Raw genomic sequence first — 56010 nt, forward strand, 5'->3', positions numbered from 1 at the left:
CAGCGCCCCGGCGCCGCCGGCCTACCAGCCGGCCCCGGCGGTCGAGCCGACCGCGGCGGCCCGGCCGGCCCGGGCGGCCGAGGCGCCGATCTTCCGGGAGATGGAGGCGGTCTGGTTCCGCTCGCACGGCGAGGACGAGACCACCATCTTCACCCGCCCCCGGTTCGACGACGAGCCGGCGCCGGCCCCGGCGCAGCCCGCCGCGGCCGCACAGCCCGCCGGCGCGTCGCCGCTGCCGCCGCTGCCGACCCGCACCCCGGGCGCCGGGGCGGCGGGGCTGACCACACCACCGTCCTCCACCCCCCCCGCGGTGCCGTCGCCGCCGCCCGCCCCGGCCGTACCGGCACCGGCACCCACGCCGCCGCCGATCGACCCGGCGGCCTGGCGGACGGCCGCCGACGAGGGGTGGTCGCGGGCCAGCAGGGCCGCGGAGCCCAGCAACGGCGGCACCACCCGTTCCGGCCTGCCCAAGCGGGTGCCGCAGGCCCAGCTCGTGCCCGGTGGCATCGAGCCGAAGGGCAGCCGGGCCAGCGCCCGGCGCACCCCGGACGAAGTACGCGGCCTGCTGTCGGCCTACCACCGCGGTGTGCAGCGGGGTCGGACGGCCGGCGCGGACCTGAACAGCACCTCGACCAAGGAGACGAACCGATGAACAGGCCAGCGGCCATGCAGGACATGGGTTGGCTGCTCACCAACTTCGCCGACAGCGTGGCGGGCATCGCCCACGTGGTGGCGGTGTCCGCGGACGGGCTGCTGCTCGCCTCCTCCCGCGACCTGCCGGGGGACCGGGCCGACCAGCTCGCCGCGATCACCTCCGGCGTGGTGAGCCTGACCGAGGGCGCGGCCCGGATGTTCAGCGCCGGCGGAGTGCTCCAGACCGTCATCGAGATGGACAGCGGATACCTCTTCCTCATGTCCATCAGCGACGGCTCGTCGATGGCCGTGCTGGCCGCGCGGAGCTGCGACGTCGGTCAGGTGGGCTACGAGATGGCGCTGCTGGTGGAACGGGTCGGCCAGGCGCTGGTCCCGCTGCCGAGGGACGCCGTCCGGCCCTGACCGGCCGTCCGGTGACCTGGTGATCCGGAGCCCGTCCGGCTCCGTACGAGGGGAGGTGATCGCGAGATGGAACCACGACGAGATCCGCGTGGCGCGCTGGTGCGACCGTACGCGGTCACCCGTGGCCGCACCGAGCCGTTGCAGGACATCGCGCTCGAAGCGGTGCTGTCGTGCACGCCCACCCAGTCGGCCGAGGCGCGGTTCGCCGGGCACGACAAGTACCGCATCGCCTCGGTCTGCGAGGGCCGGGCACAGTCGCTGGCGGAGATCGCCGCTTACACCCGGATGCCGCTGGGCGTCACCCGGGTGCTGGTCGCCGACCTGGTGGCCGAGGGCCTGCTGACGCTACACACTGCCGCTCCCGCGACGGGCTTCGCGGCGCGGATGAACCTGCTTGGAAGGGTGCTAAGTGGACTTCGCGAACTATGACCCCGCCGGGGCGAACCGCAGCCGGGAGATCATCTCCGCGAAGATCGTCATCGCGGGCGGCTTCGGGGTGGGCAAGACCACCCTGGTGGGCGCGATCTCCGAGATCCAGCCGCTGACCACCGAGGCGCTGATGACCGCCGCGGGCGTCGGCATCGACGACCCGTCGAAGGTGCCCGGCAAGGAGACCACGACGGTCGCCATGGACTTCGGCCGGATCACCATGGCCGAGGACCTGATCCTCTATCTCTTCGGCACGCCGGGCCAGACCCGCTTCTGGTTCATGTGGGACGAGATCATCCGGGGAGCGGTGGGCGCGGCCGTGCTGGTGGACACCCGCCGGATCACCGACGCCTTCGCGCCGCTGGACTACTTCGAGAACCGCAACCTGCCGTACGTGGTGGCGCTGAACCGGTTCGACGACGCGCCGCAGTACGAGCTGGAGGAGGTCCGCGAGGCGCTGGCGATCTCGCCGGACGTGCCGCTGGTGATGTGCGACGCGCGGCGGCGCGACTCGGTCAAGCAGGTGCTGGTGACCGTGGTCGAGCACGCCATGCTCCGGCTCCAGGCCGAGCACGGCTTCGCGGCTCCGGTCGGCTGACCGGGCGTCCGGCGGCGGGTCAGTCGACCCGCAGCCGGTAGCCGCGCTTGACCACGGTCTGCACCACCTGGGGGGCGTCGAGCCCCACCCGCAGGCGGGCGACCGCCATTTCCACCGCGTGCTCGTCCGCGCCCCGGGGCAGGGTACGCAGCAGGGCGGTGCGGGACAGCACCTTCCCGGGCGAGGCCGCCAGCGCCCGCAGCACCGCCATCGGGGCCGGCGCGAGCGGCCGCAGCTCGCCGTCCACCACCGCGGCGTGGCCGCGCAGGGTCAGCAGGTGCCCGCCGGCCTTCACGCTCACGGTCCGGCGGGGCAGCTCGTCGACGATGGTCCGGACCAGGGCGCCGAGCCGGGCCCGGTTCGGGGCGCTCACCGGCACCCCCCGCCGCACCAGCGGCTCGGCGGTGACCGCCCCGACGCAGCTGGCCAGCACGTCCCCGCGCAGGGCCGCCAGCACCGTCTCGGTCCGTTCCCCGGCCGCGCGCAGCATCGCCTCGGCCGCCGGGGCGGAGGTGAACGTGACCGCGTCGACCATCCGCCCGGCGACCAGGTCGATCAGCCGGTGCAGGGGCGCCGGATCGGTCGGCGGCGCCCAGCGGTAGACCGGCACCTCGATGACCGTGGCCCCGGCCGACTCCAGCGCCTCGGTGCACTCCGGCTGCCGTTCGCCGTGCAGTTGCAGCGCGATGACCTGGCCGGCCACCCCGCGCTCGACCAGGTGCTCGACCACCTCGTCGCAGCTCTCCGAGGTGGGGGACCAGTGCTCGCGCAGCCCGGCCGCCCGGATCGCCCCGGTCGCCTTGGGACCGCGGGCCACCACGTACGACCGGGCCAGCACCCCGCGCAGCGGCTCGGCCAGCCCCCAGCCCTCGGCCGCCTCCAGCCAGCCGCGCATCCCGATGCCGGTGTTCGCCATCAGCACGTCCGGCGGGCGCTCCAGGCAGGTCCGGGTGGCCTCGCGCAGGTCGGTGTCGTCGGCCAGCGGCACGATCCGTAACGCCGGGGCGAGTACCACCCGGGCGCCGCGCCGCTGGAGCAGCGCCGCCAGTTCGTCGCGTCGCCGGTCCGCGGTGACCCCGATGGTGAAGCCGGCGAGTTCGTCGCGCATTCACTCCTCCTGTCGCAACCGCACCTCGACCAGTCCGTCCCGGCAGCGCGCCTCGTGCCGCCGCAGCGCCACGCCCGGGAGGTCCAGGCACCGCCCGGTGGTCAGGTCGTAGACCTGCTTGTGCAGCGGCGAGGCGAGCGTCGGCAGGCCGCCGCGGCTGCCCACGATGCCCCGGGACATCACCTGCGCGCCGCCGACCGGGTCGAGGTTGTCGACCGCGTACAGCTCGCCGCCGGTGCGGAAGAGGGCCACCTGCACCCCGTCCACCAGGGCGGCCACGCCCCGGTCCGGGTCCAGCCGGTCCAGCGGGCAGACCGCCGTCCAGGCCAGCATGGTCGGGGCGCTCATCGCCGCACCTCCGGGAGGCCGAGCGCGACCGGCTGGCGGCGGCCGTCGCCGCCCGGCGGGGCGCCGCGGGCCGGCACCGGCTGGCCGCGTTCCACCGCGAAGGTGATGGACGGGTCGGGCACGTCGGGGGCGTTGACGAAGGAGGTGAAGCGGCGCAGCCGCTCCGGGTCCTCCAGCACGTCCCGCCACTCGTCGGAGTACGCGGCGACGTGCCGGGCCATGGCCGCGTCGAGGTCGGCGCAGAGCCCGAGCGAGTCGTCCACGAGCACCGCCCGGAGGTGGTCGAGGCCGCCGTCCATCGCCTCGATCCAGGCGGCGGTGCGCTGCAACCGGTCGGCGGTGCGGATGTAGTACATGAGAAACCGGTCGATCAGCCGGATCAGCGCCTCCGTGGACAGGTCGGTGGCGAACAGGTCGGCGTGCCGGGGGCGGAAGCCGCCGTTGCCGCCGACGTAGAGGTTCCAGCCGGTCTCGGTGGCGATGATGCCGAAGTCCTTGCTGCGTGCCTCGGCGCACTCCCGGGCGCAGCCGGAAACGGCCGACTTGAGCTTGTGCGGGGCACGCAGGCCCCGGTAGCGCAGCTCGAGCGTGACGGCCAGCCCGACCGAGTCCTGCACCCCGTACCGGCACCAGGTCTCGCCGACGCAGGACTTCACCGTGCGCAGCGCCTTGCCGTACGCGTGGCCGGACTCGAAGCCGGCGTCCACGAGCCGGCGCCAGATCTGCGGGAGCTGCTCGACCCGCGCGCCGAACAGGTCGATCCGCTGCCCGCCGGTGATCTTGGTGTAGAGCCGGAAGTCCCGGGCCACCTCGCCGATCACGATCAGCTTCTCCGGGGTGATCTCCCCGCCGGGGATCCGCGGCACCACCGAGTAGCTGCCGTCGCGTTGCAGGTTGGCCAGGAAGTGGTCGTTGGTGTCCTGGAGGGACGCCTGCTCGCCGTCGAGCACGTGCCCGGTGCCGAGCGAGGCGAGGATCGAGGCCACCACCGGCTTGCAGATGTCGCAGCCGCGCCCCCGCCCGTGCTCGGCGATGAGCCGGGAGAAGGTGCGGATGCCCCGGACCCGGACGATGTCGAACAGCTCCTGCCGGCTGGCGTCGAAGTGCTCGCAGAGCGCGGTGGACTGCCGCACCCCGGCCGCGTCGAGGAGCTGCTTCAGCATCGGCACGCAGGAGCCGCAGCTCGTCCCGGCCCGGGTGCACGCCTTCAACGCCGGCACGTCGGTCGCCCCGCCGGCGATCGCCGCGTCCAGGTCGGCCCGGGTCACCGCGTTGCAGGAGCAGACCTGCGCGGCGGCCGGCAGCGCGCCGGCCCCGGCGCCCGCGCCGCCGGCCGGGGCCAGCAGCGCCAGCGGGGGAGCGGGCAACGGCCCGCCGACACTCGCCCGCAGCGTCGGGTACGCGCTCGCGTCGCCCACCAGCACGCCGCCGAGCAGCGTCGTCGCGTCGTCGGAGAGGACCAGCTTCGCGTACGCCCGGGTGGCCGGGTCGGTGAACGTGACGTCGAGGCAGCCCGGGGTGACGCCGTGCGCGTCGCCGAACGAGGCCACGTCCACGCCGAGCAGCTTCAGCTTGGTGGCGGTGTCCGCGCCGGGGAAGGTGGCCGCCCCGCCGAGCAGGCGGTCGGCGACCACCTCGGCGGTCGCGTACCCGGGGGCCACCAGGCCGTGGCACGTGCCGTCCACAGCGGCGCACTCGCCGACCGCCCAGATCCGCTCGTCCCCGGTCCGGCAGCCCGCGTCGACCAGCACCCCGCCGCGCGGACCGACCGGCAGCCCGGCCGCCCGGGCCAGCTCGTCCCGGGGCCGGATGCCGGCGGCCACCACGACCAGCTCCGCCCCGACCGTGCGCCCGTCGGCGAGTTCCAGCGCGCCGACCGTCCCGTCCGGGCCGGGGCGCAGCGCGCTGGTGGCCACCCCGAGGTACGTCGTGACGCCCAGTTCCTCGACGTAGCGGCGGAGCATCGCCCCGCCCGCCTCGTCCACCTGCACCGGCATCAGCCGGGGCGCGAACTCGACGACGCTGGTGTCCAGGCCCAGCAGGCGCAGCGCGTTCGCCGCCTCCAGGCCGAGCAGCCCGCCCCCGATCACCGCCCCGGTGCGCCGACCCTCGGCGTGCGCCCGGATCGCCGCCAGGTCGTCAAGCGTCCGGTAGACGAAGACCCCCGGCAGGGCGGTGCCCTCGATCGGGGGCACGAACGCGGACGAGCCGGTGGCCAGCACCAGCGCGTCGTACGGGTGCTCGCCGGTTGCGGTCCGCACCACCCGCCGCGCCCGGTCGACGGCCAGCGCCGGCTCGCCCAGCCGCAGCTCCACCCCGTCGTCGGGGGTGTGCAGGTTCAGCTCCTCGGCGCTGACGCCATCGAAGAAGGCCGAGAGCCGCACCCGGTCGTACGCCGGCCGCCGCTCCTCGCCGAGCACCGTGACCTGCCAGCGCCGCTCCTGGTCCCGGGCCCGCAACGCCTCGACGAAGCGCTGCCCGACCATGCCGTTGCCGACGACCACCAGCCTGCCGCCGTTCATCGCGTCACCTCCACCGCGTCGCGGTCCATCCCCGCGCTCCGTTCCTGTGCCGCCACCGGATCCACCTCGGCGAGCCACCCGGCGATGCCGGTCACCGCGTCGCGGCAGCCGCCGCAGCCGGTGGCCGCCCGGGTCGCCGCGGACAGCTCCGCCACGGTCCGGGCGCCGGCGCGCCAGCACGCCACCAGGTCGCCCTTGCTGACGTCGTTGCACTGGCACACCGTGGCCGCGTCCGGCATCAGCGCCGGGGACGCGGCGGGGGTGGCCGGCGTGGCGCCGAACGCCCGCCCGAGCAGCAGCGACCGCCGGTCCGTCGGCACCGGCGCGCCCCGGTCGAAGAGCTGCACCACGGTGCCGACCGCCGGGTTGTCGCCGAGCAGGATCGCCCCGGTCAGCCGCTCGTCGCGGATCCGCAGCCGGGCGTACGTGCCCCGCGCCGGGTCGGCGAAGGTCAGCTCCTCGACCGGCCCGCCCCCGTCCGGGGCGCCGGCGGCGTCGCCCATCGCGGCCAGGTCGATGCCGGCCGCCTTGAGCCGGGTCACCACCGGCCGCGGCCGGTAGCGGACCAGCGGGTCGTCGCCGGTCAGCACATCGGCCACCACCCGGGCCTGCGCCCACGCCGGGGCGACCAGGCCGGTCAGCGTCCCGTCGTGCTGGGCGCAGTCGCCGATCGCCGAGATCCGCCGGTCGCTGGTGCGCATCCGGTCGTCCACCACGACACCCCGCTCGACGGCCAGCCCGGCGGCGGCGGCCAGCGCGGTGTCCGGGCGGACGCCGCAGGAGAGGACCAGCAGGTCGGCCGCGAGCGAGTCGCCGTCGCCGAGGTCGAGGCGGACGCCGTCCGCGTCGGCGGCCACCCCGGTCGCCATGACCCCCAGCCGGGTGCGCACGCCGAGTTCGGCGAGGGTGCCGGCGAGGACCGCGCCGGCCGGCGGGTCGAGCTGTCGTTCCATGAGGTGCCCGACCGCGTGGACCACCGTCACGGCCAGGCCCCGGGCGGCGAGCCCGCGGGCCGCCTCCAGCCCGAGCAGCCCGCCGCCGAGCACCAGCGCGCTGCGGGCGCCCCGGGCGGCGGCGAGGATCCGCCGGCAGTCGTCCAGGGTGCGGAAGGGGACCACCCGGTCGGGGAGCGGGTCGAGCCCGGGCAGCGGCGGCACCAGGGCCAGGCTGCCGGTGGCCAGGACGAGATGGTCGTAGCGGTGCCGGTCGCCGTCGGCGGTGCGTACCTCGTTGGCGGCCCGGTCGATGGCGGTGACGGCCGTGCCGGTCCGCACGTCGGCGCCCTGCCCGGCGACCTCCGCCAGCTCCACGTCCGGCTCGTCGATCTTCCCGGCGAGCAGGGTGGAGAGCATGATCCGGTTGTACGCCCGGTGCGGCTCCGCCCCGAGCACGGTGACCTTCCGGTCCCCGCCCCGGGCGTGCAGTTCGGCGGCGAGGCGGGCGCCCGCCATGCCGTATCCCACGATGACGATGCGCTCGGTCATGCCTTCTCCACCCGGACGGCGCAGATCTTGAACTCGGGCATCCCGGAGACCGGGTCGACGGCGTCGTTGGTGACCGAGTTGGCCCGCGCCGCGCCCGGCCAGTGGAACGGCGCGAAGACGGTGTCCGGCCGGATCGCCGGGCTGAGCCGGGCCGGCGCGCGCAGCTCGCCCCGGCGGGAGACCACCCGGACCTCCTCGCCCTCGGCCACGCCGAGCCGGCCGGCCAGGTCGGGGTGCAGCTCGACGAAGCCACCGGGGGCGGCCCGGCGCAGCGCGGCGACCCGCCGGGTCTGCGCGCCGGACTGGTAGTGGGCGAGCACCCGGCCGGTGGTGAAGTGCAGCGGGTAGTCGGCGCAGACCGGCTCCGCGGCCGGCCGGTGGGTCACGGCGCGGAACCGGGCCCGGCCGTCCGGGGTGGGGAACCGGTCGGCGAAGAGGCGGGGGCTGTCCGGCCCGTCCTCGTCCGGGCAGGGCCAGAAGACGCCGGTGTCGGCGTCGATCCGGTCCCAGCTCACCCCGGCGTAGTCGGCGGGCCCGCCGGCCGAGGCGCGGCGCAGCTCGGCGAAGACCGCCGCCGGGTCGGTGGGGAACGCGCCGGGCGCGTCGAGGCGGGCCGCCAGCCCGGCGAGGACGGCCAGGTCGGAGCGGACCCCGGGCGGCGGCTCGCGCAACGCGCGGCGGCGCAGCACCCGGCCCTCCAGATTGGTCATCGTGCCGTCCTCCTCGGCCCACTGGGCGACGGGCAGCACCACGTCGGCCAGGTCGGCGGTCTCCGAGCGCAGGAAGTCGGCCACCACCAGCAGGTCCAGGTCGCGCAGCCGGGACTCGACCCGGGCCGCGCGGGGTGCGGACACCACCGGGTTGGAGCCGAACACCAGCAGGGCCCGCGGGCCGTGCGCGGTGCCGAGCGAGTCGAGGAGCTGGTAGGCCGGTACGCCGGGTCCGGGCAGCGTCGCGGGGTCGACGCCCCACACCCCGGCCACGTGCTCCCGGGCGGCGGGGTCGTCGATCCGCCGGTAGCCGGGGAGCTGGTCGGCCTTCTGCCCGTGCTCCCGGCCGCCCTGCCCGTTGCCCTGTCCGGTGAGGCAGCCGTACCCGGAGCCGGGGCGGCCGGGCAGGCCCAGGGCGAGCGCCAGGTTGATGAACGCGCTGACCGTGTCCACGCCCTTGGCGTGCTGCTCCGCGCCCCGGGCGGTGAGGATGATCGCGCGCCCCGCGGTGGCCAGCGCCCGGGCGGTCGCCTCCAGGTCGGCCACCGGCACGCCGGAGAGGCGCTCCGCCTCGGCCGGCCAGCAGCCGGCCACGGTCCGCCGGACCTCGTCGAAGCCGGTGGTCCGGTCGGCCACGTACGCCCGGTCGAGCCAGCCCTCGGTGAGCGCGATGTGCAGCAGCGCGTTGGCCACCGCCAGGTCGGTGCCGGGCAGCGGTTGCAGGTGCAGGTCGGCCTGGCGGGCGGTCGCGGTCAGCCGGGGGTCGACCACGATCAGCCGGCCGCCCCGCTCCCGCTGGTCGGCGAGGTGGCGCATCAGCGGCGGCATGGTCTCCGCCGGGTTCGCGCCGACGAGCAGCAGGGTGTCCGCCCGACCCAGGTCGGCGAGGGGGAAGGGGAGCCCCCGGTCGACGCCGAAGGCACGCATCCCGGCCGCCGCGGCCGACGACATGCACCAGCGTCCGTTGTAGTCGATGTGCCGGGTGCCCAGCGCCACCCGGGCGAACTTGCCGAGCGCGTACGCCTTCTCGTTGGTCAGCCCGCCGCCGCCGAAGACCGCGACCGCGTCCCGCCCGTGCCGCTCCTGGACCGCCCGCAGCCCGGCGGTCACCCGGTCGAGCGCCTCGTCCCAGCTCGCCGGGCGCAGCTCGCCGCCAGGCCGGTCGCGCAGCAGCGGGGTGGTCAGCCGGTCGGGGTGGTCGAGCAGGTCGGCGGCGGTCCAGCCCTTCTGGCAGAGGCCGCCGCGGTTGGTGGGGAAGTCCCGGGCCGCGACCTCGATCCCCGCCCCGGTCTCGCGCAGCACCATGCCGCACTGGAGCGCGCAGTACGGGCAGTGCGTGGCCGCCTCCCGGGGCCGTACCCCCGATCGCGTCGCCAGGCGTGCACCGTCTGTCATGTCGGCAAAGCGTGCCGGGGGGCGGTTACCGGTCCGGGTCCCTTCTGTTTCGGTCCTGTCAAGAGCACCTCACACCGCCCGGGAGTGACGGGTCGGTCCGCAGGGCTTAGAATGTGGGACAAATATCTCGAATAATGGGAGGCGCGATGAGTGTGGCGGACGCTTTCGACGCGGTGGCCGGGAGCTACGACGCGGCCCGGCGCCGGCTGGTGCCCTGCTTCGACGCCTTCTACGGCACGGCCGTCGAGGTGGCCGCGCCGCCGCTGCGGGCGGCGCTCGCGTCGGGGCGTACCCCCGAGGTGCTGGACCTGGGCGCGGGCACCGGCCTGCTCTCCCTGCTGCTGGCCGCGGCCGTTCCCGGGGTCCGGCTGACCCTGGTCGACGCGGCGCCCGGCATGCTCGCGGTGGCCACCGGCCACCTGGCCGCCCGCGGGGTTCCGCACCGCACGGTGCTCGCCGACCTGGCCGACCCGCTGCCCGCCGGTCGCTACGACGCGGTGGTCTCCGCGCTGGCCATCCACCACCTCGACGACGGCGGCAAGCGGGCGCTCTACCGGCGGGCGGCCGAGGCGCTGGCGCCGGGCGGCGTCCTCGTCAACGCCGAGCAGGTGGCCGGCCCGACCCCCGCGCTGGACCGGCGCTACGACGAGGTCTGGACGGCCCGGATCACCGAGTTGGGCTCGGACGCCGCGGAGATCGCCGGGGCCCGGGAGCGGATGCGGCACGACCGGCCGGCGCCGGTGGCCGACCAGTGCCGCTGGCTCGCCGAGGCGGGCCTGGTCGACGTGGACTGCTTCTTCAAGGAGTGGCGGTTCGCGGTGTTCGGCGGCCGGCGCCCCTGAGCGTGGCCGGGTGTCCGGTTCGGCGACCGGTGCGAGCGGGGATGACTGGCGGTCATACCAGTGGGTAATCTCTCCGGCATGACCGCCAAGGTGACACTGTCGTTCTCCGACGAGACGATCGAGGAGGCGCGCCGGTTCGCCAAGCGGGAAGGGCTCTCCCTCTCCGCCTGGATGGACCAGGCCGCCCGGGAGAAGGCGCTGCGCGAGGTCTTCACCGCGCACGCCGAGGCGGTCGCCCGCGCCGGCCTGGACCTCGAGTCCGCCGCCCTGGCCGACGCCCAGGAGGCCGCGCTGGTCGACGACGCGCTGTTCGGCGGCGGGCGACCGCGTGCTGCGTAGGGGAGAGGTCTGGCGCATCTCCGGCGCCCGGGAACGGCTCGGCCTGGTCATCAGCTCCGACGTCTACAACTCCACCGCGGTGCCGATCGTGATCGTCGTCGAGGTGGTCGAGGAGTCGCTGCTGCGCGACTCGCCCCTGGCCGTGCCGATGGGTGGCTACGTGGTGATGCCCGACCGGCTCTCCTCGCCCATGAAGAAGTGGTTCACCGAGTGCGTGGACGTCGCCGACACCGAGACCATGCAGCGGGTCGGCCGCGCCCTGCGCATCCTCCAGGAGATCTAGGCGCTTCACCACCGCCCTCCGGCGGACGTGCGATCTCCGTTTCCGGACCGACCCGGGACGGGCACGGCCGGGAAACCGCCCGTTCCTAGCGTCCCCCTCGTCACCGACGAGGAGGAGTCGCCGTGAGCACGCTCGCTTCCCCCACCACCCCGACCCCGGCCGCCGCCGGGGCCCCGGGGCGGATCACCGAATGGCGCCCGGAGGATCCGGAGTTCTGGGCCACGACCGGCGCGCCGGTCGCCCGCCGCAACCTGTACGTCTCGATCTTCGCCGAGCACGTCGGCTTCTCCGTGTGGAGTCTCTGGTCGGTGATGGTGCTCTTCCTGGGCCCCGAGTACGGCATCGACCCGGCCGGGAAGTTCCTGCTCACCGCCGTGCCGGCGGCGCTGGGCGCGGTGCTGCGGCTGCCCTACACCCTGGCCGTGGCCCGCTTCGGCGGGCGGAACTGGACCATCGTGAGCGCGCTGCTGCTGCTGGTGCCGGCGGTGCCCATGGCGGTGCTGATCGAGCCCGGCGTGTCGTACGCCACGCTCATGGTGCTGGCCTGCCTGACCGGCGTCGGCGGCGGCAACTTCGCCTCCTCCATGGCGAACATCAACCTGTTCTTCCCCGAGCGGCTCAAGGGCCGGGCGCTCGGGCTCAACGCCGGCGGCGGGAACCTCGGCGTGCCGGCCGTGCAGCTCGTCGGGCTGGCGGTGCTGGCCACCGCCGGAGCCGCGTACCCCCGGCTGGTGCCGGCGGTCTACCTGCCGCTGATCGTGCTCGCGGCGCTGGCCGCGGCGCGCGGGCTGGACAACATCCCCGGGGCGCGGAACGAGCCCGGCGCGCTGCGCGCGGCCGCCCGCGACCCGCACACCTGGGTGATGTCCCTGCTCTACATCGGCACCTTCGGCTCCTTCATCGGCTTCGGCTTCGCCTTCGGCCAGGTGCTCCAGCTCCAGTTCCACGAGCGGTTCCCGACCCCGGTCGACGCCGCCTGGCTCACCTTCCTCGGGCCGCTGATCGGCTCGCTGATCCGGCCGTTCGGCGGCCAGCTCGCCGACCGGCTCGGCGGGGCCCGGGTCACCTTCTGGAACTTCGTGGCGATGGCCGCCGGGGCCGGGCTGGTGCTGTACGCCGCCCGGGACCGGTCCTTCCCGCTCTACCTGACCGGGTTCCTGGCGCTCTTCGTGTTCTCGGGGATCGGCAACGGGTCGACGTACAAGATGATCCCGGCGATCTTCCGGGCCCGGGCGGCCGCCGAGGCGGAGCTGACCGGCGACCGGGAGGCGGCCGAGCGGCGGGCCCGGCGCCTCTCCGGGGCGCTCATCGGGATCGCCGGGGCGGTCGGCGCCTCGGGCGGGGTGCTGGTGAACGTGGCGTTCCGCCAGTCGTTCCTGACCGCCGGCACCGCCGACGCCGCCTACCTGGCCTTCATCGGCTGGTACGCCCTCTGCTTCCTGGTGACCTGGGTGGTCTACCTGCGGCCGGGTCCGCGTAAGCTGGCCGGCGTGTGACCTCCGCCATGGGGAAAGGCGCAGGCCACGCGGGGTGACACCCCGTTTTGACCTGCCGCCGGGCGGCCGGGTATCGTTGCCTGCTGTTGTACGACATTCTTAGGCGTGCCGCATCAGGTACGCTTGGTCGTTCGTGCGCGCCTGGTCACCTCGGCGCGCGACCCCAGACCGACGACGAGACAAGGTAGACCTGTGCGTACGTACAGCCCGAAGCCGGGTGAGATCGAGCGTCAGTGGCACGTCATCGACGCCTCTGATGTCGTGCTGGGCCGCCTCGCGACCCACGCCGCCACGCTGCTGCGTGGCAAGCACAAGCCGACTTTCGCGCCGCACGTCGACACGGGCGACTTCGTCGTCATCGTGAACGCGGGCAAGGTCGCGCTGACCGGCAACAAGCGCCAGACCAAGATCGCTTACCGCCACTCCGGCTACCCGGGTGGTCTGAAGCGGGTCGGCTACGACGAGCTGCTGACCAAGCGGCCCGAGCGGGCCATCGAGCTGGCCGTGAAGGGCATGCTCCCGCACAACAAGCTGGGCCGTCAGATTCTCAAGAAGCTGAAGGTCTACGCCGGTGCCGAGCACCCGCACGGCGCGCAGCAGCCGGTGCCGTTCGAGATCAAGCAGATCGCGCAGTGAGCGCGGGCGAAGGAAGCAGCATGACCGACATCACCGCCACCGAGGTCGCCCCCGAGGCCACCGAGGCGCCGGCGCCCGTCGCGCGCGCGCCTCGTGGCGACCGCCCGATCCAGACCGTGGGTCGGCGCAAGGAGGCCATCGTCCGGGTCCGCATCGTCCCGGGCAGCGGCAAGATCACCTGCAACGGCCGCGACCTCGAGGCCTACTTCCCGAGCAAGGTGCACCAGCAGCTCATCAAGGACCCGCTGGTCACCGCCGAGAAGCCCGAGGCCTTCGACGTGATCGCCAACCTGCGGGGCGGCGGCACCACCGGCCAGGCCGGCGCGCTGCGGCTCGCCATCGCCCGGGCGCTGATCGTCAGCGAGCCCGACGACCGCCCGGCGCTGAAGAAGGCCGGCTTCCTGACCCGTGACGCCCGGGTCAAGGAGAGCAAGAAGTACGGCCTCAAGAAGGCCCGTAAGGCTCCCCAGTACTCGAAGCGCTGATCACCAGCAGCGCCTTGTACTTCTGACGGACGGCCGGGTCCGCCTCCCTTCCCGGGAGGTGGCCCGGCCGTTCCGCTTTCTCCTCTCAACGGCAGTTCATCGGAGGTTGGCGGGTATGGGCCGGTTGTTCGGCACGGACGGCGTACGCGGGCGGGCGAACGCGGATCTCACCCCGGAGTTGGCGCTCGCGGTGGCGGTGGCCGCCGCCCACACGCTGGCCGAGACCGACAAGAGCCATCCGCCGCTCGCCGTGGTCGGCCGGGACACCCGGGCCAGCGGCGAGATGCTGGAGGCCGCCGTGGTCGCCGGGCTGACCAGCGCCGGCGCCAACGTGGTCCGGGTCGGCGTGCTGCCCACCCCCGCGGTGGCGTTCCTCACCGCCGAGGCCAAGGCCGACCTGGGCGTGATGCTCTCCGCCTCGCACAACCCGATGCCGGACAACGGGATCAAGCTCTTCGCCGCCGGCGGGCACAAGCTGCCCGACGAGATCGAGATGCGCATCGAGGCCGCCGTCGAGGCGAACGCCACCACCGCCTGGGAGCGCCCGATCGGCGCCGGCGTCGGCCGGGTGCACGACCTGCTCGACGGCGCCGACCACTACGTCCAGCACCTGGTCGGCACCGTGCCGCACCGGCTGGACGGGATCAAGGTCGTGGTCGACTGCGCCAACGGCGCGGCCGCCGACGTCGCCCCGGTGGCGTACCGGGAGGCCGGCGCCGAGGTCATCGCCATCTACGCCGAGCCGGACGGCCTGAACATCAACGACGAGTGCGGCTCCAACCACATCGACGCGCTGCGCGCCGCCGTGGTCGAGCACGGCGCGCACCTCGGCATCGCCCACGACGGCGACGCCGACCGCTGTGTCGCGGTCACCGCCGACGGCGAGGAGGTCGACGGCGACCAGGTCATGGCGATCCTCGCCCTGGCCATGCGGGAGGCCGGCGAGCTGACCCAGGACACCCTGGTCGCCACCGTGATGAGCAACCTCGGCCTGCGGCTGGCCATGTCCGCGCAGGGCATCCGGCTGGTCGAGACCAAGGTCGGCGACCGGTACGTGCTGGAGGAGCTGCGCGCCTCCGGCCTGGCGCTGGGCGGCGAGCAGAGCGGGCACATCGTGATGCCGGCGTACGCGACCACCGGCGACGGCGTGCTCACCGGCCTGCACCTGATGTCGCGGATGGCCGCCACCGGCAAGTCCCTCGCCGACCTGGCCGCCGTGGTCACCAAGCTGCCCCAGGTGCTGATCAACGTGCCGGTCGGCGACCGCACCGTCGGCGCCGCCGCGCCGGCCGTCCGCGCCGAGGTGGAGCGGGCCGAGGCCGAGCTGGGCGAGACCGGCCGGGTGCTGCTCCGCCCGTCGGGCACCGAGCCGCTGGTCCGCGTCATGGTCGAGGCCGCCACCGAGGCGACCGCCCGCTCCGTCGCCGAGCGCATCGCCGAGCAGGTCCGCAGCGCCAGCCCGGTGGGCTGACGGCAGTTGTTCGTCTGATCGGGCGCGGCGGGCCAGTCCCGCCGCGCCCGGCGTCGTCTACGGTGCGGCGCCGGTCCCGGCCGGGTGCTCCCGTGTGATCGCGGCACGATGTCCGGATCTTGGACAGTTGCCGTTCGCCACGAACGGCAACTGTCCAAGATCGGGCTCGCCGGCCAGCCCGGCGGGTCAGCGCTGAGGGAGGCGCCGGAGGAACCGGTCGGCCAGGTCGAGGATCTGGTCGGAGTCCAGCTCCAGCGCGGGGTCGGCCACCGTCACCTCGGTCAGCGCCACGCCGGGCACCTCGGTGTCCCGCCAGCCGCCGGCGAACCACGCCTTCTCCTCCTCGGCGAGGGCGAGGTTGGCCGTGTTGAGTGCCTCCGCCGGGTGGGGCAGCCAGAGCCGGAACTGGTGGGTGTGCGGCGGCGCCGGGTGGACCCGGGCGCCCGGCAGGCCGGCCAGCGCCTCGGCCACCCGCTTCGCGTGCGCCACGTAACCGGCCAGCCGGGGCAGCTCCCGCTCCAGACCGGCCAGCGCGGCGAGGGCCGCCGGCCACTGCTGGAACAGGGTGCCCCCGTAGCGGTGCCGCCAGGCGCGGGCGTACCGGACCAGTTCGGCGTCGCCGGCCAGGGCCGCGCCGGAGTGGCCGCCGAGGGACTTGTAGAACGAGACGTACGTGCTGTCGGCCAGGGCGGCGACCTCGGCCGCCGAGTGCCTCAGGTGGACGGTGGACTCCCAGAGGCGGGCCCCGTCCAGGTGCACCCGGGCACCCCGCTCGCGGGCCGCGCCGACCACCGCCACCAGCTCGTCCCAGCTCGGCAGGACGAAGCCGGCGTCGCGCAGCGGCAGCTCCAGGAAGAGGGTGCCGATCGGCTCGTCGAGCGCGGCCACCTCCTCGGCCGTCGGGTTGCGCGGCGCCTCCGTGGTCCGGATCGCCCGCAGGCCGCCGAGCACCGCGTACGCGTCGCGCTCGTGCAGCAGCGGGTGGCTGAGCGGGTGCAGGCCGACCCCGTCCCGGCCGGTCAGCTCGGCGCCGTGGCGCATGGCGACCTGCTGGGCCATGGTGCCCGTGGGGAAGAAGGCGGCCGCCTCCGCGCCGAGCAGTTCGGCGACGCGGCGCTCCACCTGCTCGACCGCCCCGCCCTCGCCGTAGAAGTCGGGCAGCAGGTCGTCCGGCACGGCCGCGCCGAGGGCCGCGAGCTGCTCCCGCACCGTGGCCGGCCGGACGCCGGAGAGCACGGTGTCGCAGTCGCGCTGCGCCGCGAGCCGGCGCATCCGGTCGGCGTACGCGTCGGTCATCCGTCCCCCTTCAGCCGGCGCAGCCGGGTGACCGCCTCGGTGAGCACCTCGGGCCGCTTGCAGAACGCGAACCGGACCAACCGCCGGCCCGCCTCCGCGTCGTCGTAGAAGACCTGGGTCGGCACCGCCACCACGCCGCAGCGCTCCGGCAGCGACCGGCAGAACTCCACTCCGTCCCGCCCGCCGAGCGGGGTGACGTCGGCGGTGACGAAGTACGTCCCCTCCGGTGCGAGCACCTCGAACCCGGCGTCGGTGAGGCCGGCGACGAGCTGGTCCCGCCGACGTTGCATGCCGTCGGCGAAGTCGGCGAAGTACGCGTCCGGCAGGCCGAGCGCGACCGCCACGGCCGGTTGCAGCGGCCCCGCGTTGACGAAGGTGAGGAACTGCTTCACCCGCAGCACCGCGGCGACCAGCGACGCCGGGCCGCTCACCCAGCCGACCTTCCAGCCGGTGCAGGAGAACGTCTTGCCCGCCGAGGAGATGCGCAGCGTCCGCTCCCGCATGCCGGGGAGCGCCGCCAGCGGCAGGTGCGGCGCGGCGGCGTCGGTGAAGACCAGATGCTCGTAGACCTCGTCGGTGACCGCGTAGGCGCCGTGCTCCTGGCACAGATCGGCGACCAGGGCCAGCTCGTCGGCGGTGAACACCTTGCCGGTCGGGTTGTGCGGAGTGTTCAGCAGCACCAGCCGGGTACGCGGTCCGAACGCCGCGCGCAGCTCCGCCGGGTCGAAGGCGTACCGGCCGTCGACGGCGGGACGCAGCGTCACCGGGCGGCGGACCGCGCCGGCCAGGGCGATCGAGGCGGCGTACGAGTCGTAGTAGGGCTCGAAGCAGACCACCTCGTCGCCCGGCTCGCAGAGGGCGAGGATGCTCGCGGCGATCGCCTCGGTGGCCCCCGCGGTCACCACGATCTCGCCGTCGGGGTCGTACTCCAGGCCCCAGAACCGGCGCTGGTGGGCCGCGACGGCCGTGCGCAGCGCCGGGATGCCGGGGCCTGGCGGGTACTGGTTGTGGCCGGAGCGCAGCGCCTCGGCGGCGGCGGCCAGCATCTCCGGCGGGCCGTCGGTGTCGGGGAAGCCCTGCCCGAGGTTGACCGCGCCGGTGCGCACGGCCAGCGCCGACATCTCGGCGAAGATGGTGGTGCCGAACGGCCGCATCCGGGCCACCAGCGGATCGGTCGTCGTCACGCCGGCCAGCCTACGGCCCGGCGCCGACGCCGCAAGACCGCCGCCTGCCCGCCCGACGGCGTCACCAGCCGAAGCAGGTCGCCCCGTATTCGCCCGAGTCCTGGGAGACGACCTTCCCGTCGATCGTGATCCGGCAGCTCGCCTCGCCCGAGTCCGTGGGGGACGCGATGATCTGCACCCGTTCCCGATCGTTGGCGGTGAACGCCAGCCGCCACGGCGGCGGCACCCCGTCGAACTGGAGGAAGTCGGCGTTGGCGTCGTAGAACTGCACGTCGACGGCGTCGGTGCCGGTCACCTCGTAGACCACGGTGAACCGGCCGCGCCCGCCGGACGGGGTGGTGGCGGGTACCGGCCGCACGCCGTCCGTCGGCTCTCCGGCGAGGCCGCCGCCCGGCTCGTCGAATTCCGGGTCGTAGGGCTGCCCGGAGGTGGTCGAGTCGTCGACGAAGCTGCCGAGCACGCCCAGGCCGACGCAGCCGCAGAAGGCGAGCACGAGGGCGATGACCACGGTCACCACGACGGCCACCACCCACCCGCCGGGGGACCGGCGCGGCGCCGTCGAGGGGTACGCGTACGGCGGCGGGTAGCCGGCCGGGGGCCATCCCGACCCCGGCGAGCTGCCGGGCCAGGGCGGCGCGGGCGCGGTCCCCGGGACGCCGGCCGGGCCTACCGGCGGGGCGGCCGGGTACGGCGTGCCGCCCAGGGCGTTCGGACCGGACGGCGGCACCGTGGCCCCCGGGCCCGTCCAGCCGGCCGGACCTGGCCCGGCTCCCGGGTCGGGCCAGCCGGCCGGACCCGGCGCTGCCGTCGGGTCCATGCCCGGGGTGGGCGGCTGGGATGCCCCGGTGGCGCCGGGCGCGGCGGATCCGGGCGGAGGCCACGGGGCCGGAGCCCAGGCCGCGGGAGTCCAGGGCGCGGGTGGCGCCCAGGGCTGCGGCGCGGCGAGCGGGTCCGGCGGGGTCCAGGTCGCAGGTTCCGGGGCGGTCGGGTCGCTCGGGCCGCCGCTGTGCCCCGGTTCGGGGGTGGAGGTCGTCTCGGACATCGGGTCAGCTCGCAGGGGACGGCGCGGACGACCGCGGAACGGGTGAAAATCGGGGCCGTCGCCCCGAAGGGGCCCTCAATGTACGGCCCCGAGGCCAGACCGCGCGCACCCCCGCGCGGGTGTGCGTGCAGGTCCGGTCCGGACTCGTCCGCCGTCGATGCGGCGATGGGACCCTGGTGGGCCGCGCTGTCTGCGAGGTTTGTCCGATCCTCGTCATCCGCTCACCGATTCGCTCAAATTCAGTGATCGTTTACCCGGCTTCCGAGCACGCGCGATGAGCGAAACTGGGTTAGGCTGCGGACCATGTGTGGAATCGTGGGTTACGCCGGCGCGCGCCCGGCGCTCGGCATCGTGCTGGACGGACTGCGGCGGCTGGAATACCGCGGCTACGACTCGGCGGGCGTCGCCGTCGTCTGCGACGACGAGCTGCTGATCGAGAAGAAGGCCGGCAAGCTGGCCAACCTGGAGAAGGTCCTCGCCGAGCGCGCCGCGAACGACCCGGAGTCCTGCGCCGCCAGCCCGATCGGCATCGGTGACGGGACCACCAGCATCGGCCACACCCGGTGGGCCACCCACGGCGGCCCGACCGACCGCAACGCCCACCCGCACCTCTCCCCGGACGGCCGGGTCGCCGTGATCCACAACGGCATCATCGAGAACTTCGCGAAGCTCCGCGCCGAGCTGGAGGCCGACGGCGTCGAGTTCGCCAGCGACACCGACACCGAGTGCGCCGCGCACCTGCTCGCCCGCTCGCTGGCCGACCTGCGCTCGGCGGGCGAGGTCGACAGCCCGCAGCTGCTCGCCTCCGCCATGCGGCTGGTCTGCCAGCGGCTGGAGGGCGCCTTCACGCTGCTCGCCGTCGACGCCGGCATCCCCGGCGCGGTGGTCGGCGCCCGGCGCAACTCGCCCCTGGTGGTCGGCCGCGGCGACGGCGAGAACTACCTGGCCAGCGACGTGGCCGCGTTCATCGAGCACACCCGGGACGCGGTCGAGCTGGGCCAGGACCAGATCGTGCTGATCACCCCGGAGAGCATCGAGATCACCGACTTCGCCGGCCAGCCCGCGACCGGCAAGGACTTCCACATCGACTGGGACTCGTCGGCCGCCGAGAAGGGTGGCTACGACTGGTTCATGCTCAAGGAGATCGAGGAGCAGCCGCAGGCCATCGCCGACACGCTGCTCGGCCGGCTCACCGAGAGCGGCGAGATCGCCCTCGACGAGGTCCGTCTGAGCGAGCAGGACCTGCGCGACGTCGACAAGATCTTCATCGTGGCCTGCGGCACCTCCTACCACGCCGGCCTGGTCGCCAAGTACGCCATCGAGCACTGGACCCGCATCCCCTGCGAGGTGGAGCTGGCCAGCGAGTTCCGCTACCGCGACCCGGTGCTGGACCGGTCCACCCTGATCGTGGTGATCTCGCAGTCCGGCGAGACCATGGACACCCTCATGGCGCTGCGCCACGCCAAGGACCAGAAGGCCCGCGTGCTGGCCATCTGCAACACCAACGGCTCCACCATCCCGCGCGAGTCCGACGCGGTGCTCTACACGCACGGCGGCCCGGAGATCGCGGTCGCCTCCACCAAGGCGTTCCTCACCCAGGTCGTCGCGTGTTACCTGATCGGGCTGCACCTGGCGCAGGTGCGCGGGATCAAGTTCGCCGACGAGGTCGGCGCCGTGGTGGCCCAGCTCCAGGAGATGCCCGGCAAGCTGCGCGAGCTGCTCGACCGGATCGAGCCGGTCCGCGAGCTGGGCCGTGAGCTGAAGTCCGAGCCGACGGTGCTGTTCATCGGACGGCACGTGGGCTACCCGGTGGCGCTCGAAGGCGCGCTGAAGCTCAAGGAGCTGGCGTACATGCACGCCGAGGGCTTCGCCGCCGGTGAGCTGAAGCACGGCCCGATCTCGCTGATCGACAAGGGCACGCCGGTCATCTGCATCGTGCCGTCGCCGGTCGGCCGCGGCATGCTGCACGACAAGGTCGTCTCCAACATCCAGGAGGTGCGCGCCCGCGGCGCCCGCACCATCGTCATCGCGGAGGAGGGCGACGAGGCGGTGGTCCGCTACGCCGACCACCTGATCTACGTGCCGCGCACGCCCACGCTGCTGGCGCCGCTGGTGACCACGGTGCCGCTCCAGGTGCTCGCCGCCGAGATCGCCGCCGCCCGGGGGCACGACGTCGACCAGCCCCGGAACCTGGCCAAGTCCGTCACCGTCGAGTAGTCGACCCGGTCGCGGCCCCTCCGTCCCACGACGGAGGGGCCGCGTCGTTTCCGGCCAGGTGCAGACGTTGCGCCACCGTGCGGTCATCGGCCCAGCACGATCCGGGCCATCCCGTCCAGCGCCGGGTTGCCCGGATCCCAGTAGCCGGCGTGCCCGTGGCGCCCGCTCGGGAAGCGCCGGCCGCCGAAGCCGGGAGTGCTCGGGTCGGTGCCGAACCAGAGCCGTTCGTCATGCGGGTCGAGCAGCGCCGCCGCCGGGCCGAGCGGCGTGCCGGCCAGCACCGCCCGGCGGACCAGCTCGTCGGGCGGCCGGGCCAGCCGGATCACGTCGTCCGGCGCGGTGGCGGCCCAGACCTGGCCGGGCGGCATCCGCAGCTCGGCGGCGTGGTCGACGCCGACCCCGGGGGAGCCGACGAAGACCAGCGCGTCGGCGCTCAGCCCGTGGTCGCGGGCCGCGGTGCCGACCACCAGCGAGCCGTAGCTGTGCCCGAGCACCGTCTGCCGGGCGGGTGGCCCCTCGTGCGTGGCGCGCAGCCCCTCCTGGAACCGGTGCAGGGCCGGCCCGGCGTCCTCGGCCTGCCGGCCGCGCGTCGCCTCGGGCAGGAAGTCCGGCGCGTCGTAGTCGAGCCAGAGCACGGCCGCCGTCTCCGCGCCCGGCCCGAGCGCCGCGCACCGGTCCAGCACCCGGGCGGCCCGGCCCAGCTCGCCCGGGACGTCGGCGAGGTCCGCGGTCATCCCCGGGACGTAGGTCAGCACCGCGCCGGCCCGGTCCGGGTTGCCGAGCGCCACCACGGCCCGACCGTCCCCGGCCGGGTCGAGCCCCAGCAGGTACGCCCGCGGTGCCCCGGGCGTGGCCAGCCGCTCGCCGAGCCCGTCGAGGCCGCGCAGCGCCGCCTCCACCTGGGCGAGCCGGGCCAGCCGGGCCAGTTCGAGCGGCCCGGCCGGCAGCGGGCGGAGCAGCCCGGCGCGCCGATCCAGCAACTCCGCCCGCCGCCGGGTCAGCAGCAGCCGGTTGGCCTGGTCGCGGGCCGCCGCCGGCACCCCGTCGAGGCGGCCGATCCGGTCCGGCTCGCGGCTGACCAGCCAGCGACGCTCGGCCGGGGTGAGGCCGGCCCACCAGCGGCTCACCTCGGTCGGGCCGGCTCCGGGGGACGGCCGCCAGGCCGGCGGCACGCTCACCCAGCCGGTCGCCGCCGCCGTGGCCAGCTCCGCCAGCCGGCCGGCCGCCTCCCGGTCCGCGGCGCCGGCCAGCGCCAGCGCGCCGCGGATCTCGGCGCTCACCCCCGCCACCGCCGGGCCGGCCGGGGCGGCGGGCCGGGGGCGGGCCGGATCGGGCCGGACCACCCCGGCTCGATCCACCAGCAGGCCGCCCGCGTCGGCGCGCGCCACCGCGGCGCCGAGGCGGGCCCTGGCCGCGCCCACCCGGGCGGCGAACTCGGTGAGCACCTGGTCGGCCTCGACGAGCGCGGGCAGCACGTCGGTCAGCGCGGCGCGCAGCTCGGCGATCCGCCCCTGCGCGGTGGCCGAGGCCGCCCCCGACCAGCCGGGACGCAGCGCGTCGATCCGGGCGGTCAGCCCGTCGGCCCGGCGCCGGACCGGGCCGGTCAAGCCGCGCCAGGCCGCCCCGGCGGCGGCCCAGGCGCCCGGGTCGGCCCGCCAGAGCTGCGCGTATCCGATCGGCGGCGCCTCGGCCGTCCGCTCGCCGGTCCCGGCCGACGGGTGCGCTCGCCGCGCTGGCGGGCCGCCGGCCCGAGGCGCAACGTTTCCGGGCGCGGGCCGCGCTGGCGGGCCGCCGGCCGGAGGTCCCATCCCTCCGCGCGCGGGGCGGCGCGGCCCAGACACCGGGTCATCCGCCAGCCGGCCGCCCCGCCCGGCCGTGCGGGAGCCGGGGGCCGTGCTCATCGGGGGATCCCGGCGAGGCGGCGGGCGGCCCGCTCGTCCACCGCCTCGTAGCCGTCGGCGGCGGCCCGGACCGCCTCGGCGGTGGCCGCCAGCCGGGCGGCGAGCGACCCGCACCAGCGCTGCACCGCCGCCTCCAGCTCGGCCAGCGCGACCCCGGCAGCCCAGCCGTCGGCCGGCACCACCAGCCCCGGCTCGGTCGCCGGCCCCCGGGCCAACCGGTACGCGTCGTCGGCCAGCTCCCGGGCCACCGCGCGCAACAGCTCCGGCTCGACGCTGAACGGCTCCTCGCCCAAGGCGACCTCCCTGCAATCCGGCGGACCCGGGGGACGCTAGGGCTCGACGGACCGACCGCGCCGGCCCTGTGGACAACCGGAGGAGGGGGGTATCCCGGGTTTTCCACAGGCGTTGTCCACCGCGTGCCCGCCGGCCGATCCGCGGCCCCGACCGCCGGTAGGGTGAGGTTCGTGATCGTGGCTGTCGGCATCGACGTGGTGCTGGTGGACCGGTTCGCCCGGTCCCTGGCGCGCACGCCCCTGCTCGCCGACCGCCTCTTCACCGAGGCCGAGCGCTACACCCGCTCCGGCACCCCGCGCTCGCCGGAGTCGATGGCCGCCCGGTTCGCCGCCAAGGAGGCGGTGGCCAAGGCTCTCGGCGCGCCGGCCGGGCTGAACTGGCACGACTGTGCGGTCGTGCCCGACCCGGACGGGCGACCCTGGCTGGCCGTCACCGGCACGGTGGCGGCCGCCGCGGCCGAGCGGGGGATCAACCGCTGGCATCTGTCGTTGTCGCACGACGGCGGCATCGCGTCGGCCATGGTGGTCGCGGAACGGTGAGCCGGCCCGGTCGGTCGGTCGGCCGGTCCGGGGCGAACGGGACGAACGGACGGGACGGGGTGGCATGAGACCGGTGTGGCGGGTCGCGGACGTACGCGCGGCGGAGGCGGGCCTCATGGCCACCCTGCCGCCCGGGGCGCTGATGCAGCGGGCCGCCGCCGGGCTGGCCCGCCGCTGCGCGCTGCTGCTCGCCGATCGGGGCGGCGTCTACGGCGCCCGGGTGCTGCTGCTGATCGGCTCCGGCGACAACGGCGGCGACACGCTCTACGCGGGCGCGCACCTGGCCCGCCGGGGCGCGGCGGTCGCCGCTCTGTTGCTCACCCCGGGCCGGGCGCACGCCGAGGGGCTGGCCGCGCTGCGGGCCGCCGGCGGGCGGGTGGTCGACCGGCCGCCGGCCGTGGTGGACCTGGTGCTCGACGGCATCGTCGGGATCGGCGGCACCGGCGGGCTCCGGGAGACCGCCGACCAGCTCGCCGCGAGCCTGGCCGAGCGCAGCGGGCGGGACGGCACCCGCGCCACGGTGGTCGCGGTGGACGTGCCGAGCGGCGTCGCGGTGGACACCGGGCACGTGCCGTTGACCGCCTCCGGCCGGCCCTGCGCGGTGCGCGCCGACGTGACGGTCGCCTTCGGCGCGCTGAAGCCGGCTCTGGTGGTCGGCCCGGCCGCGCCGCTCGCCGGGCACGTCGAGCTGGTCGACATCGGGCTGGAGCCGTGGCTGCGCGGCAGCCCGGCGCTGCGCGTCACGGAGTGGTCCGACGTGGTCGACTGGTGGCCCCGGCTCGGCCCCTCCTCGGAGAAATACAGCCGGGGCGTCGTCGGGGTGGCGACCGGCTCGGCCACCTACCCGGGTGCGGCGGTGCTCTCGGTGGCCGGCGCGCTGGCCGGCCCCACCGGCATGGTCCGCTACGCGGGCGGCGCCCGCGCGGAGGTGCTGCACCAGCACCCGTCGGTGATCGCCACCGACCGGGTCGCCGACGCCGGCCGGGTGCAGGCCTGGATCTGCGGCTCGGGGCTGGGCACCGGTGCGGAGTCCGCCGCCGAGCTGCGCGCGGTGCTCGCCGCGCCGGTGCCGGTGGTGCTCGACGCCGACGCGCTCACCCTGCTGGTCGACGGCAAGCTGGCGGACCGGCTGCGCGGGCGGGACGCGCCGATCGTGGTGACCCCGCACGACCGGGAGTACGCCCGGCTCTGCGGCGAGACCCCGGGGGCGGACCGGGTCGGGGCCGCGCTGCGGCTGGCGGCCTGGATGAACGCGGTGGTGCTGCTCAAGGGTGATCGCACGATCATCGGCACCCCGGACGGCCGGGCGTACGTCAACCCGACCGGCACCCCGGTGCTGGCCACCGGGGGCACCGGGGATGTGCTGGCCGGGCTGCTCGGCTCGCTGCTCGCCGCCGGGCTGACGGCGGAGCGGGCGGCCGCCGCGGCGGCGTACCTGCACGGGCTGGCCGGCCGGGAGGCGGCGCGCGGCGGCCCGGTGACCGCGCCCGACGTGGCGACCGCGCTCCGCCCGGTCCTGGCCCGACTGCCCTGACCGCGGCGGCCGCCGGCGGGCGGCCGACCGGCCCGCCGTGCGGCTCACGGCCACGGTGATCACGGACGGAAGTAGGCTGGGGGCATGTGGCAGTCGGAGGTGCGCGTCGACCTGGACGCGATCCGGGAGAACGTGGCCCGGCTCAAGTCGGGCACCAGCGCCGAGCTGATGGCGGTGGTCAAGGCCGACGGATACGGCCACGGCATGGTCCCGGCCGCCCGCGCGGCGCTCGACGCCGGGGCGGACTGGCTCGGCGTCTGCACCCTCGACGAGGCGCTCCTGCTGCGCCAGGAGGGGGTGACCGCGCCCGTGCTGGCCTGGCTGCTCGACCCGGGGCTGCCGCTGCACGACGGGGTCGCGGTCGGTGTCGACCTCGGCTGCGCCAGCCTCGCCCAGCTTGACGAGATGATCGAGGCGGGCCGGCGGGCGGACCGCCCGGCCCGGGTGCACCTCAAGATCGACACCGGGCTGTCCCGCGGCGGGGCCACCGTCGCCGACTGGCCGGCGCTGCTGGAGGCCGCCGCGAAGGCCCAGGCCGACGGCCTGGTCGAGGTGGTCGGCGTGTGGAGCCACTTCGTCTACGCGGACTCGCCCGGCCACCCCACCACCGACCGGCAGTTGGCGGTGTTCCACGAGGGGCTGGAGATGGTGGAGCGGGCCGGGCTCCGCCCCCGCTACCGGCACCTGGCCAACTCGGCGGCCACCCTGACCCGCCCGGACACCCACTTCGACCTGGTCCGCCCCGGCCTGGCGGTCTATGGCCTCTCGCCGATCGAGGGCGAGCAGTTCGGTCTGCGCCCGGCGATGACCGCCCGGGCCCGGGTGATGCTGACCAAGCGGGTCCCGGCCGGCACCGGCGTCTCGTACGGCCACACCTACCTCACCGAGCGGGAGGCCAACCTGGCGGTCGTCCCGCTCGGCTACGCCGACGGGGTGCCCCGGCACGCCTCGAACACCGGCCCCGTCCAGCTCGGCGGCAAGCGGCGCACCATCTCGGGCCGGGTCTGCATGGACCAGTTCGTCATCGACTGCGGTGAGGACGAGGTGGCCGCCGGGGACGTGGCCACCCTCTTCGGCAGCGGCGCGGACGGCGAGCCCACCGCCGACGACTGGGCCGAGGCGGTCGGCACCATCAACTACGAGATCGTGACCCGGTTCGGCGGCGTCCGGGTGCCGCGCGTCTACGACGGCGAGCGCCCATGAGTCAGCGGTTCCGGGTGCCCCGGCCACGGACGGCCGCGGGCCGGGTCGCCGGGCTGGTGGGCGCCGCGGTCGGCGTCGCCGCCGCCGGGCTCGCCGCGGGGGTGGTGAGCGAGCGGGTCCTGGTCCGCCGCCTCAAGTCCGACCCCACCGATCCGTACGCCGACGAGGTCTTCGGCGAGCAGCGGTACGACGCGGCGTACCGGCTGGAGATGCCGGACGGCACCGACATCCACGTGGAGGTGGTCGAGCCGACCCGGCCGGTCGCCGGGCAGCCGACCGTGGTGCTGGTGCACGGCTTCTGCCTGGACATGGGGACGTTCCACTTCCAGCGCAAGCTGCTCGCCGCGCGCGGCGACTACCGGATCGTCGCCTACGACCAGCCCGGGCACGGCCGCTCCGGGAAGCTGGAGGGCGGCGACTACGACCTGGCCGCGCTGGGCCACACCCTGCGCCGGGTGATCGACGAGGTGGCCCCGGAGGGACCGCTGGTGCTGATCGGCCACTCGATGGGCGGCATGACGATCATGGCGCTGGCCGAACTCCACCCGGAGCTGTTCGGCGACCGGGTGGTCGGCACGGTGCTGATGGCCACCTCGGGCGGGCTGCTCGCGGAGACCAAGCTGGTGGCGCCGGCGCTGCTCGGCCGGGTCGGCGCGCCGATGATCTACATGATGAGCAACGCCACCCGGTACGGCGGCACGGTGATCGACAAGGCCCGCAAGTCGACCTCCAACGTGGCCTGGCTGCTCACACGCAGGTACGGCTTCGGCACCCCGAAGCCCAGCCCGGCCCTGGTGTCGTACGTCGAGCGGATGAACTCCCGCACCTCGGCCGACACGGTCACCCGCTACCTGCGTACCCTGGCCACCCACTCGCGGTTCCCGGCGCTGGCCGCGCTGGCCGGCACGCCGGTGCTGGTGATCGTGGGGGACAAGGACATGATCACGCCGGTGACCCACTCCGAGGAGATCGTCCGGCGGCTGCCGCACGCCGAGTTCGTGAAGATCCACGACAGCGGGCACGTGGTGATGCTGGAGCACGCCGACGAGGTGAACGCGGCGCTGGAGAGGTTCCTGGAGTCGCTGTGAGCGCGAGGAGTGAGCCGGGGTTGCGAGCCCCGCAGTCGCGAGCCGAGGTGGCGCTGTGAGCGCGAGGAGTGAGCCGGGGTTGCGAGCCCCGCAGTCGCGAGCCGAGGTGGCACTGTGACCGTGGTGCTGGAGCTGAAGACGGTCGAGGACACCCACGAGTTCGGCCGCCGGCTGGCCGGGGTGCTGCGCGCCGGTGACCTGCTGCTGCTCAGCGGCCCGCTGGGCGCCGGCAAGACGGCGCTGACCCAGGGCATCGGCGCCGGCCTCGGGGTGCGAGGCGACATCACCTCGCCGACCTTCGTGATCGCCCGGGTGCACCGGCCGGATCCGGCCCGGGGCGGCCGGGTGAGCCTGGTGCACGCCGACGCGTACCGGCTGGGGGAGTCGGCCGACCCGCGCGCCGAGATCGACGACCTGGACCTGGACGCCTCGGTGGACGAGGCGGTCACCGTGGTGGAGTGGGGCGAGGGGATGGTCGAGCAGCTGGTCGACGCCCACCTGCGAATCCGCATCGACCGGCGGGACGACGACACCCGGGTGGTCACCCTGGAACCGGTGGGCGGCGACTGGGCGCGGCGGCTCGCCACCCTGGACTGACGCCTGTCGTACCCGCTGCCTACAGTGCCGGGGACCGATCAGCCACGGTGAAAGGTTGCCGATGCCCGACGACGCCCCCACCCTCGACCTGCTGGCGCTCCTGCCCGACGCCTGGCGGGCCGCGCTCATCCCGCACCTCGACCCGGCCCGCACCGCGGCGCTGGCCGAGTTCGTCGCCGGGGAATACGCCACCCGCACCGTCTTCCCGCCGGTCGAGGACCTCTTCTCGGCCTACCGGCTGTGCGGGCCGGCGGAGACCCGGGTGCTGATCCTCGGGCAGGACCCCTACCACCGGGCGGGGCAGGCGCACGGGCTGAGCTTCAGCGTGCGCGAGGGGGTGACGGTGCCGCCGTCGCTGCGCAACGTCTTCAAGGAGCTGGGCGAGGACCTGGGCGTGCCGAAGCCGGCCGGCGGCAACCTGAGCGGCTGGGCGGCGCAGGGCGTGCTGCTGCTCAACGCGGTGCTCACCGTCCGGCAGGCCACCCCCGGCTCGCACGCTAACAAGGGCTGGGAGGAGTTCACCGACGCCACCATCCGGGCCCTGGACGCGCTCGACCAGCGGGTGGTCTTCCTGCTCTGGGGCGGCTACGCGCGCAAGAAGGCCGCCCTGGTCACCAACCCGAACCACGTGGTGCTGGAGGCCGGTCACCCGAGCCCGATGAACCCGCGCGGCTTCCTGGGCAGCCGCCCGTTCAGCGCGGCCAACAAGGCGCTGGCCGACGCCGGCCTGCCCACCATCGACTGGGACCGCACCGCCGGCTGAGCATCGACGCAGGGCTATCGTTCCGTGGCGGACGGTAGTAGGCTCTTCCCCGTTCGCGCCCGGAGCGGGGGAGGCAGCGGTGTCGGCGACCATCACCTCGGACGGCTGGTCGACGGCGCCCGCGGCGCTGGCGGAGAACGCCGACCGGTTCCTGGCGCTGGCCCGCTCGGTCCCGCCGGCCACCATGGTCACCGCCGACTGGACGGCCGCCGAGACCCTGGCCCACCTCGCCTCGATCGCGCAGCTCTACGTCGGGCTGGTCGACCCGGCCGGTGAGCCGCTGCCGGTCCCCGGGCTGGGCGAGCGGCTTCCGCTGGTCACCGTCGACACCGTGGCCGACGCCAACGAGCTGGTGCTGCGGCACCTGACCGAGCGCGACCCGGCGCGCCTGCTCGACCGGCTGCGCCGCGACGTCGACCGGCTGCTGGCGACCTGCGCCGGGCGCAGCCCGGACGAGGTGGTGCCCTGGCTGGGCGACGCCCGGGTCCCGCTCCCCGGTCTCTTCGCCCACCTCGTCAACGAACTGCTGCTGCACGGCTGGGACCTGGCCCGGGCGACCGGCCGGCCGTGGTCGGTCCCGTCCCGGGACGCGGTGCTCTTCCTCGACCTCTTCCTGGCCGGGGTGGTCCGGCACGGCTACGGCCGGCTGCTCGACGGGGTGGAGCCGCCGCGTCGCCGGATCGTGGTGCGGTTCGCCTCGGCGTACGCGGCGCCGCTGACGCTCGCGCTGGCCGACGGGCGGGTCAGGTTCGCCGCCCCGGACGAGCGGCCGGACGTGCGGGTCCGCTTCGACCCGGCGACGCTCAACCTGATGATGTTCGGGCGGATCAGCCGGGCCCGCGCCGTGCTCACCGGCCGGGTCCGCGTCGCCGGCCCGCGCCCCTGGCTGCTGCCCCGGTTCCTCACGGTCTTCCGCACCCCGAGCTGAGCCGCCATGCGGCCTCCGGGCTCAGCCGCGACGCGCACCCCGAGCTGAGTCCCGAGGCGGGAGGGGCGTCACCGCCGGTAACCGGGGCGACGACTAGGCTGGCATACCGTGCTCGTACTCGTGGTGGACTCCTCGACGCCCGCGGTGACCGCGGCGCTGGTCGAGGTCTCGGCGGACGGCGTCGCGGCCCGCGCGCAGCGCTGCACGGTCGACGCCCGGGCGCACGGCGAACTGCTCGCCCCGCAGGTCGACGCGGTGCTGGCCGACGCCGGCGCCCGCCCCGCCGACCTGGCCGCGATCGTGGCCGGGCTCGGTCCCGGGCCGTTCACCGGGCTGCGGGTGGGCCTGGTCACCGCCGCCACCATGGGCCAGGTGCTCGGCGTCCCCACGTACGGGGTCTGCTCACTGGACGGGATCGGCCACCCGGTGGCGGTCGGCGAGCCGGTCCTGGCGGCCAGCGACGCCCGCCGCCGGGAGGTCTACTGGGCCGTCTACGACGGCGCCGGCCAGCGCATCGCCGGGCCGAACGTGGACACCCCGGCGGTCGCCGCCGAGCGGGCCCGGGGCCTGGCCGTCACGGTGGCCGTCGGTGACGGCGCGCACCGGTACGCCGACGTCCTCGGCCTGCCGGTCCGGGAGGAGCCGCGCTACCCGGACGCTGTGGCGCTGGCCCGCCTGGCCGCGGAGCGGATCCGCGCGGGCGCCCCCGGCGAGCCGCTCACCCCGCTCTACCTGCGCCGCCCGGACGCGGTGGCGGCCACCGGCCACAAGCCGGTCCTGCAATGAGCCAGGTCCGACTGGGCCGGTTCCGCTGGTGGCACGTCGAGGAGGTGCTGCCCCTGGAGGCGGACCTGTTCGGCGCCGAGCGGTGGTCGCCCGCGATGTTCTGGAACGAGCTGGCCAACGGCCACCACTATGTGGTCGCCACCGACGACGACGGCGCGGTGCTCGGCTACGCCGGGCTCATGGTGGCGCCGCCCGACGAGGCGTGGGTGCAGAACGTCGCGGTCCGCCGGGACGCCCAGCGCCGGGGGATCGGCCGGCTGCTGCTGGAGGCGCTGCTCGCCGAGGCGGCCCGGCGCGGGGTGCGCAGCACGCTGCTGGAGGTCGCCGCCGACAACGCCGCGGCCCAGCGGCTCTACGCGATGTACGGCTTCGAGCCGATCGGCGTGCGCCGCGGCTACTACCAGGCAAGCAACACCGACGCGCTGGTCATGCAGCGCAACGAGGACTGACGCGCATGGCTGACGAACCACTGATCCTCGGCATCGAGACCTCCTGCGACGAGACCGGTGTGGGCATCGTCCGCGGGCACACCCTGCTCGCCGACGCACTGGCCTCCAGCGTCGAGGAGCACGCCCGGTTCGGCGGCGTGGTGCCCGAGGTGGCCAGCCGCGCCCACCTGGAGGCCATCGTGCCGACCATGGACCGGGCGCTGCGCGAGGCCGGGGTGACGATCGCCGACATCGACGCGATCGCCGTGACCTCCGGGCCGGGCCTGGCCGGCGCGCTGCTCGTCGGAGTCGCCGCCGCCAAGGGGTACGCGGTGGCCGCCGAGAAGCCGGTGTACGGGGTGAACCACCTCGCCGCGCACGTGGCCGTGGACACCCTGGAGCACGGCCCGCTGCCCGAGCCGGCCATCGCCCTGCTGGTCTCCGGCGGCCACTCCTCGCTGCTGCGCGTCGACGATCTGGCCCGGGAGGTCACCCCGCTCGGCGCGACCATCGACGACGCGGCCGGCGAGGCGTTCGACAAGGTGGCCCGGCTGCTCGGGCTGCCCTTCCCGGGCGGCCCGTTCATCGACCGGGAGGCGCGTGCCGGCGACCCGGCGGCGATCGCCTTCCCGCGCGGGCTGACCGCGCCCAAGGACCTGGCCGGGCACCGCTTCGACTTCTCCTTCTCCGGGCTGAAGACGGCGGTGGCCCGGTGGGTGGAGGCCCGGCAGCGGGCCGGCGAGCCGGTGCCGGTGGCCGACGTGGCCGCGTCCTTCCAGGAGGCGGTCTGCGACGTGCTGGTCGGCAAGGCGCTGGACGCCTGCCGGAGCAGCGGCATCGACACCCTGGTGATCGGCGGCGGCGTGGCGGCCAACTCGCGGCTGCGCGCGATGGCCGAGCACCGGGCGGCGAAGCACGGCGTCCGGGTGCGTACGCCCCGGCCGAAGCTCTGCACCGACAACGGCGCGATGGTGGCCGCGCTCGGCTCGCACCTGGTCGCCGCGGGGGTCGCCCCGAGCCGGCTGGACCTGCCGGCCGACTCCGCCATGCCGCTGACCGTGATCAGCGTCTGAGGCGGGAGGGGACCGACGTGATCGTCCGGATGTGGGAGGCGAAGGCCGAGCCGTACGGCTTCGCCGACCTGATCACCTGGGTCTGCGAGACCGCGCTGCCCGAGTTCGAGCACGAGCCGCTGCACCTGTCCAGCGAGGTGTTCTCCTCCACCGACAACCGCGTGGTGGTCATCTCGAAGTGGCGGAGCAACCCGCGGGAGCTGCCCGAGCCGCCCATGCGGCTGGTCGCCCGGCCACCGCACAGCTGGGACTTCACGCAGGTCGATCGCTGACCCGGCGGGCCGCCTGACCGGCGGGAAACCCGTTGGCGTCCGCCCCGGCCCGGCACCTAGCGTCGGGTGGTCATGCGCTTCTCACCCGCCGGCGATCCCGGCACCCCCGACGCCCGGTCCGCCACCCGTTACCTGGTCTGGCTCGCCGGTCGGCATCCCGTGTTCTTCGGCGCCGCCATCACCCTCGGCGTCATCTGGATGGTGGCCCAGGCGCTGATGCCGGCCGCCGTCGGCCGGGCGGTCGACGCCGGCCTCGCCCAGCGCGACCCGGACGCCCTGCTCCGCTGGGGTCTCGTCCTGCTCGGGCTGGGCGTCGTCCAGGCGACCGCCGGCATCCTGCGGCACCGCTGCGCCGTGCACAACTGGCTCGGTGCCGCGTACCGGACCGTGCAGGTCACCGTGGACGCCACCAACCGGCTCGGGGCCGCGCTGCCCCGCCGGGTCGCCGCGGGCGAGGTGGTGAGCATCGGTACGTCCGACATCGAGCACATCGGCAGCGCGGTCGACATCACCGCCCGGGGCACCGGCGCGGTGGTCGCGATCGGCACCGTGTCGGTGATCCTGCTCACCGCCTCCCTGCCGCTCGGCCTGGTGGTGGTGCTCGGGGTGCCGCTGCTGATGGCGCTGGTGGCGCTGCTGATCCGGCCGCTGCACCGGCAGCAGGTGGCGTACCGGGAGTCGACCGGCGAGCTGACCGCCCGCGCCGCCGACATCGTCTCCGGGCTGCGGGTGCTGCGCGGGGTGGGCGGGGAGCCGGTGCTGGGCGCCCGCTACCGGGAGCAGTCCCAGGCGCTGCGGGCGGACGGCCTGCGGGTGGCCCGGGTGGAGTCGCTGATCCAGGCCGCGCAGATCCTCCTGCCCGGCGTTTTCGTGGTGCTGGTGACCTGGCTCGGGGCCCGGTTCGCGCTGCGCGGCGAGATCAGCGCCGGCCAGCTCGTCTCCTTCTACGGCTACACGGCGTTCCTGGTCAGCCCGCTGCGCAACCTCACCGAGGCGGCCGACAAGCTGACCCGGGGGCACGTCGCGGCCCGCCGGGTGGTGCGGCTGCTGCGCCTCGCCCCGGAGTTCACCGACCCGGCCCGCCCGGTGCCGGTGCCCGAAGGGCCGGGCGAGCTGGTGGACGTCCGCTCCGGGCTGGTGCTTCGGCCGGGCCGGCTCACCGCGCTGGCCGCCACCGCACCGGAGGACGCCGCCGAGATCGCCGACCGGCTGGGCCGGTACGCCGACGGGGACGTGACGCTGCACGGCGTACCGCTGCGGGACGTGGCGCTGGCGACGGTGCGCGAGCGGATCCTGGTGGCCGACAACGACGCGCAGCTGTTCAGCGGCGCGCTCCGCGCCGAGCTGGATCCGCACGACCGGAGGGAACCCCGCGCGGTCGAGGCGGCGCTGGCCGCGGCGAGCGCCACGGACATCGTCGAGGCGCTGCCCGACGGCCTGGACAGCCCGGTCGCCGAGCGCGGCCGGGAGTTCTCCGGCGGGCAGCGGCAACGGCTGCGGCTGGCCCGGGCGCTGGTCGCCGACCCGGAGACGCTGGTCCTGGTCGAGCCGACCAGCGCGGTCGACGCGCACACCGAGGCCCGGATCGCCGACCGGCTGGCCGCCGCGCGGCGCGGCCGGACCACGCTGGTCTGCACCACCAGCCCGCTGGTGCTCGGCCGCGCCGAGCACGTGGTCTTCGTGGAGGACGGCAAGGTGGTCGCCGAGGGTCGCCACGACGAGCTGCTCGCCGCCGAGCCCCGGTACCGGGCCACGGTGAGCCGGGAGGAGGACCGGTGAGCAACGCCCTGCCCGTCGCCGACGCGCAACAGGTCCGCCGGTACGCGCGGGAGCTGGCCCGCCGGCACCCGCGCGGCCTGGCCGCCGCGCTCGGCCTGCACGCGCTCGCCGCGGCGGCCGGCCTGGTCGCGCCCCGGCTCCTCGGCGACCTGGTCGAGGGGATCTCGCGCGGGGTCGGCGCGGTCACCGTGGACCGGGTCGCGCTGGCCATCGCCGGCTTCGTGGTCGCCCAGTCGGTGCTGGTCCGCTTCGCCCACCTGGCCTCGGCCCGGCTCGGTGAGCGGGTCCTCGCCGAGCTGCGCGAGGAGTTCGTCGACCGGGTGCTCGCCCTGCCGCTGTCCACCGTGGAGCGGGCCGGCACCGGTGACCTGCTCACCCGCACCTCCCGGGACGTCGCCGCGCTGTCCCGGACGGTCCGGTTCGCCGCACCGGAGACGCTGATCTCGGCGGTCACCGTGCTGCTGATCCTCGGCGCGCTGGTGCTGACCGGCCCGCTGCTGGTGCTGCCCTGCCTGGTCGCGGTGCCGGTGCTGGTCGCTGGCACCCGCTGGTACCTGCGCCGGGCGCCGGAGGGGTACCTGCGGGAGAACGCCGCGTACTCCGACATCACCGACGGGATCAGCGAGACGGTCGAGGGGGCGCGGACCACCGAGGCGCTGCGCCAGGCGGCCCGCCGCCGGGCCCGCAGCGACGCCGACATCAGCCGCTCGTACGCGGCCGAGTCCTACACGCTGAAGCTGCGGACGGTCTTCTTCCCGGTCGCCGAGATCGGTTACCTGCTGCCGGTGGCCGGCACGCTGCTGCTCGGCGGCTGGTTCTACCTGGAGGGCTGGGCGAGCCTCGGGCAGGTCACCGCGGCCACCCTCTACGCCCAGCAGCTGGTGGACCCGGTCGACCGGCTGCTCTCCTGGCTGGACGAGTTCCAGGTCGGCGGCGCCTCGCTGGCCCGGCTGCTCGGCGTGACCGCCGAGCCGGCCGACACCTCCGCCGCGCCTCCCGACCGGCGGCCGGTGACCGACGACGGGCGGCTCGCCGCCCACGACGTCCGGTACGCGTACCGCGCCGGGCACGACGTGCTGCACGGGGTGACCCTGGTGCCCCGGCCGGGGGAGAAGCTGGCCATGGTCGGCCCGTCCGGCGCCGGGAAGTCCACCCTGGGCCGGCTGCTGGCCGGGGTGCACGCGCCGCGCGCCGGCACGGTGACCGTGGACGGCCGGCCGCTCACCCTGCTTCCCCTGGCCGAGCTGCGCACCCACGTCGCGCTGGTCAGCCAGGAGCACCACGTGTTCATCGGCACGCTGGCCGACAACGTGGCGATGGTCCGCCCGGACGCCGGCCCCGCCGAGGTACGCGCGGCGCTCGCCGCGGTCGACGCGCGGGACTGGGCGGAGGCGCTGCCGGACGGGCTGGACACCCGCGTCGGGGCGGGCGGGCATCCGCTCTCGCCGGCCCAGGCGCAGCAGCTCGCGCTGGCCCGGCTGGTGCTCGCCGACCCGCACACCCTGGTGCTGGACGAGGCCACCTCGCTGATCGACCCCCGGGCGGCCCGGGCGCTGGAACGCTCGCTGGCCGCCGTGCTCCAGGGCCGGACGGTCATCGCCATCGCGCACCGGCTCTTCTCCGCGCACGACGCGGACCGGGTGGCGGTGGTCGAGGACGGCCGGATCACCGAGCTGGGGTCGCACGACGAGCTGGTGGCGGCCGATGGCTCGTACGCCGCCCTCTGGCGGTCCTGGCACGGCTGAGCGAAAGGCCCCACCGGGCACACCGGTGGGGCCTTGAGCGTGCCGCGCGGTCAGGTGCGGCGCAGCAGCCGCCACGTCGCGTACCCGCCGGTGCCCAGGGCGAGTAGGAAGACGGCCCACACGACCGTGGTGCTGACCCGGACCCCACCGTTGCTGCCGACGTTGGCCCCGGCGGCGGCGATCAGCGAATCGCTCTGTGCCGGGGGCATCGCGGGAGGCGGGAGCTGCTGCCAGCGGACCAGCCCGGTGCTCTCCAGCATCAGCATGTGATTGGTGACGAAGGTGTTCGTCTGGTCGGCGAGCTTGCGCACGATCGGGTCCCGGGTGCTGGCCCGGACCGCGCCGATCACCGGGAAGATGTTGCCGTGCGCGACCCGGAGCCGGGTCACGAAGATCTGGTCGAACTGGGCGCCGGTGGCGTTCTGCATCTCGGTCAGCCAGCCCTGCTGCTGGGTGGTCGGGGTGGTCGGCAGGGTGGCGCCCAGCTTGTTCGCGGCCTCGACCACGAGCTGGTCCAGGACGCCGTGCTGTCGCGCGATCTCCGCGCCGATCTCCCGTACCCGCTTCGACTGGCCCTTCTCGGCGGCCATCTGCCCGGCCGGCATCTCCCAGAGCCCGGCCAGTCGTACCCCGTTGAGCAGCGTCATGTCGGCGGCGTTGAGCTGCACACCGGGGTTGGGCGCGGCCTGTGCCGTGCCGGGAAGGACGCCGATCCCCGCGGCGAGCGCGACGAGCAGCAGGGTCACCCGGTGCGCCAGCCGGCGGCGTGCGGATTCCAGCGGTGCCATGGTTGCGGTGCCTCCTCGGTCCGGACCGGTACGCGGGATGGCGCGGACGGCCGCCCCCGCGGCCGTCCGTCCGCCCACTGGTACGGATCACGGCCCGATTCAGTTCACCGGGACGCGCGGCCGGTCAGCCGACGTCGAGCGGGTCGGCGAGGAGGCGTTCGAAGGCCAGCTCGGCGGCGCCGATCAGGGCCGCGTCCTCACCGAGCTTCGGGGTGCGCAGCCGCACGTGTTCCAGGCAGGCGGGCAGCCCGTTGGAGTTGAGCCGGCTGCGCACCTGGGCGGCGGCGGCCAGGTAGAGGTCGCGCATGGTGCCGCCGAAGATGACCATCTCCGGGTTGAAGATGTTGACCAGGTTGGCCACGCCGAAGCCGAGCCAGTCGCCGGCCTGCCGGACGGCGGTCTGGGCCCGCGCGTCGCCCCGGTCGGCGGCGTCGAAGACGGCCAGCAGGGCCTCGCGGCCCCGGGCGTCGGAGCGGCCGGCGGCCCGGAGCAGTCCGTGCTCGCCGATCTCGGTCTCCCAGCAGCCGCGCCGCCCGCAGTCGCAGCGCACGCCGTCGCGGACCACCACCATGTGGCCGACCTCGCCGCTGTAGCCGCCGTGTCCGGTGAGCCGCCGCCCGCCGGCGATGATGCCGGCGCCGACGCCGACGTCCCCGTAGAGGTAGATGACGTTGTCGCAGCCGGCCGCGGCGCCCCGGGCGTGCTCGGCGAAGGCGGCCACGTCGGCCACGTTGCCCACCGTGATGGGCACGTCGACGCCCAGCTCCGCGGCGAGCGCCGCGCCGATCGGCTCGTCCACCCAGCCGGTGGTCGGGCTGAGCCGGACCAGCCCGTCCTCCCGGCGGACCATGCCGCAGACCGCGACCCCGGCGCCCACGCAGATCGAGTCGGGCGGCACCGCCCGGTGCATCTGCTTGACCGCGCCGGCCAGCAGCGGGGCGGCCTCCTCGGCGACGAGGTTGCGCGGCCGTTCCAGTTCCCGGCGGTCGAGCACCTCACCGCCGAGCCCGACCCGCGCGGCCCGCAGCCGGTCCACCTCGACGCTGTACGCGTACGCGTAGACCCGGGCCGACTCGGGCCGGACGACCAGCGAGGGTCGTCCGGCCCGGCCGGTCTCCTTCGGCGTCCCCTCGCTGACCAGACCGGCGCCGGCCAGGTCGGCGGTCAGCGCGCCGATGGTGCTGCGGTTGAGGCCGAGCGCGGTGGTCAGCTCCGCGCGGGTGGTGGCTCCGCGCACGTGCACGTAGCGGAGCAACGCGCCCAGGTTCTGCCGACGGATCTCGTCCTGGCTGGGTCCCGCGCGCATCGCCACCGTCATGCCCGTACCGGGTTCAGCGGGTGCCCGTGGCGGCCGAGCGGCGCCGCGACAGGGCGTCGACACCCGCGGCGAGCATGAGCACCAGGCCGGTGAAGATGTACTTCAGGCCGGCGCTGAGGTCCAGCAGTCCCATGCCGTTGATGATGACAGCCACCACGGCGCCGCCGAGCACCGCGTTGATCATCCGGCCCTTTCCGCCGAAGAGGCTGGTGCCTCCGATGACGGCCGCGCCGACCGCGTAGAGCAGGACATTGCTGCCGCCCGTGTTGGGGTCGACGGACCGGTCCTTGCTGGCCGCGATGATGCCGCCGATCGCCGCCATCCCCGAGCAGATCACGAAGGCGGAGATCTTGATCCGGTCCACGTTGATACCGGCCCGCCGCGCGGCTTCCGCGTTCCCACCGACCGCATAGAGGTGCCGGCCGTACGCGGTGCGGTCGAGCACGAACGTCCAGAAGATGAGCAGGACCGCGATGATGGGCACGACCACCGGCATGCCCTTGTTCGACGAGATCAGCGTGTTGATGCTGCGCTCCTGGTTGAGCACGTAGACGGCCGAGCCGATCAGGACGGCGACCCCGACGATCCGGGCGCCCACCACGGCGATCGGGTCGGTGACCAGGCCGCGCGCGGCCCGGTTCCGGTGCCGCAGCAGCTGCGCGGCGGCGTACCCGAGGATCGCGACGGCGGCCAGCAGCCAGCCGACGGCCGGCGGGATCAGGCCGTTCTCGATGCCGACGATCACGTCGTCACCGATCGAGATGTTGGTGCCCTCCTTCATCAGCAGCAGCACCACACCCTGGAAGCCGAGGAAGCCGGCGAGGGTGACCACGAAGGACGGGATGCCCACCTTGGCCACCAGGAAGCCGAGCGTCAGACCGATGATCACGCCAGTGGCGAGGGCGGCCGACACGGCCACGTACCAGGGGTAGCCGAGCACGCTGACGACGTTGGCCAGGATGGCCGCGCACACACCGCTGGCGAAACCGGCAGAGAGGTCGATCTCACCGAGCAGCAGCACGAAGATCAGGCCCATCGCGATCACCGTGACGGCGGCGCCCTGGGTGAAGAGGTTCGCGAAGTTCCCCGCGGAGAGGAAGACCGGGCGCACGATCGCGAAGACGACGCAGAGCACGACGAGACCGATGACGGCGGGCAGGGAGCCGAGGTCGCCGCCGCGTACCCGGGCGAGGTAGTTGCGGACGTGGTCGGCGACGGCGGGTGTGGGCGTGACGGCCGCCGGTCCGTCCTTCTTCACAGCGGTGGTGGTCATCGAAGGGCTCCCGGGGTGGCGTCGGCGTGCTCGCTGCCGTTGCCCGACCCGGCGCCGAGGCCGAGGTTGCCGGAGCGGCCGGCGGTGATCAGCTCGACCACCTGCGAGTGAGTGATCTCGGTGGTCTTCACCTGGGCGACCATCTGGCCGAGGTAGAGCGCGGCGATCCGGTCGGAGACGGCGAAGACGTCGTTCATGTTGTGCGAGATGAGCACCACGGCCAGGCCCTTGTCGGCCAGCCGGCGGACCAGCTCCAGCACCTGGGCGGTCTGCGCGACGCCGAGCGCGGCGGTCGGCTCGTCCAGGATGACCAGCTTGCTGTTCCAGAGCACGGCCTTGGCGATGGCCACGGTCTGCCGCTGCCCGCCGGAGAGGCTGGACACGTGCTGGCGCAGCGACTTGACGGTGCGGACACTCAGCCCGGCCAGGGTCTCGGCGGCCAACTGCTCCATGGTCGGCTCGTCCAGCACCACCCCGCTGCGCTTCTCCCGGCCCAGGAACATGTTCTGCACGATGTCGAGGTTGTCGCAGAGCGCGAGGTCCTGGTAGACCACCTCGATGCCGAGCCCGGCGGCGTCCCGCGGGTTGTGGATGGTCACCGGTCGCCCGTCGAAGAGGAATTCGCCGGCGTCGGTGGGGTAGATGCCGCTGATGCACTTCACCAGGGTCGACTTGCCGGCGCCGTTGTCGCCGACCAGCGCGGTCACCTCACCGGGATGGGCCGAGAAGGCGACATCGCGCAGAACCTGGACGGGACCGAAGCTCTTGTCGATCCCGCGTAGCTCCAGCAGGGGGGTCGCGGACACGGGGGTCTCCTTTTGTAACGGAGGGAAGATCTCGGACCCGTCCGTGACGTGCCGCCCGGCACGGTGGTCACCGTGCCGGGCGGCGTCGCCGGCGGGTTGAGGTGGGGCGGGTCAGCTGATGCCGGCGTCGGTGCAGAGCTTCGCGTACGCCCCGGTGCAGAGTTCTTCCTTGGTGACGAAGCCGTCGGCCACGACGTCCTTGACGTTGTCCTTGTAGATGGCCTTCGGGGTGAGCAGGACGGCGGCCACGTCCCGGCCGCCCTCCGGGTCCTTGACCGTCTGGCCGGTCTCCTTGCGCTCGCCCTTGGCCAGTGCGATCGCCAGGTCCGAGGCGGCCTTCGCCTCCTCCTTGATGGCCTTGTAGACCGTCATGCACTGGTCACCGGCGAGGATGTTCTGCAGGCCCTGGACGGTGGCGTCCTGGCCGGTCACCGGCACCTTGCCGTTGAGCTTGTTCTTCTTCAGCACCGAGATGGCCGCGTTGCCGAGACCGTCGTTGGCAGCCAGCACGCCGTCGATCTTGCCCTTGGTCTGGGTGAGCATCTGCTCGAAGATCACGCCCGCCTGCGCGTTGTCCCAGTCCGGAACCGACTGGTCCGGGCCCTTCACGTATTCCTTCGAGTCGAACTTCGGCTTGAGGATCGAGTCGTAGCCGTTCTTGAACAGGGTGGCGTTGTTGTCGGTCGGGGAGCCGTTCAGGTAGGCCACGACCGGGCTCTTGGCGCCCTTGTCGGTCAGGCACTTGCTCAGGCCCTCGCCCTGGAGCTTGCCGACCGCCTCGTTGTCGAAGCTGACGTAGTACTCGGCGGAGCCGCCCAGGGTCAGCCGGTCGTAGTCGATGGTGGCGACGCCCTGCGACTTGGCCTTCGCCAGGACGGCCTTGCCGGTGCCGGAGTCCAGGTTGACGATCATCAGAGCGGTGACGCCGCTGGTCAGCATGCCGTCGGCGATGGTGGAGAAGGCGGACTTGTCGCCCTGGGCGTTCTGGATGGTGTAGTCGACACCGGCGGCCTTGAAGGCCTCCTCCAGGAACTTGCGGTCCGCGCTCTCCCAGCGGGCGGAGGACTTGCTGTCCGGGAGGATCACGCCGATCTTCGGCTTCTTGTCGGTCGAGCCGCCGGCCTGGTCGGAACCGCCGTTGTCACCGCAGGCGGCCATGCTGCCGGTCGCGAGAAGACCGACGGCCGCGAAGGTGAGGAAGCCCTTGCGCATATGCATGGGTCCTTTCGGGGGTTGGGGGAGTTGTCGGTGTTTTGTTGTGCCCGGCAACGTATTCCTCCCCGCCGAAGCCGCGCAAGAGAGCCGAGGTCAGAAGTTTGTTGGCGGCAGTAACAATTCAGCAACGCAACTGACACCCCGTCGTCACCCCGCGAAGAGCGCTCCCTCGGACGGCCTGCGGAAACGCTCCCATGTAGCCGGTCAGGCGCTGGCGATCGGGGCGGTGACGGCCCCCGTCAACGCGACCAGGTCACCCGGGGCGAGTCGCAGTTGCAGGCCCCGACGCCCCGCCGAGACGTAGACCGCCGGATGCTCCAATGCGGACGCGTCGACGACCGTGGGCAGCCGCTTGCGCTGGCCGAGCGGGCTGATCCCGCCGCGGACGTACCCGGTGGTCCGCTCGGCCACGGTCCGGTCCGCCATGGCCGCCCGCTTGCCGCCGACCGCGGCCGCGAGAGCCTTGAGGTCCAGTTCCCCGGTGACCGGTACGACCGCCACGGTCAGCCCGCCGTCGACCTCGGTGACCAGCGACTTGAACACCTGGCCCGGGGGCACCCCGAGGGCCGCCGCGACCAGGGCGCCGTAGTTCGGCGCGTCCGGTGAGACGTCGTACGGGTGGGTGCTGTGCGCGATCTTCCGCTTGGTCAGCAGTGCCGTCGCCGGAGTGCCCTGTCCCGCCATGACCGCCAAGCTAACCGGCCCCCGCCCACCGGGCGAGCCGAAAACCGTCAGGCGGGAAGCGGGCGGCCGGTGGCTCGGGCCGCCGGCCTCCCGGCGGGCCGCCGGCCGGTCGGTTCAGGCGGGCACCGGCTGGCAGAGCAGCACGGTCGGTGCGCCGGCCACCCTGGTCAGCACCAGGCTGGCCGCCGCGTCGCCCGCCAGCTTCAGGTCCCGGCGCAGCTTCTCCGGTTCCAGCGCCGAGCCGCGTTTGAGGATCTCCACCCGGCCGACCCGGCGCTCCCGCAGCAGGGCGCGCAGCCGCTTCAGCGAGAACGGCAGCACGTCGGTGATCTCCAGGCAGCGGGCGAACGGGGTCGGTCGGGCCGTGTCGCCGTACAGGTAGGCGATGCTCGGGTCGGCCAGCGTGGCGTCGAGGTCGCGGGCCAACTCGGCGACCAGGTGCGCGCGCACCACCGCCGGATCCGGGTCGTAGAGGAAGCGGCGGGTCGCCCCGACCGGCGCCTCCGCGTCGCCCGCGCCGGTCAGCACATGTGCGGCGTCGCCGCGGAGCAGCGTGGCCCGACGGGGCACGTCGGCCAGCGCGCCGCACCAGAGCGCCGCCTCGACGAGGTCGCCGTCGACGCTCACCCACTCCGCCTCGGCCCCCGCCGGGATCAGCGCGTGGTCCAGCCCCGGGGCCACCTTCACCACCGTGTGCGGCACCCGCTCGGCCAGCCCGGTCACGAAGTCCCACGACGGCGAGTAGGAGTTCGGGTCGAAGATCCGCCGGCCGGTGCCGGCCTTCCGCCGGGCCGGGTCGCAGAAGACCCCGTCGACCCGGGTCACTTCGAACGCCGTGGCGTCCCCGCACTCCACCGTGAACCGGTCGGCCAGCCCGGCCGCCTCGGCGTTGGCGGCAGCCATCGCGGCGGTCAGCGGGTCGGCCTCGACGCCGTACACCCGGATGCCGGCCCGGGCCGCGGCGAGCGCGTCCGCCCCCAGGCCGCAACCCAGGTCGGCGAGCGTGGCGACGCCCGCGGCGCGCAGGCGTTCCGCCCGGCGCCGCGCCACGACGCCCCGGGTGGCCTGCTCCAGGCCCGCCCGGGTGAGGAACATGCCGTGGGCCGCGGGGCCGAACTTGCCGACCGCGCGGCGGCGCAGCTCCGCCTGGGTCAACGCCGCCGCCGCGAGGCCGGCCGGCACCCCGGCGGAGCGGAGCGCCGCCGCCGCCGTCAGCGGGTCGCCGCCGGCCACCCGCGCCGCCGCGTCGAGCGCGGCCGACCCCTCGGGGGTACGCAGGGCGGCGAACTGTTCCAGGTCCACCCGGACATTCTCCCGGCCACCCCGGGGCCGACCGCCCCCGGACCCCTGCGGCGACCCATGATCGACTCCACCTCGCCGGAGTGGCGGTGTGCGGGTCGTCGGGATACCGCCACGTCGCCGACCTGGAGTCGATCACCCAGATCTCGGCCGGCCCGGGGCGGTGGTGTCAGCGAGGGGTGGGGGCGGCGGCGACGAAGGCGCGCCAGCTCGCCGGGTCGAAGGTGAGCGCGGGGCCGCCCGGGTCCTTGCTGTCCCGCACGGCGACCACGCCGGGCAGGTTGTCGGCGACCTCCACGCAGGCGCCGCCGTTCTGGTTGCTGCGCGAGGCCTTGCGCCAGGTGGCACGGGTCAGGTCCATGATGTCGCCACTTCCTCGATCAGCCGGACGGACTGCCCCCGTGGCAGCGCCTCTCCTGCCACAGCCTCCCAGCGCCGACCAAGGGTGGCAATGTCGTTCGGGCCGTCCACGGTCTGTGCCCGGAGCTGGTTGTCGAGGTGGGCCAGCTCGGCGCCGCTGGCGAGTCGGGCCAGGATGAACGGGCCGGCGAGGCCGGCGTGCCAGAGCGCATCGGCCGGTACGACCCGGATCTGCACGTTCGGCTCCGCGCCGGCGGCCAGCAGGTGCTGGAGCTGCTCGTGCATGGCGATCCTGTCGCCGACCTGTCGGCGCAGCGCCTGCTCCTCAATCACCGCGACGAGCTGGGGTCGATCGCTGCCGGTCAGCACCGCCTGCCGGGCCAGTCGGGCCACCACCCGCGCCTCGATCTCCTCGGCCGTCAGCTCGCCGCCCACGCCGAGCATCGCCCGGGCATACCCCTCGGTCTGGAGCAGGCCGGGGATCACCGTGGGGTCGTACCAGCGCAGCGAGGTGGCCTCCCGCTCGATCTCCTCCCACGGGCGGAACCAGTCCGGCGCGGCGTGGAAACGGATCAGCTCCAGCATGGTGGCGAAGAGGCCGCCGGTCTTCAGCACCGCGTCGACCCGGGCCACGTAGTCCGGCCGGACCGGACGGTCGCCGGTCTCCACCGCGCTCACCTGCGACGACGAGTAGTTCACCAGCTTGCCCAGCTCCTCCTGGCTGAGCCCGCGCGCCTGCCGCGCCCGCCGGAGCTGGTCGCGCAGGAACGTCAACGTCGGCACCTGGGTCATCCGGCCCCCCCTCCTCGACGGCTACGGCCCCGAACGGTAGGGAGCCGGTCACCGTGCGTCGAGGCGTTCCGGGCATGTTGCGGCGACCCGTGGCGGAACTGTGGCGACACGGGAGGCGACGGGTTGGCACTCTCCTTGACGGAGTGCTAGCCGAGGAATAACCTGCGATTAGCACTCTCACCCTGAGGGTGCCAACGCCCGGGCCCTGGTGTCCGGGGGTTGAGCGCCAGGCGGACCGGCACCCGCGACGACGGCCCCGCCCGGTGGCATGTGGCAGATTGACGCCGGTCGGCGCGCCGACCGGCAACGACACCAAGTACCCCAGGAGGGTATGCCCGTGACTACCGCGACCAAGGTTGCGATCAAGCCGCTCGAGGACCGCATCGTGGTCCAGGCGAACGAGGCCGAGACCACCACCGCCTCGGGCATCGTGATCCCCGACACCGCCAAGGAGAAGCCGCAGGAGGGCACCGTCCTCGCTGTCGGCCCGGGCCGGATCGACGACAAGGGCAACCGCGTGCCGATCGACGTCAAGGTCGGCGACACCGTCCTCTACTCGAAGTACGGCGGCACCGAGGTCAAGTACGCCGGCGAGGAGTACCTGGTGCTCTCCGCCCGCGACGTCCTCGCGGTCATCGAGAAGTAAGCAACCGATCAGTGTCGTTGCCCCGGTCCGGCTCGCCGGGCCGGGGCAGCGTCGCTTGGAAGGGATACAGATGGCGAAGATCCTGAGCTTCTCGGACGACGCCCGGCACCTGCTGGAGCACGGTGTCAACGCCCTCGCGGACGCGGTCAAGGTCACTCTCGGCCCGCGCGGGCGCAACGTCGTCCTGGACAAGAAGTTTGGTGCGCCCACGATCACCAACGACGGCGTGACCATCGCCAAGGAGATCGAGCTCACCAACCCCTACGAGAACCTCGGCGCGCAGCTGGTCAAGGAGGTGGCGACCAAGACCAACGACGTCGCCGGCGACGGGACCACCACCGCGACCGTGCTGGCCCAGGCCATGGTCCGCGAGGGCCTGCGCAACGTGGCCGCCGGGGCCAACCCGACCGGCCTCAAGCGGGGCGTCGACGCGGCGGCCGCCAAGGTCTCCGAGGCGCTGCTCGGCCGGGCCGTCGAGGTGGCCGACAAGGAGTCGATCGCGCACGTCGCGACGATCTCCGCGCAGGACGCCACCATCGGCGAGCTGATCGCCGAGGCGATGGAGCGGGTCGGCCGCGACGGTGTCATCACCGTCGAGGAGGGCTCCGCCCTCACCACCGAGCTGGACGTGACCGAGGGTCTCCAGTTCGACAAGGGCTTCATCTCGCCGAACTTCGTCACCGACGTGGAGGGGCAGGAGGCGGTCCTGGAGGACCCGTACATCCTGATCACCACGCAGAAGATCTCGGCGATCGAGGAGCTGCTGCCGCTGCTGGAGAAGGTCCTCCAGAACAACAAGCCGCTGCTGATCATCGCCGAGGACGTCGAGGGCCAGGCCCTGTCCACGCTGGTGGTCAACGCGATCCGCAAGACCATCAAGGTCTGCGCCGTGAAGGCCCCCGGCTTCGGCGACCGCCGCAAGGCGATGCTGCAGGACATGGCGATCCTGACCGGCGCCGAGCTGGTCGCCCCGGAGCTGGGCTACAAGCTCGACCAGGTCGGCCTGGAGGTGCTGGGCACCGCCCGCCGCGTCGTGGTCGACAAGGAGAACACCACGGTCGTCGACGGTGGCGGCCAGTCCGCCGAGGTCGCCGACCGGGTCGCCCAGATCCGCAAGGAGATCGAGGCCTCGGACTCCGAGTGGGACCGGGAGAAGCTGGCCGAGCGGCTGGCGAAGCTATCCGGCGGCATCGCGGTGATCAAGGTCGGCGCGGCCACCGAGGTCGAGATGAAGGAGCGCAAGCACCGCATCGAGGACGCCATCGCCGCGACCAAGGCCGCGGTCGAGGAGGGTACGGTCCCGGGTGGCGGCGCCGCCCTGGCCCAGATCCTGCCGGTGCTCGACGACGACCTGGGCTTCACCGGTGACGAGAAGGTCGGGGTCTCGATCGTGCGCAAGGCGCTGGTCGAGCCGCTGCGCTGGATCGCCCAGAACGCCGGCCACGACGGCTACGTGGTGGTGCAGAAGGTCGCGGGCCAGGAGTGGGGCAACGGCCTCAACGCCGCCACCGGCGAGTACGTCGACCTGGTCAAGTCCGGCATCCTCGACCCGGTGAAGGTGACCCGCAACGCGGTCAGCAACGCCGCGTCGATCGCCGGCCTGCTGCTCACCACCGAGAGCCTCGTGGTGGAGAAGCCGGAGAAGGCCGAGCCGGCCGCCGCCGGTCACGGCCACGGCCACGGGCACGGCCACCAGCACGGCCCGGGCTTCTGATCCCGCGCCGTACGGCCTGACGTCAGGGCACACCGCCACCCGGCGGTGTGCCCTGATCCGTATCTGCTTACGGAACGCTGACGAGGTTGGCGGTAGCCCGCCCGGACCGACGACACTGGTCGCCGTGAGCAGCATGTCGCGCGGTCGGGCCGCGCTGGCCGGGGTCACCGCCGCCGCCGTCGCGATCGGCGTTGCCGAGCCGGTGGCCGTTCTCACCGGCCCGCGGTCCGCGCCGCTGATCGCGGTCGGCGGGCTGGTGGTCGACGTGGTGCCCGAGCCGCTCAAGCAGTTCGCCATCGCGGTGTTCGGCACGTACGACAAGATCGCCCTGCTGGTGGGCACGGCGCTGCTGCTGGCCGCGATCGCCGCGCTGCTCGGCGTGCTGGCGGCCCGGCGGCTCCGGATCGGCCTGGCCGGCATCGCGGCGTTCGCCGCCCTCGGGGTGGCCGCCGCGCTGACCCGGGCCGGCGCGGACGCCTTCGACGCGCTGCCCGCCCTGGTCGGCGGCGGGCTGGGGGCGCTCACGCTCTGGGCCTTCATGGCCGGCCCGCTGCGGGAGGACGCCGGGCCGCCGGCCTCGTCCCGGCCGTCGCCCACCCGGCCGACGCCGACGCCGACGCCGACGCCCGAGCCTTCGCTGTCCGCGCCCACGCCGCCCCCGGTCGTCGCGGCGCTCGCACCCGAGGAGCCTCCGGCCGGGTGGGAGCCGCTGGAGCCCGGCGACCACGAGTCGCGGCGGCGGTTCCTGCGCGGCGTCGGCCTGCTGGCCGGCACGGCGGCGGTGGCCGGCCTGGGTGGGCACTGGCTGGCCGGGCGGCGGGGCGTCGCGGCGGCCCGCGAGGCGGTGAAGCTGCCGGCCCCGGCGGCACCCGCCCCGCCGGTGCCGGCCGGCGCGGACCTGTCGGTGAGCCGGCTCGCCCCCTTCGTCACCCCGAACCGGGAGTTCTACCGGATCGACACCGCCCTGGTGGTGCCGCAGGTGGACCCGGCGACCTGGCGGCTGCGCATCCACGGCCGGGTCCGCAACCCGATCGAGCTGAGCTTCGACGACCTGCTCGCCCGGCCGATGGTCGAGCGGTACGTGACCCTGGCCTGCGTCTCCAACGAGGTGGGCGGGGACCTGATCGGCAACGCCCGCTGGCTGGGCGTGCCGATCAAGGAGTTGCTGGACGAGGCGCAGCCGGAGGAGGGGGCGGACCAGGTGGTCGGCCGCTCGGTCGACGGCTGGACCTGCGGCACCCCCACGGCGGTGCTGCGGGACGGGCGCGACGCGCTGCTCGCAATCGGGATGAACGGCGAACCGCTGCCGGTCGAGCACGGCTTCCCGGTGCGGATGGTGGTGCCCGGCCTCTACGGGTACGTCTCGGCGTGCAAGTGGGTGACCGAGCTGGAGCTGACCAGCTTCGCGGACTTCGACGCGTACTGGGTGCCGCGCGGGTGGTCGGCACAGGGACCGATCAGGACGCAGTCCCGGATCGACGCGCCGCGCCCGCGCAACCGGCTCACCGCCGGCCCCGTCACGGTGGCCGGGGTGGCCTGGGCCCAGCACCGGGGCATCCGCCGGGTCGAGGTACGCGTCGACGGCGGCCCCTGGCAGGAGGCGCCGCTGGCCCCGACGGTCTCGGTGGACACCTGGGTGCAGTGGTCGTGGCGCTGGGCCGCCACGCCGGGCGAGCACACCCTCCAGGTCCGGGCCACCGACGCCGCGGGGGAGGTCCAGCCGGAGCAGCGGCGCCCGGTCGCCCCGGACGGCGCCACCGGCTGGCACACCGTCACGGTGACGGTGGGCTGACGCGGGTCCTTCGTCCGGCGGATCCGGACATACCGCTCCGATCCCCGTTAATCTCGTCCGGTGGAGGGCGGATCGGGGCGCAGGCGCTCACTGATCCACGGCTACGGCACGGCCCGGCGGGCCAGCTGGCTGGAACTCTTCTTCGACCTGGTCTTCGTGGTCGCGGTGTTCCGGCTCGGGCAGCTCCTGGTGGCCGATCCGTCGGCGCGCGGAGTGCTGGTCTTCGCCGGTCTCATCAGCACGATCTGGTGGCTGTGGTTCAGCTTCTCCTACTTCGCCGACCTCTTCGACGACGACCGCCCGCCGAGCCGGCTGGTGCAGCTCACCGCGATGCTCGGGGTGCTGGCGCTGTCCGCGTCCCTCCCCGGCGCGAGCGCCGCCGACGCGGACCGCTTCGCGGTGACCTACGGGCTCCTGCTGGTGCTGCTCGCCGGGTCGTACGGCGTCGTGGGGTGGATCGACCTGGAGGCCAGGGACTTCTGCCGGTGGAACGCCGGGGGGTTCCTGGTGGCGGCCGTGCTCTGGTTCGGCTCGCTGCTGGTGGCCGCACCCGCCCGGTACGGGGTCTGGGGAGCCGCGCTGGCGCTCAACGCGGCGGTCGCCGGACCGTTGGCGTACGCCCTGTCGCGCCGCGCACCCACCCAGAAGTCGCACATGCCGGAACGCTTCGGCCTGTTCACCATCGTCGTGCTGGGCGAGGCGGTGCTGGCGGTGGCGAACGGCATCGACGCCGGCGGCTGGCGACCGGCCTCGGTGGCGATCGGGATCGCCGGGTTCGTCATCGCGTGCGGGATCTGGTGGGTGTACTTCCTCGCCACGTACGACCGCGAGGCGGGCAACCGGGTGCTGCGGGCCGGGCGGCAGGCGATCCTGCGCAGCTACCTTTACGCCTACGGGCACCTGGTGGTCTACGCGGCGATCGTGGTGGCGGGGGTCGCCGTCGAACTTGCGGCGGAGGCGGCGGCCGGTCACGGCCCCGGCGCCACCGTGGCCGGTCGGCTGCTGGGCGGCAGCCAGGTGGCCATGATGGCGGGCTGCGTCGTCATCTACCGCGGCATCAGCCTGTCGGTCGGCCGCCCGGTCGCGCTGGCGCAGGCGGGGTTGGCGCTCGTGGCGCTGGTGATCGGGCTGGCGGGGCTGCCGCCGCTGGTGGCTGTCTCGCTCGCCGCGGCGTCCTGGGTGGCGCTGACGGTCGTGGAGCAGTGGTCCGCGCCGGACATGCGGGAGTGAGCCCGGGACGGCGCGGCAGGCGCCGCGGCCCGCTCCACGGGGGAGCGGGCCGCGGCGGTGGTGCCGGCGCCTCAGACCGCGACGCGCCCGCCGTCGACCGGCAGGACCGCGCCGTGCACGAAGCTCGCCCGGTCGGTGGCCAGGAAGGCGACCGCCTCGGCGATCTCCTCGGCTGAGCCGGGACGCCCGGCGGGGGACATGCTCGCCAACTGGTCGAGGTCCTCGCCCATACCGGCGGTGCCCTCCGTCCGGGTGGGGCCGGGGCTCACGGCGTTGACGCGCACCCCGTGCGGCCCGTACTCGGCCGCCCAGGACTTGGTGAGCAGCACCAGCGCGGCCTTGCTCGCCCCGTACAGGCTCATCCCCGCCATGCCGAACTCGGCGACCATGGTGCTCAGGTTGATGATCGCCCCGTGGCCGCGCTTCGCCATCTCGGGCGCCAGCTCGGCGACCAGGAAGTACGGCACCTTGACGTTCAACGCGAACACCGAGTCGAAGGTCTGCTCGCTGGTCTGCTCGGTGGGGCCGAACGGGTAGATGCCCGCGTTGTTGACCACGATGTCGACCTGACCGGCCAGATCCCGGGCCCGGGCGGCCAGTTCCCGCGCCGACGCCTCGTCCCGCAGCTCGATCGCCACGAAGTCGGCCCGCCCGCCGCTCGCGCGGATGTCCCGGACCACCTGGTCGCCCCGCTCCGGGTCCCGGCCGGAGATCACCACGTGTGCGCCGAGTTCGGCCAGCGCCCGGGCGGCCGCCCGGCCGATGCCGCTGTTGCCGCCGGTCACCAGCGCCGACCTGCCCTGCAGTTCCGTGCTCATGTTTCACCCACCTCTGTTCCGCGTCTGCGGTTCCGGTCGGGCCTGTCCCGACCAGTGGGTGCAAGTCGGCGGGCGGCCGAGGTTTTCCCGCCGGGTTGATCGAGGAACTTATGGCCGCCATAAGCGGCCCGCGGGCTACTCCGTCGCCCGTAGTTCCAGGGCGGCGATCAGCCGGCCGAGATCGCGCCGGTGGGAGCTGGCCGGCCAGGCGGCCCAGGTGCGCCGGACCAGGGGATGCCCGACCAGCGGGGACCAGGTGACCGACTCGGGGAGCGGCTGCGACCAGTGGGGCGGCGCCAGCGCGAACGCCGTGCCCGCGGTCACGGCGGCGAGTTTGACCTCGGCGATCAGCTCCTGTCCCTCTGGTGCGGCGGGTCCGAGATCCAGCCCGTGGCTGCGCAGGATCGCGGTCAGCTCGTCGTACCAGGCGGGGCTGCCGGAGCGGGGGAAGCCGACCCAGTCCAGCCCGGCGAGCGCGTCCAACCGGATCCCGTCCGGCCCGGCGAGGGCGGCGGCCTGTGCCGTGGCCAGCAGCACGCCCAGGCGTTCCTCGACGACCGGTACGGCATCCAGGTCGGCGCCGACGGGGTGCTCCCGCACCAGCCCGACGTCGAGCTCACCGGCGCGCAGCGCGGCGAACTGTGCGGCGGTGGACAGGTGGCGGGCCTGGACCCGGGTGTCCGGACACGCCACGGCCAGCTCGGCGAGCGGCCGGGTGAGCAGATCGGCGGGAAGCTCCAGCGGGATCCCGAGCCGGAGCACGCCGCCACCCGTCGCGCCGTGCCGGTTGACCGCGGCCACCGCCTGGTCGTACCGCGCCAGCACCGCCCGCGCCTCGGTCAGCAACGTCATGCCCGCCTCGGTGGCCCGTACGCCGGTGCTGCGGCGGACCAGCAGCGGCACCCCGAGCTGCCGCTCCAGGCCGTTCATGGCCTGGGACAGCGCCGGCTGGCTCAGGTGCAGCCGACGAGCGGCCGCGGACAGGCTGCCCTCCTCGACGACCGCCACGAACGCCCGCATCTCCCGCAGCTCCACCGGCCCATCGAATCACGCCCGGCGGCGACGGCCGGGCGGGAAAGCCACCGCACGGCGACGCCGCGCCCAGGAGGAGCGCGGCGTCGCGGTGGTCGGTAGGGAGCGGTCAGGCGATCTTGCGCTGGTCCGGGACGGCGGACTTGTGCGGCCGGCCGAGGCGGGCCTCCAGCCGGGCGATGTCCACCCGGGTCTGCCGGCGGTCGGCCAGGTCCTCCCAGCCGAGAGCGAGCAGCCGCAGCCGCTCCGACTCGCTGAAGCCGCCCCACACGCCGTAGGGCTCGCGGACCGAGAGGGCGTGCGCGGCGCACTCGGCGCGCACCGGGCAGGCGCGGCAGACGGCCTTGGCGCCGGACTCGCGGCGCAGCCGCGACGAGCCGCGCTCGCCGTCGGGGTGGAAGAACTGCGCGCTGTCCCGTCCCCGGCAGGCACCGAGCCGCTGCCAGTCCCAGAGGTCGACAATGGGTCCGGGCAGTCTGCGTACGTTCGACATCAGCACCCCTCCTCCCGCGCGGCACCGCGAGAATCTTCGTGGCCAGCTCCTACCGGGGCGGTGGTCCGCGCGGGACACCGTTTCCGGAGTGACCCCTCGGTACCCGGGCTTTCCCGCGCTCACACATCTGTGATCGAAAACCTCGGACAGTTGGCGGCATATGCCCCATCTGCCGGAAAAGTTCGGATGATTGCCCGGAACCTCCTCCCGAGCGCAGCCCGTCGTGGTCTGCTCTGAGGCGGAGAGGAGACCACTGTGCGTAGCGTTCTCGTGTGCGTTCGGACACCACTCGCGGCCCAGCACCTGACCTCCGCGGCGGCGCGGCTCGGGCTGTCGGGCGTGCTCCGGACGGCCGTCTCCGATCCCGAGGTGATGCTCCGGCTCGCCGAGCGCCCGGTCGACGTGGTGCTCGCCGACACCGCCCTCACCCGGCCGGACAGCGCCGGCTTCGTCCGCCGGGTGCTCGCCCGCGCCCCGCAGGCCGCGGTGCTGCTGCTCGGCGCCGAGGAGTCGGAGGCGGCCGCGGCCACCATCAGCGCCGGGGCGCGGGGTCTGATCCAGAACGCCGACCACGACCTGACCAGCGCGGTCGCGAAGGCGCTGCTGCTGCTCTCCGCCCCCGGCCGGCCCTCCCGGCACCGGGTCAGCGACCCGGCCCGGGACGCCGCGGCGGTCGGTGGGCCGGCCCGGTCGGCCGCGCCGGGGCGTACCCCGGCCGGGCCCCCGTGGCCGACGAGCCCGGCGGAGGGTCCCGGCGGGGCGCCGACGGTCGTGCCGGTGCAGCGCGTCGAGGACGCCGCCGACCCGGCGGCGGCCGAGGCGGAGCCGGCGCCGGCGGGCGGTCCGCAGCGGCCGGCGCGCACGCCGCGCAGCGCGATCGGCCTCACGGAGCGTGAGCTTCAGGTGCTGCTCGGCATGGCCGAGGGGAAGAGCAACGCGGAGATCGGGCGGGAGCTGTTCGTCTCGGAGGACACCGTCAAGACGCACGCCCGCCGGCTGTTCCGCAAGCTCGGCGCGCGCGACCGGGCGCACGCCGTGGCCGCCGGCTTCCGCGCCGGCCTGGTCGCCTGAACCGGCCGGTCAATCCTCCGCGGCGTCGTCGGTGCCCTCGGTGAGGGTGTCGTGCACGCCGTCCGCGTAGCCGCGGGCGTAGTCCCAGCTCACGTAGTGGTCCGGGTCGGGGTCGTAGGCCGGCTCGTGCACCCGGGGCCGCCCCGAGCTGAGCAGGTGCCGCAGGTTGCCGCGCAGCAGGTCCCAGTCGAAGTAGTGCGGCTCGCGGCAGTCCTCGCATTCGATGACCAGCCCGCGGACCCCGATCGGCTGGAGCAGGGCCTGGTAGATCTCCAGGTCGGCGAGATCCTCCAGGACGTCCTGCCGCTCGATCTCGGTCAGCGGGTCGAGCGGGTCGGCCTCGCGCGGGTCGTGCAGGCCGGCAGCCGGATCGGCCGGGTCGCCGTTGAACGGGTCGATGGGCTCGTCGTGCACCCCCTCACCGTAGACCCCGACCCGCCGGAAAGTCCGCCCCCGGGACTCCTGTGGCGCCGCCTACCCCGGGCCCGCCGCTGCCGGGGGCGGAGCAGCTCAATGGGTACGATGAAGCGACGCGCCGTCACGCCGGCGTGCGCCGGTGCCCGCGCGCGCCGCCTCGCTGCAGCCCGTCCGACCAGCTCAGGGGAGCAATCGTGGAGAATTCGCCCAGCACCGAGATCCCGGCCGGCCGCGACGGCGGTGAGCTGGGCGGCCACCTGCCCGAGCTGCCCGCCGGCTCGGCCCGGGTGGTCCCGCTCGGGTTGACCTTCGACGACGTGCTCCTCCAGCCGGGCGAGTCGGACGTGGTGCCGAGCCGGGTGAACACCCGCACCCGCCTCACCCGCCGCATCGAGCTGACCGTCCCGCTGCTGTCCAGCGCGATGGACACCGTCACCGAGGCGCGGATGGCCATCGCCATGGCCCGCCAGGGCGGCATCGGCGTGCTGCACCGCAACCTCTCCGTGGAGGACCAGGCGCTCCAGGTCGACCTGGTCAAGCGCTCCGAGTCCGGCATGATCACCAACCCGGTGACCGCCAGCCCGGACGACACCCTCCGCGAGGTCGACGCGCTCTGCGGCCGCTACCGCATCTCCGGCGTGCCGGTGGTCGACGGGCAGGGCGAGCTGGTCGGCATCGTGACCAACCGCGACATGCGCTTCGTCTCCGACCCGGCCACCCCGGTCCGCGACATCATGACCCGGACCCCGCTGATCACCGCGCCGGTCGGGGTGAGCAAGGACGAGGCCCTCGACCTGCTGCGCCGTCACAAGGTCGAGAAGCTGCCGATCGTCGACGAGGCCGGCAAGCTGCGCGGGCTGATCACGGTCAAGGACTTCACCAAGAGCGAGCAGTACCCGAACGCCACCAAGGACGAGGCCGGCCGGCTCCGGGTCGCCGCCGCGGTGGGCGTCGGCGAGGACTCCTACAAGCGGGCCCGCACCCTGGTCGACGCCGGGGTGGACGTGCTCATCGTGGACACCGCCCACGGCCACCAGCGGGCCGTGCTGGAGATGGTCGCCCGGCTCAAGAAGGACGTGGCCATCGACATCGTCGGCGGCAACATCGCCACCTACGCGGGCGCCAAGGCGCTTGTCGACGCGGGCGCCGACGGCATCAAGGTCGGCGTCGGCCCGGGTGCCATCTGCACCACCCGGATCGTGGCCGGGGTGGGCGTACCCCAGATCACCGCGATCATGGAGGCGTCCCGGGCGGCCCGCCCGGCCGGCGTGCCGGTGATCGGCGACGGCGGCATCCAGTACTCCGGCGACATCGCCAAGGCCCTGGTGGCCGGCGCGGACACGGTGATGCTCGGCAGCCTGCTGGCCGGCTGCGAGGAGAGCCCGGGCGAGCTGATCTTCATCAACGGCAAGCAGTACAAGGCCTACCGGGGGATGGGCTCGCTCGGCGCCATGCAGTCGCGGGGCCAGGGCAAGTCCTACTCCAAGGACCGCTACTTCCAGCAGGACGTGCTCGCCGAGGACAAGCTGGTCCCGGAGGGCGTCGAGGGCCAGGTGCCCTACCGGGGCCCGCTCGCCCAGGTCGCCCACCAGCTCATCGGCGGGCTCCGCGCCGCCATGGGGTACGTCGGCGCCGAGAGCATCCCCGAGCTGCACCGGCGCGGCCAGCTCATCCGGATCACCGCGGCCGGCCTCAAGGAGAGCCACCCGCACGACATCCAGATGACCGTCGAGGCGCCCAACTACCACTCCCGCTGACCCACCACCCCCAAAAAACCTGGAGTCCCCCATGCGTGACGTGGTCGAGATCGGGCTGGGCAAGACCGCGCAGCGCGGCTACCACCTGGACGACATCGCCATCGTGCCGAGCCGGCGCACCCGGGACGTCGACGACGTCTCCACCGCGTGGCAGCTCGACGCCTACCAGTTCGGCATCCCCTGCGTCGGCCACCCCTCCGACGCGACCATGAGCCCGGCCTCGGCGGTGCGGCTCGGCCAGCTCGGCGGCCTCGGCGTGCTCAACGTCGAGGGCCTCTGGACCCGCTACGAGAACCCGGCCAAGGTGCTGGAGGAGCTGGGCGGCCTGGACGAGGACGCCCGGGCCACCAAGCGGCTCCAGGAGGTCTACGCGGAGCCGATCCGGCCCGACCTGATCGCCGAGCGGGTCCGCGAGCTGCGGGCCGGCGGCGGCACCGTGGCCGTCCGGGTCTCCCCGCAGCACACCCTGGCGCTCGCCCCGGTGATCCTCGACGCCGGCGTGGACATCCTGGTCATCCAGGGCACCATCGTCTCCGCCGAGCACGTCTCCACCACCGACGAGCCGCTCAACCTCAAGGAGTTCATCGCCGACCTCGACCTGCCGGTCATCGTCGGCGGCTGCACCGACTACAAG

54 protein-coding genes and 1 pseudogene (1 of these 55 only partly in view) are annotated in these 56010 nt (G+C 74.6%); 32 read left to right on the forward strand and 23 right to left on the reverse strand.

The genetic code is table 11. From position 1 onward, the window contains the following. The 4 genes and pseudogenes from ACW0Q9_RS02920 to ACW0Q9_RS02935 form a co-directional block, all read left to right on the forward strand. A pseudogene (locus tag ACW0Q9_RS02920) lies at positions 1–652 on the forward strand (ATPase); the annotation flags it as partial. Next, the gene (locus tag ACW0Q9_RS02925; protein ID WP_091262735.1) at positions 649–1056 is read left to right on the forward strand and encodes a roadblock/LC7 domain-containing protein; all 408 of its coding nucleotides are present in this window, start codon (positions 649–651) and stop codon (positions 1054–1056) included. The pseudogene ACW0Q9_RS02920 and the gene ACW0Q9_RS02925, both read left to right, overlap by 4 nt. 66 nt (positions 1057–1122) lie before the next feature. Further along, complete coding sequence (locus ACW0Q9_RS02930; RefSeq protein WP_456178290.1) at positions 1123–1485, forward strand: DUF742 domain-containing protein; 363 nt, start codon at positions 1123–1125, stop codon at positions 1483–1485. Further along, positions 1466–2083 (forward strand): GTP-binding protein, encoded by a 618-nt coding sequence (locus ACW0Q9_RS02935; protein ID WP_091262730.1) that lies wholly within the window; start codon positions 1466–1468, stop codon positions 2081–2083. Before ACW0Q9_RS02930 ends, ACW0Q9_RS02935 begins: the two co-directional genes overlap by 20 nt. A 19-nt stretch (positions 2084–2102) precedes the next feature. Here the strand turns inward: ACW0Q9_RS02935 and ACW0Q9_RS02940 are convergent, their stop codons facing one another. The 5 genes from ACW0Q9_RS02940 to ACW0Q9_RS02960 are packed head-to-tail and all read right to left on the reverse strand — an operon-like array spanning position 2103 to position 9650. Further along, the gene (locus tag ACW0Q9_RS02940; protein ID WP_456178291.1) at positions 2103–3191 is read right to left on the reverse strand and encodes a uroporphyrinogen-III synthase; all 1089 of its coding nucleotides are present in this window, start codon (positions 3189–3191) and stop codon (positions 2103–2105) included. Further along, a complete protein-coding gene (gene nirD, locus ACW0Q9_RS02945) occupies positions 3192–3539 on the reverse strand; it encodes a nitrite reductase small subunit NirD (RefSeq protein WP_456178292.1) in 348 nt (115 codons plus the stop codon). Next, positions 3536–6061 carry a nitrite reductase large subunit NirB gene (gene nirB, locus ACW0Q9_RS02950; protein WP_456178293.1) on the reverse strand — a complete coding sequence of 842 codons (2526 nt, stop codon included), beginning with the start codon at positions 6059–6061 and terminating at the stop codon, positions 3536–3538. The genes nirD and nirB overlap by 4 nt, the downstream gene beginning before the upstream one ends. After that, complete coding sequence (locus ACW0Q9_RS02955) at positions 6058–7545, reverse strand: FAD-dependent oxidoreductase (protein ID WP_456178294.1); 1488 nt, start codon at positions 7543–7545, stop codon at positions 6058–6060. The genes nirB and ACW0Q9_RS02955 overlap by 4 nt, the downstream gene beginning before the upstream one ends. Further along, entirely contained in the window at positions 7542–9650 is a 2109-nt protein-coding gene (locus ACW0Q9_RS02960; protein ID WP_456178295.1) for a molybdopterin oxidoreductase family protein, read from the reverse strand. Before ACW0Q9_RS02960 ends, ACW0Q9_RS02955 begins: the two co-directional genes overlap by 4 nt. A gap of 146 nt (positions 9651–9796) precedes the next feature. On the opposite strand from ACW0Q9_RS02960, the gene ACW0Q9_RS02965 reads away from it, so the two are divergent. The 7 genes from ACW0Q9_RS02965 (at position 9797) to glmM (ending at position 15202) form a co-directional block, all read left to right on the forward strand. Beyond that, positions 9797–10492 (forward strand): class I SAM-dependent methyltransferase, encoded by a 696-nt coding sequence (locus ACW0Q9_RS02965; protein ID WP_456178296.1) that lies wholly within the window; start codon positions 9797–9799, stop codon positions 10490–10492. A 78-nt stretch (positions 10493–10570) separates the two neighbouring features. Further along, positions 10571–10831 (forward strand): DUF6364 family protein, encoded by a 261-nt coding sequence (locus tag ACW0Q9_RS02970; RefSeq protein ID WP_189195456.1) that lies wholly within the window; start codon positions 10571–10573, stop codon positions 10829–10831. After that, positions 10821–11114: a type II toxin-antitoxin system PemK/MazF family toxin gene (locus tag ACW0Q9_RS02975; protein ID WP_456178297.1), complete on the forward strand. Its 294-nt coding sequence runs from the start codon at positions 10821–10823 to the stop codon at positions 11112–11114. Before ACW0Q9_RS02970 ends, ACW0Q9_RS02975 begins: the two co-directional genes overlap by 11 nt. A gap of 122 nt (positions 11115–11236) precedes the next feature. Then, a complete protein-coding gene (locus tag ACW0Q9_RS02980; RefSeq protein ID WP_456178298.1) occupies positions 11237–12610 on the forward strand; it encodes an MFS transporter in 1374 nt (457 codons plus the stop codon). Between the two features lie 192 nt (positions 12611–12802). Continuing rightward, positions 12803–13246, forward strand: coding sequence for a 50S ribosomal protein L13 (gene rplM / locus ACW0Q9_RS02985; RefSeq protein ID WP_456178299.1), 444 nt, complete (start codon positions 12803–12805; stop codon positions 13244–13246). Between the two features lie 20 nt (positions 13247–13266). Then, positions 13267–13731: a 30S ribosomal protein S9 gene (gene rpsI / locus ACW0Q9_RS02990; RefSeq protein WP_088991922.1), complete on the forward strand. Its 465-nt coding sequence runs from the start codon at positions 13267–13269 to the stop codon at positions 13729–13731. A 115-nt stretch (positions 13732–13846) separates the two neighbouring features. Further along, complete coding sequence (gene glmM, locus ACW0Q9_RS02995; protein WP_456178300.1) at positions 13847–15202, forward strand: phosphoglucosamine mutase; 1356 nt, start codon at positions 13847–13849, stop codon at positions 15200–15202. 186 nt (positions 15203–15388) lie between these two features. On the opposite strand, the gene ACW0Q9_RS03000 is transcribed toward glmM, so the two are convergent. The 3 genes from ACW0Q9_RS03000 to ACW0Q9_RS03010 form a co-directional block, all read right to left on the reverse strand. Next, positions 15389–16498 (reverse strand): threonine aldolase family protein, encoded by a 1110-nt coding sequence (locus ACW0Q9_RS03000; RefSeq protein WP_456178301.1) that lies wholly within the window; start codon positions 16496–16498, stop codon positions 15389–15391. Beyond that, complete coding sequence (locus tag ACW0Q9_RS03005; protein ID WP_456178302.1) at positions 16495–17682, reverse strand: pyridoxal phosphate-dependent aminotransferase; 1188 nt, start codon at positions 17680–17682, stop codon at positions 16495–16497. The genes ACW0Q9_RS03000 and ACW0Q9_RS03005 overlap by 4 nt, the downstream gene beginning before the upstream one ends. A 61-nt stretch (positions 17683–17743) precedes the next feature. Next, positions 17744–18724, reverse strand: coding sequence for an MmpS family transport accessory protein (locus tag ACW0Q9_RS03010; protein WP_456178303.1), 981 nt, complete (start codon positions 18722–18724; stop codon positions 17744–17746). 303 nt (positions 18725–19027) lie between these two features. Between ACW0Q9_RS03010 and glmS the strand changes: the two genes are divergently transcribed. Further along, complete coding sequence (gene glmS, locus ACW0Q9_RS03015) at positions 19028–20941, forward strand: glutamine--fructose-6-phosphate transaminase (isomerizing) (RefSeq protein WP_456178304.1); 1914 nt, start codon at positions 19028–19030, stop codon at positions 20939–20941. A gap of 83 nt (positions 20942–21024) precedes the next feature. On the opposite strand, the gene ACW0Q9_RS03020 is transcribed toward glmS, so the two are convergent. Beyond that, positions 21025–22548 (reverse strand): alpha/beta hydrolase, encoded by a 1524-nt coding sequence (locus tag ACW0Q9_RS03020; protein WP_456178305.1) that lies wholly within the window; start codon positions 22546–22548, stop codon positions 21025–21027. A gap of 290 nt (positions 22549–22838) precedes the next feature. After that, complete coding sequence (locus tag ACW0Q9_RS03025) at positions 22839–23135, reverse strand: hypothetical protein (RefSeq protein WP_456178306.1); 297 nt, start codon at positions 23133–23135, stop codon at positions 22839–22841. 171 nt (positions 23136–23306) lie between these two features. On the opposite strand from ACW0Q9_RS03025, the gene ACW0Q9_RS03030 reads away from it, so the two are divergent. From ACW0Q9_RS03030 to ACW0Q9_RS03090, 13 genes are all read left to right on the forward strand, one after another. After that, positions 23307–23675 carry a holo-ACP synthase gene (locus ACW0Q9_RS03030; protein WP_456178307.1) on the forward strand — a complete coding sequence of 123 codons (369 nt, stop codon included), beginning with the start codon at positions 23307–23309 and terminating at the stop codon, positions 23673–23675. Positions 23676–23739: 64 nt separating this feature from the next. Beyond that, positions 23740–25209: an NAD(P)H-hydrate dehydratase gene (locus tag ACW0Q9_RS03035; protein WP_456178308.1), complete on the forward strand. Its 1470-nt coding sequence runs from the start codon at positions 23740–23742 to the stop codon at positions 25207–25209. Positions 25210–25293: 84 nt separating this feature from the next. After that, positions 25294–26412, forward strand: coding sequence for an alanine racemase (alr, locus tag ACW0Q9_RS03040; RefSeq protein ID WP_456178309.1), 1119 nt, complete (start codon positions 25294–25296; stop codon positions 26410–26412). Continuing rightward, entirely contained in the window at positions 26409–27500 is a 1092-nt protein-coding gene (locus tag ACW0Q9_RS03045; protein WP_456178310.1) for an alpha/beta fold hydrolase, read from the forward strand. Before alr ends, ACW0Q9_RS03045 begins: the two co-directional genes overlap by 4 nt. A 114-nt stretch (positions 27501–27614) precedes the next feature. Then, positions 27615–28097 carry a tRNA (adenosine(37)-N6)-threonylcarbamoyltransferase complex ATPase subunit type 1 TsaE gene (tsaE, locus tag ACW0Q9_RS03050; protein WP_456178311.1) on the forward strand — a complete coding sequence of 161 codons (483 nt, stop codon included), beginning with the start codon at positions 27615–27617 and terminating at the stop codon, positions 28095–28097. Positions 28098–28158: 61 nt separating this feature from the next. Then, a complete protein-coding gene (gene ung, locus ACW0Q9_RS03055; protein ID WP_456178312.1) occupies positions 28159–28860 on the forward strand; it encodes a uracil-DNA glycosylase in 702 nt (233 codons plus the stop codon). A 79-nt stretch (positions 28861–28939) separates the two neighbouring features. After that, on the forward strand, positions 28940–29788 hold the full coding sequence (locus ACW0Q9_RS03060) for a maleylpyruvate isomerase family mycothiol-dependent enzyme (protein WP_456178313.1): 849 nt from the start codon (positions 28940–28942) through the stop codon (positions 29786–29788). 108 nt (positions 29789–29896) lie between these two features. Then, a complete protein-coding gene (tsaB, locus tag ACW0Q9_RS03065) occupies positions 29897–30574 on the forward strand; it encodes a tRNA (adenosine(37)-N6)-threonylcarbamoyltransferase complex dimerization subunit type 1 TsaB (RefSeq protein WP_456178314.1) in 678 nt (225 codons plus the stop codon). Continuing rightward, positions 30571–31023 (forward strand): ribosomal protein S18-alanine N-acetyltransferase, encoded by a 453-nt coding sequence (rimI, locus tag ACW0Q9_RS03070; protein WP_456178315.1) that lies wholly within the window; start codon positions 30571–30573, stop codon positions 31021–31023. The genes tsaB and rimI overlap by 4 nt, the downstream gene beginning before the upstream one ends. A 5-nt stretch (positions 31024–31028) precedes the next feature. After that, entirely contained in the window at positions 31029–32075 is a 1047-nt protein-coding gene (gene tsaD, locus ACW0Q9_RS03075) for a tRNA (adenosine(37)-N6)-threonylcarbamoyltransferase complex transferase subunit TsaD (RefSeq protein WP_456178316.1), read from the forward strand. A gap of 17 nt (positions 32076–32092) precedes the next feature. Continuing rightward, on the forward strand, positions 32093–32347 hold the full coding sequence (locus ACW0Q9_RS03080) for a hypothetical protein (RefSeq protein WP_456178317.1): 255 nt from the start codon (positions 32093–32095) through the stop codon (positions 32345–32347). A 72-nt stretch (positions 32348–32419) separates the two neighbouring features. Beyond that, entirely contained in the window at positions 32420–34126 is a 1707-nt protein-coding gene (locus ACW0Q9_RS03085; protein ID WP_456178318.1) for an ABC transporter ATP-binding protein, read from the forward strand. After that, positions 34123–35871, forward strand: a complete 1749-nt coding sequence (locus ACW0Q9_RS03090; protein ID WP_456178319.1) for an ABC transporter ATP-binding protein — start codon at positions 34123–34125, stop codon at positions 35869–35871. Before ACW0Q9_RS03085 ends, ACW0Q9_RS03090 begins: the two co-directional genes overlap by 4 nt. Positions 35872–35921: 50 nt before the next feature. Here ACW0Q9_RS03090 and ACW0Q9_RS03095 read toward each other — a convergent pair whose 3' ends face one another. The 9 genes from ACW0Q9_RS03095 to ACW0Q9_RS03135 form a co-directional block, all read right to left on the reverse strand. After that, the gene (locus ACW0Q9_RS03095) at positions 35922–36659 is read right to left on the reverse strand and encodes a DUF4142 domain-containing protein (protein WP_456178320.1); all 738 of its coding nucleotides are present in this window, start codon (positions 36657–36659) and stop codon (positions 35922–35924) included. A 124-nt stretch (positions 36660–36783) separates the two neighbouring features. Continuing rightward, complete coding sequence (locus ACW0Q9_RS03100) at positions 36784–37965, reverse strand: ROK family protein (RefSeq protein WP_456178321.1); 1182 nt, start codon at positions 37963–37965, stop codon at positions 36784–36786. Positions 37966–37990: 25 nt separating this feature from the next. Then, a complete protein-coding gene (locus tag ACW0Q9_RS03105) occupies positions 37991–39250 on the reverse strand; it encodes a sugar ABC transporter permease (RefSeq protein WP_456178322.1) in 1260 nt (419 codons plus the stop codon). Next, positions 39247–40056, reverse strand: a complete 810-nt coding sequence (locus ACW0Q9_RS03110) for an ATP-binding cassette domain-containing protein (RefSeq protein ID WP_456178323.1) — start codon at positions 40054–40056, stop codon at positions 39247–39249. Before ACW0Q9_RS03110 ends, ACW0Q9_RS03105 begins: the two co-directional genes overlap by 4 nt. 111 nt (positions 40057–40167) lie before the next feature. Then, a complete protein-coding gene (locus tag ACW0Q9_RS03115; protein ID WP_456178340.1) occupies positions 40168–41268 on the reverse strand; it encodes a sugar ABC transporter substrate-binding protein in 1101 nt (366 codons plus the stop codon). Between the two features lie 207 nt (positions 41269–41475). Then, positions 41476–41955: a Cys-tRNA(Pro) deacylase gene (gene ybaK, locus ACW0Q9_RS03120; RefSeq protein ID WP_456178324.1), complete on the reverse strand. Its 480-nt coding sequence runs from the start codon at positions 41953–41955 to the stop codon at positions 41476–41478. 114 nt (positions 41956–42069) lie between these two features. Continuing rightward, on the reverse strand, positions 42070–43257 hold the full coding sequence (locus tag ACW0Q9_RS03125) for a THUMP-like domain-containing protein (protein WP_456178325.1): 1188 nt from the start codon (positions 43255–43257) through the stop codon (positions 42070–42072). Between the two features lie 166 nt (positions 43258–43423). After that, positions 43424–43615, reverse strand: a complete 192-nt coding sequence (locus ACW0Q9_RS03130; protein WP_456178326.1) for a DUF397 domain-containing protein — start codon at positions 43613–43615, stop codon at positions 43424–43426. After that, positions 43606–44406 carry a helix-turn-helix domain-containing protein gene (locus ACW0Q9_RS03135; protein WP_456178327.1) on the reverse strand — a complete coding sequence of 267 codons (801 nt, stop codon included), beginning with the start codon at positions 44404–44406 and terminating at the stop codon, positions 43606–43608. Before ACW0Q9_RS03135 ends, ACW0Q9_RS03130 begins: the two co-directional genes overlap by 10 nt. A 331-nt stretch (positions 44407–44737) precedes the next feature. Here ACW0Q9_RS03135 and groES point away from each other — a divergent pair, with 331 nt between their 5' ends. The 4 genes from groES to ACW0Q9_RS03155 all read left to right on the forward strand — a co-directional run bounded on the left by groES (position 44738) and on the right by ACW0Q9_RS03155 (position 49788). After that, positions 44738–45052 carry a co-chaperone GroES gene (groES, locus tag ACW0Q9_RS03140; protein WP_018222648.1) on the forward strand — a complete coding sequence of 105 codons (315 nt, stop codon included), beginning with the start codon at positions 44738–44740 and terminating at the stop codon, positions 45050–45052. Positions 45053–45122: 70 nt separating this feature from the next. Next, complete coding sequence (groL, locus tag ACW0Q9_RS03145) at positions 45123–46766, forward strand: chaperonin GroEL (protein ID WP_456178328.1); 1644 nt, start codon at positions 45123–45125, stop codon at positions 46764–46766. A gap of 124 nt (positions 46767–46890) precedes the next feature. Next, positions 46891–48558 (forward strand): molybdopterin-dependent oxidoreductase, encoded by a 1668-nt coding sequence (locus ACW0Q9_RS03150; RefSeq protein ID WP_456178329.1) that lies wholly within the window; start codon positions 46891–46893, stop codon positions 48556–48558. 60 nt (positions 48559–48618) lie between these two features. Then, positions 48619–49788: a low temperature requirement protein A gene (locus ACW0Q9_RS03155; RefSeq protein WP_456178330.1), complete on the forward strand. Its 1170-nt coding sequence runs from the start codon at positions 48619–48621 to the stop codon at positions 49786–49788. Positions 49789–49859: 71 nt separating this feature from the next. Here the strand turns inward: ACW0Q9_RS03155 and ACW0Q9_RS03160 are convergent, their stop codons facing one another. The 3 genes from ACW0Q9_RS03160 to ACW0Q9_RS03170 form a co-directional block, all read right to left on the reverse strand. Next, complete coding sequence (locus ACW0Q9_RS03160) at positions 49860–50606, reverse strand: SDR family NAD(P)-dependent oxidoreductase (RefSeq protein WP_456178331.1); 747 nt, start codon at positions 50604–50606, stop codon at positions 49860–49862. A gap of 135 nt (positions 50607–50741) precedes the next feature. Beyond that, positions 50742–51641 (reverse strand): LysR family transcriptional regulator, encoded by a 900-nt coding sequence (locus tag ACW0Q9_RS03165; RefSeq protein WP_456178332.1) that lies wholly within the window; start codon positions 51639–51641, stop codon positions 50742–50744. Between the two features lie 106 nt (positions 51642–51747). Further along, positions 51748–52131 carry a WhiB family transcriptional regulator gene (locus tag ACW0Q9_RS03170; RefSeq protein ID WP_091290851.1) on the reverse strand — a complete coding sequence of 128 codons (384 nt, stop codon included), beginning with the start codon at positions 52129–52131 and terminating at the stop codon, positions 51748–51750. Positions 52132–52386: 255 nt separating this feature from the next. Here ACW0Q9_RS03170 and ACW0Q9_RS03175 point away from each other — a divergent pair, with 255 nt between their 5' ends. After that, entirely contained in the window at positions 52387–53202 is an 816-nt protein-coding gene (locus ACW0Q9_RS03175) for a response regulator transcription factor (protein WP_456178333.1), read from the forward strand. Between the two features lie 9 nt (positions 53203–53211). On the opposite strand, the gene ACW0Q9_RS03180 is transcribed toward ACW0Q9_RS03175, so the two are convergent. Next, the gene (locus ACW0Q9_RS03180) at positions 53212–53616 is read right to left on the reverse strand and encodes a DUF5319 domain-containing protein (protein WP_456178334.1); all 405 of its coding nucleotides are present in this window, start codon (positions 53614–53616) and stop codon (positions 53212–53214) included. 197 nt (positions 53617–53813) lie between these two features. Between ACW0Q9_RS03180 and guaB the strand changes: the two genes are divergently transcribed. Together guaB and ACW0Q9_RS03190 are read left to right on the forward strand one after the other, a co-directional pair. Next, on the forward strand, positions 53814–55376 hold the full coding sequence (gene guaB, locus ACW0Q9_RS03185; protein ID WP_456178335.1) for an IMP dehydrogenase: 1563 nt from the start codon (positions 53814–53816) through the stop codon (positions 55374–55376). A 31-nt stretch (positions 55377–55407) separates the two neighbouring features. After that, positions 55408–56010: the 5' portion of a GuaB3 family IMP dehydrogenase-related protein gene (locus ACW0Q9_RS03190; protein ID WP_456178336.1), read on the forward strand. It continues 516 nt past the right edge of the window; 603 of the gene's 1119 nt are visible here — the first part of the coding sequence; it begins with the start codon at positions 55408–55410; its stop codon lies beyond the right edge, outside the window.

The organism is Micromonospora sp. I033 (genome assembly GCF_053890995.1).

Excerpts from the sequence above, each read along its gene's own strand:
- ACW0Q9_RS02925 (WP_091262735.1), top strand. The coding sequence starts at position 649 with ATGAACAGGCCAGCGGCCATGCAGGACATGGGTTGGCTGCTCACCAAC.
- ACW0Q9_RS02930 (WP_456178290.1), top strand. The coding sequence starts at position 1,123 with ATGGAACCACGACGAGATCCGCGTGGCGCGCTGGTGCGACCGTACGCG.
- ACW0Q9_RS02940 (WP_456178291.1), bottom strand. The coding sequence starts at position 3,191 with ATGCGCGACGAACTCGCCGGCTTCACCATCGGGGTCACCGCGGACCGG.
- nirD (WP_456178292.1), bottom strand. The coding sequence starts at position 3,539 with ATGAGCGCCCCGACCATGCTGGCCTGGACGGCGGTCTGCCCGCTGGAC.
- nirB (WP_456178293.1), bottom strand. The coding sequence starts at position 6,061 with ATGAACGGCGGCAGGCTGGTGGTCGTCGGCAACGGCATGGTCGGGCAG.
- ACW0Q9_RS02955 (WP_456178294.1), bottom strand. The coding sequence starts at position 7,545 with ATGACCGAGCGCATCGTCATCGTGGGATACGGCATGGCGGGCGCCCGC.
- ACW0Q9_RS02960 (WP_456178295.1), bottom strand. The coding sequence starts at position 9,650 with ATGACAGACGGTGCACGCCTGGCGACGCGATCGGGGGTACGGCCCCGG.
- ACW0Q9_RS02965 (WP_456178296.1), top strand. The coding sequence starts at position 9,797 with ATGAGTGTGGCGGACGCTTTCGACGCGGTGGCCGGGAGCTACGACGCG.
- ACW0Q9_RS02970 (WP_189195456.1), top strand. The coding sequence starts at position 10,571 with ATGACCGCCAAGGTGACACTGTCGTTCTCCGACGAGACGATCGAGGAG.
- rpsI (WP_088991922.1), top strand. The coding sequence starts at position 13,267 with ATGACCGACATCACCGCCACCGAGGTCGCCCCCGAGGCCACCGAGGCG.
- glmM (WP_456178300.1), top strand. The coding sequence starts at position 13,847 with ATGGGCCGGTTGTTCGGCACGGACGGCGTACGCGGGCGGGCGAACGCG.
- ACW0Q9_RS03000 (WP_456178301.1), bottom strand. The coding sequence starts at position 16,498 with ATGACCGACGCGTACGCCGACCGGATGCGCCGGCTCGCGGCGCAGCGC.
- ACW0Q9_RS03010 (WP_456178303.1), bottom strand. The coding sequence starts at position 18,724 with ATGTCCGAGACGACCTCCACCCCCGAACCGGGGCACAGCGGCGGCCCG.
- glmS (WP_456178304.1), top strand. The coding sequence starts at position 19,028 with ATGTGTGGAATCGTGGGTTACGCCGGCGCGCGCCCGGCGCTCGGCATC.
- ACW0Q9_RS03035 (WP_456178308.1), top strand. The coding sequence starts at position 23,740 with ATGAGACCGGTGTGGCGGGTCGCGGACGTACGCGCGGCGGAGGCGGGC.
- alr (WP_456178309.1), top strand. The coding sequence starts at position 25,294 with ATGTGGCAGTCGGAGGTGCGCGTCGACCTGGACGCGATCCGGGAGAAC.
- ACW0Q9_RS03045 (WP_456178310.1), top strand. The coding sequence starts at position 26,409 with ATGAGTCAGCGGTTCCGGGTGCCCCGGCCACGGACGGCCGCGGGCCGG.
- ung (WP_456178312.1), top strand. The coding sequence starts at position 28,159 with ATGCCCGACGACGCCCCCACCCTCGACCTGCTGGCGCTCCTGCCCGAC.
- rimI (WP_456178315.1), top strand. The coding sequence starts at position 30,571 with ATGAGCCAGGTCCGACTGGGCCGGTTCCGCTGGTGGCACGTCGAGGAG.
- tsaD (WP_456178316.1), top strand. The coding sequence starts at position 31,029 with ATGGCTGACGAACCACTGATCCTCGGCATCGAGACCTCCTGCGACGAG.
- ACW0Q9_RS03085 (WP_456178318.1), top strand. The coding sequence starts at position 32,420 with ATGCGCTTCTCACCCGCCGGCGATCCCGGCACCCCCGACGCCCGGTCC.
- ACW0Q9_RS03095 (WP_456178320.1), bottom strand. The coding sequence starts at position 36,659 with ATGGCACCGCTGGAATCCGCACGCCGCCGGCTGGCGCACCGGGTGACC.
- ACW0Q9_RS03100 (WP_456178321.1), bottom strand. The coding sequence starts at position 37,965 with ATGCGCGCGGGACCCAGCCAGGACGAGATCCGTCGGCAGAACCTGGGC.
- ACW0Q9_RS03105 (WP_456178322.1), bottom strand. The coding sequence starts at position 39,250 with ATGACCACCACCGCTGTGAAGAAGGACGGACCGGCGGCCGTCACGCCC.
- ACW0Q9_RS03115 (WP_456178340.1), bottom strand. The coding sequence starts at position 41,268 with ATGCGCAAGGGCTTCCTCACCTTCGCGGCCGTCGGTCTTCTCGCGACC.
- ybaK (WP_456178324.1), bottom strand. The coding sequence starts at position 41,955 with ATGGCGGGACAGGGCACTCCGGCGACGGCACTGCTGACCAAGCGGAAG.
- ACW0Q9_RS03130 (WP_456178326.1), bottom strand. The coding sequence starts at position 43,615 with ATGGACCTGACCCGTGCCACCTGGCGCAAGGCCTCGCGCAGCAACCAG.
- ACW0Q9_RS03135 (WP_456178327.1), bottom strand. The coding sequence starts at position 44,406 with ATGACCCAGGTGCCGACGTTGACGTTCCTGCGCGACCAGCTCCGGCGG.
- groES (WP_018222648.1), top strand. The coding sequence starts at position 44,738 with ATGCCCGTGACTACCGCGACCAAGGTTGCGATCAAGCCGCTCGAGGAC.
- groL (WP_456178328.1), top strand. The coding sequence starts at position 45,123 with ATGGCGAAGATCCTGAGCTTCTCGGACGACGCCCGGCACCTGCTGGAG.
- ACW0Q9_RS03160 (WP_456178331.1), bottom strand. The coding sequence starts at position 50,606 with ATGAGCACGGAACTGCAGGGCAGGTCGGCGCTGGTGACCGGCGGCAAC.
- ACW0Q9_RS03170 (WP_091290851.1), bottom strand. The coding sequence starts at position 52,131 with ATGTCGAACGTACGCAGACTGCCCGGACCCATTGTCGACCTCTGGGAC.